At 72.2% G+C, this 56,522-nt stretch carries 56 protein-coding genes and 1 tRNA gene (1 of these 57 running past the window's edge); 17 read left to right on the top strand and 40 right to left on the bottom strand.

The features are described 5' to 3' along the window. Positions 1–259: 259 nt before the first annotated feature. From purE to mca, 7 genes are all read right to left on the bottom strand, one after another. Complete coding sequence (gene purE, locus V6V47_RS19465; protein ID WP_334629709.1) at positions 260–751, bottom strand: 5-(carboxyamino)imidazole ribonucleotide mutase; 492 nt, start codon at positions 749–751, stop codon at positions 260–262. Then, positions 748–1,935, bottom strand: coding sequence for a 5-(carboxyamino)imidazole ribonucleotide synthase (locus V6V47_RS19470; RefSeq protein WP_334629710.1), 1,188 nt, complete (start codon positions 1,933–1,935; stop codon positions 748–750). The genes purE and V6V47_RS19470 overlap by 4 nt, the downstream gene beginning before the upstream one ends. 68 nt (positions 1,936–2,003) lie before the next feature. Next, complete coding sequence (locus tag V6V47_RS19475; RefSeq protein WP_334629711.1) at positions 2,004–4,040, bottom strand: thioredoxin domain-containing protein; 2,037 nt, start codon at positions 4,038–4,040, stop codon at positions 2,004–2,006. A 97-nt stretch (positions 4,041–4,137) separates the two neighbouring features. Continuing rightward, positions 4,138–5,049, bottom strand: coding sequence for a hypothetical protein (locus V6V47_RS19480; RefSeq protein WP_334629712.1), 912 nt, complete (start codon positions 5,047–5,049; stop codon positions 4,138–4,140). Positions 5,050–5,133: 84 nt separating this feature from the next. Beyond that, the gene (locus V6V47_RS19485) at positions 5,134–7,665 is read right to left on the bottom strand and encodes a putative bifunctional diguanylate cyclase/phosphodiesterase (RefSeq protein WP_334629713.1); all 2,532 of its coding nucleotides are present in this window, start codon (positions 7,663–7,665) and stop codon (positions 5,134–5,136) included. 175 nt (positions 7,666–7,840) lie between these two features. Then, positions 7,841–8,134, bottom strand: coding sequence for a hypothetical protein (locus tag V6V47_RS19490; protein ID WP_334629714.1), 294 nt, complete (start codon positions 8,132–8,134; stop codon positions 7,841–7,843). A 48-nt stretch (positions 8,135–8,182) separates the two neighbouring features. After that, a complete protein-coding gene (gene mca / locus V6V47_RS19495; protein WP_334629715.1) occupies positions 8,183–9,064 on the bottom strand; it encodes a mycothiol conjugate amidase Mca in 882 nt (293 codons plus the stop codon). Between the two features lie 197 nt (positions 9,065–9,261). Between mca and V6V47_RS19500 the strand changes: the two genes are divergently transcribed. Both V6V47_RS19500 and greA read left to right on the top strand, forming a co-directional pair. Next, positions 9,262–9,702, top strand: coding sequence for a DUF4307 domain-containing protein (locus V6V47_RS19500; protein ID WP_334629837.1), 441 nt, complete (start codon positions 9,262–9,264; stop codon positions 9,700–9,702). Between the two features lie 168 nt (positions 9,703–9,870). Then, complete coding sequence (gene greA, locus V6V47_RS19505; RefSeq protein ID WP_334629716.1) at positions 9,871–10,368, top strand: transcription elongation factor GreA; 498 nt, start codon at positions 9,871–9,873, stop codon at positions 10,366–10,368. Between the two features lie 44 nt (positions 10,369–10,412). Here greA and ilvA read toward each other — a convergent pair whose 3' ends face one another. From ilvA to V6V47_RS19525, 4 genes are all read right to left on the bottom strand, one after another. Further along, the gene (gene ilvA, locus V6V47_RS19510) at positions 10,413–11,633 is read right to left on the bottom strand and encodes a threonine ammonia-lyase (RefSeq protein ID WP_334629717.1); all 1,221 of its coding nucleotides are present in this window, start codon (positions 11,631–11,633) and stop codon (positions 10,413–10,415) included. A gap of 67 nt (positions 11,634–11,700) precedes the next feature. Next, the gene (locus V6V47_RS19515) at positions 11,701–12,576 is read right to left on the bottom strand and encodes a DUF4328 domain-containing protein (RefSeq protein WP_334629718.1); all 876 of its coding nucleotides are present in this window, start codon (positions 12,574–12,576) and stop codon (positions 11,701–11,703) included. Positions 12,577–12,623: 47 nt separating this feature from the next. Further along, positions 12,624–14,033, bottom strand: a complete 1,410-nt coding sequence (locus V6V47_RS19520; RefSeq protein WP_334629719.1) for an amidase — start codon at positions 14,031–14,033, stop codon at positions 12,624–12,626. 14 nt (positions 14,034–14,047) lie between these two features. Then, entirely contained in the window at positions 14,048–15,190 is a 1,143-nt protein-coding gene (locus V6V47_RS19525) for a cystathionine gamma-synthase (RefSeq protein ID WP_334629720.1), read from the bottom strand. A 94-nt stretch (positions 15,191–15,284) separates the two neighbouring features. Here V6V47_RS19525 and V6V47_RS19530 point away from each other — a divergent pair, with 94 nt between their 5' ends. The 8 genes from V6V47_RS19530 (at position 15,285) to V6V47_RS19560 (ending at position 20,273) form a co-directional block, all read left to right on the top strand. Then, positions 15,285–15,620: a hypothetical protein gene (locus V6V47_RS19530; RefSeq protein WP_334629721.1), complete on the top strand. Its 336-nt coding sequence runs from the start codon at positions 15,285–15,287 to the stop codon at positions 15,618–15,620. Continuing rightward, a complete protein-coding gene (locus tag V6V47_RS19535; RefSeq protein WP_334629722.1) occupies positions 15,613–16,305 on the top strand; it encodes a nucleotidyl transferase AbiEii/AbiGii toxin family protein in 693 nt (230 codons plus the stop codon). The genes V6V47_RS19530 and V6V47_RS19535 overlap by 8 nt, the downstream gene beginning before the upstream one ends. A gap of 70 nt (positions 16,306–16,375) precedes the next feature. Continuing rightward, positions 16,376–16,786, top strand: coding sequence for an HIT family protein (locus V6V47_RS19540; RefSeq protein ID WP_334629723.1), 411 nt, complete (start codon positions 16,376–16,378; stop codon positions 16,784–16,786). A gap of 94 nt (positions 16,787–16,880) precedes the next feature. Continuing rightward, positions 16,881–17,543, top strand: a complete 663-nt coding sequence (gene msrA / locus V6V47_RS19545; protein WP_334629724.1) for a peptide-methionine (S)-S-oxide reductase MsrA — start codon at positions 16,881–16,883, stop codon at positions 17,541–17,543. 254 nt (positions 17,544–17,797) lie between these two features. Beyond that, complete coding sequence (locus V6V47_RS32730) at positions 17,798–18,127, top strand: hypothetical protein (protein ID WP_442934265.1); 330 nt, start codon at positions 17,798–17,800, stop codon at positions 18,125–18,127. 20 nt (positions 18,128–18,147) lie between these two features. Further along, the gene (locus V6V47_RS32735; RefSeq protein WP_442934266.1) at positions 18,148–18,453 is read left to right on the top strand and encodes a hypothetical protein; all 306 of its coding nucleotides are present in this window, start codon (positions 18,148–18,150) and stop codon (positions 18,451–18,453) included. 384 nt (positions 18,454–18,837) lie between these two features. Then, positions 18,838–19,767, top strand: a complete 930-nt coding sequence (locus tag V6V47_RS19555) for a ribonuclease Z (protein ID WP_334629725.1) — start codon at positions 18,838–18,840, stop codon at positions 19,765–19,767. Continuing rightward, on the top strand, positions 19,764–20,273 hold the full coding sequence (locus V6V47_RS19560; protein ID WP_334629726.1) for a GNAT family N-acetyltransferase: 510 nt from the start codon (positions 19,764–19,766) through the stop codon (positions 20,271–20,273). Before V6V47_RS19555 ends, V6V47_RS19560 begins: the two co-directional genes overlap by 4 nt. A gap of 275 nt (positions 20,274–20,548) precedes the next feature. Here V6V47_RS19560 and V6V47_RS19565 read toward each other — a convergent pair whose 3' ends face one another. Next, on the bottom strand, positions 20,549–21,919 hold the full coding sequence (locus tag V6V47_RS19565; RefSeq protein WP_334629727.1) for a cystathionine beta-synthase: 1,371 nt from the start codon (positions 21,917–21,919) through the stop codon (positions 20,549–20,551). 73 nt (positions 21,920–21,992) lie between these two features. Further along, a complete protein-coding gene (locus V6V47_RS19570) occupies positions 21,993–22,349 on the bottom strand; it encodes a YkvA family protein (protein WP_334629728.1) in 357 nt (118 codons plus the stop codon). Positions 22,350–22,499: 150 nt separating this feature from the next. On the opposite strand from V6V47_RS19570, the gene V6V47_RS19575 reads away from it, so the two are divergent. The 3 genes from V6V47_RS19575 (at position 22,500) to V6V47_RS19585 (ending at position 25,703) form a co-directional block, all read left to right on the top strand. Next, positions 22,500–23,552 (top strand): SGNH/GDSL hydrolase family protein, encoded by a 1,053-nt coding sequence (locus tag V6V47_RS19575; protein ID WP_334629729.1) that lies wholly within the window; start codon positions 22,500–22,502, stop codon positions 23,550–23,552. Further along, complete coding sequence (locus V6V47_RS19580) at positions 23,549–24,361, top strand: SGNH/GDSL hydrolase family protein (protein ID WP_334629730.1); 813 nt, start codon at positions 23,549–23,551, stop codon at positions 24,359–24,361. The genes V6V47_RS19575 and V6V47_RS19580 overlap by 4 nt, the downstream gene beginning before the upstream one ends. A 79-nt stretch (positions 24,362–24,440) precedes the next feature. Next, complete coding sequence (locus V6V47_RS19585; protein ID WP_334629731.1) at positions 24,441–25,703, top strand: acetyl-CoA C-acetyltransferase; 1,263 nt, start codon at positions 24,441–24,443, stop codon at positions 25,701–25,703. On the opposite strand, the gene V6V47_RS19590 is transcribed toward V6V47_RS19585, so the two are convergent. The 4 genes from V6V47_RS19590 to V6V47_RS19605 form a co-directional block, all read right to left on the bottom strand. Beyond that, positions 25,700–26,020, bottom strand: coding sequence for a hypothetical protein (locus V6V47_RS19590; protein ID WP_334629732.1), 321 nt, complete (start codon positions 26,018–26,020; stop codon positions 25,700–25,702). The two genes, V6V47_RS19585 and V6V47_RS19590, sit on opposite strands and share 4 nt — an antisense overlap. Before the next feature lie 46 nt (positions 26,021–26,066). Beyond that, positions 26,067–26,825 carry a Bax inhibitor-1/YccA family protein gene (locus V6V47_RS19595; protein WP_334629733.1) on the bottom strand — a complete coding sequence of 253 codons (759 nt, stop codon included), beginning with the start codon at positions 26,823–26,825 and terminating at the stop codon, positions 26,067–26,069. Between the two features lie 144 nt (positions 26,826–26,969). After that, positions 26,970–27,785 (bottom strand): Bax inhibitor-1/YccA family protein, encoded by an 816-nt coding sequence (locus tag V6V47_RS19600; protein WP_334629734.1) that lies wholly within the window; start codon positions 27,783–27,785, stop codon positions 26,970–26,972. A 111-nt stretch (positions 27,786–27,896) separates the two neighbouring features. Further along, positions 27,897–27,977: transfer RNA gene (locus V6V47_RS19605), tRNA-Leu, on the bottom strand. A gap of 101 nt (positions 27,978–28,078) precedes the next feature. On the opposite strand from V6V47_RS19605, the gene V6V47_RS19610 reads away from it, so the two are divergent. Then, positions 28,079–29,944: a hypothetical protein gene (locus V6V47_RS19610; protein ID WP_334629735.1), complete on the top strand. Its 1,866-nt coding sequence runs from the start codon at positions 28,079–28,081 to the stop codon at positions 29,942–29,944. 69 nt (positions 29,945–30,013) lie between these two features. Here the strand turns inward: V6V47_RS19610 and V6V47_RS19615 are convergent, their stop codons facing one another. The 13 genes from V6V47_RS19615 to V6V47_RS19675 all read right to left on the bottom strand — a co-directional run bounded on the left by V6V47_RS19615 (position 30,014) and on the right by V6V47_RS19675 (position 41,642). After that, the gene (locus V6V47_RS19615) at positions 30,014–31,345 is read right to left on the bottom strand and encodes an NAD(P)/FAD-dependent oxidoreductase (RefSeq protein ID WP_334629736.1); all 1,332 of its coding nucleotides are present in this window, start codon (positions 31,343–31,345) and stop codon (positions 30,014–30,016) included. A 103-nt stretch (positions 31,346–31,448) separates the two neighbouring features. Continuing rightward, a complete protein-coding gene (locus tag V6V47_RS19620; RefSeq protein ID WP_442934268.1) occupies positions 31,449–32,009 on the bottom strand; it encodes a hypothetical protein in 561 nt (186 codons plus the stop codon). Continuing rightward, positions 32,009–33,445 carry a DUF58 domain-containing protein gene (locus V6V47_RS19625; RefSeq protein WP_334629738.1) on the bottom strand — a complete coding sequence of 479 codons (1,437 nt, stop codon included), beginning with the start codon at positions 33,443–33,445 and terminating at the stop codon, positions 32,009–32,011. The genes V6V47_RS19620 and V6V47_RS19625 overlap by 1 nt, the downstream gene beginning before the upstream one ends. After that, positions 33,445–34,452: an AAA family ATPase gene (locus tag V6V47_RS19630; protein ID WP_334629739.1), complete on the bottom strand. Its 1,008-nt coding sequence runs from the start codon at positions 34,450–34,452 to the stop codon at positions 33,445–33,447. The genes V6V47_RS19625 and V6V47_RS19630 overlap by 1 nt, the downstream gene beginning before the upstream one ends. Further along, positions 34,452–35,039 (bottom strand): hypothetical protein, encoded by a 588-nt coding sequence (locus tag V6V47_RS19635; protein WP_334629740.1) that lies wholly within the window; start codon positions 35,037–35,039, stop codon positions 34,452–34,454. The genes V6V47_RS19630 and V6V47_RS19635 overlap by 1 nt, the downstream gene beginning before the upstream one ends. After that, on the bottom strand, positions 35,036–35,842 hold the full coding sequence (locus V6V47_RS19640; protein WP_334629741.1) for a DUF4129 domain-containing protein: 807 nt from the start codon (positions 35,840–35,842) through the stop codon (positions 35,036–35,038). The genes V6V47_RS19635 and V6V47_RS19640 overlap by 4 nt, the downstream gene beginning before the upstream one ends. 20 nt (positions 35,843–35,862) lie before the next feature. Then, entirely contained in the window at positions 35,863–36,603 is a 741-nt protein-coding gene (locus tag V6V47_RS19645; protein ID WP_442934267.1) for a uracil-DNA glycosylase, read from the bottom strand. Then, positions 36,596–37,282, bottom strand: a complete 687-nt coding sequence (locus tag V6V47_RS19650) for a dienelactone hydrolase family protein (protein ID WP_334629742.1) — start codon at positions 37,280–37,282, stop codon at positions 36,596–36,598. Before V6V47_RS19650 ends, V6V47_RS19645 begins: the two co-directional genes overlap by 8 nt. A gap of 210 nt (positions 37,283–37,492) precedes the next feature. After that, the gene (locus V6V47_RS19655; RefSeq protein WP_334629743.1) at positions 37,493–37,999 is read right to left on the bottom strand and encodes an LppU/SCO3897 family protein; all 507 of its coding nucleotides are present in this window, start codon (positions 37,997–37,999) and stop codon (positions 37,493–37,495) included. A 130-nt stretch (positions 38,000–38,129) separates the two neighbouring features. Further along, positions 38,130–39,140: an HAAS signaling domain-containing protein gene (locus V6V47_RS19660; RefSeq protein ID WP_334629744.1), complete on the bottom strand. Its 1,011-nt coding sequence runs from the start codon at positions 39,138–39,140 to the stop codon at positions 38,130–38,132. Next, the gene (locus V6V47_RS19665) at positions 39,137–39,469 is read right to left on the bottom strand and encodes a PadR family transcriptional regulator (protein WP_334629745.1); all 333 of its coding nucleotides are present in this window, start codon (positions 39,467–39,469) and stop codon (positions 39,137–39,139) included. The genes V6V47_RS19660 and V6V47_RS19665 overlap by 4 nt, the downstream gene beginning before the upstream one ends. A gap of 177 nt (positions 39,470–39,646) precedes the next feature. Further along, complete coding sequence (locus V6V47_RS19670; protein ID WP_334629839.1) at positions 39,647–40,576, bottom strand: Ppx/GppA phosphatase family protein; 930 nt, start codon at positions 40,574–40,576, stop codon at positions 39,647–39,649. A 22-nt stretch (positions 40,577–40,598) separates the two neighbouring features. Continuing rightward, a complete protein-coding gene (locus V6V47_RS19675) occupies positions 40,599–41,642 on the bottom strand; it encodes an ArsR/SmtB family transcription factor (protein WP_334629746.1) in 1,044 nt (347 codons plus the stop codon). 109 nt (positions 41,643–41,751) lie between these two features. Here V6V47_RS19675 and V6V47_RS19680 point away from each other — a divergent pair, with 109 nt between their 5' ends. Beyond that, positions 41,752–42,630 (top strand): alpha/beta hydrolase family esterase, encoded by an 879-nt coding sequence (locus V6V47_RS19680; protein ID WP_334629747.1) that lies wholly within the window; start codon positions 41,752–41,754, stop codon positions 42,628–42,630. Here V6V47_RS19680 and V6V47_RS19685 read toward each other — a convergent pair whose 3' ends face one another. The 4 genes from V6V47_RS19685 to eno all read right to left on the bottom strand — a co-directional run bounded on the left by V6V47_RS19685 (position 42,631) and on the right by eno (position 45,763). Further along, positions 42,631–43,173 (bottom strand): amino-acid N-acetyltransferase, encoded by a 543-nt coding sequence (locus tag V6V47_RS19685; RefSeq protein WP_334629748.1) that lies wholly within the window; start codon positions 43,171–43,173, stop codon positions 42,631–42,633. It lies immediately after the preceding gene. Further along, positions 43,170–43,727, bottom strand: a complete 558-nt coding sequence (locus V6V47_RS19690; RefSeq protein ID WP_334629749.1) for a DUF501 domain-containing protein — start codon at positions 43,725–43,727, stop codon at positions 43,170–43,172. Before V6V47_RS19690 ends, V6V47_RS19685 begins: the two co-directional genes overlap by 4 nt. Positions 43,728–43,761: 34 nt before the next feature. Continuing rightward, complete coding sequence (locus tag V6V47_RS19695; protein WP_334629750.1) at positions 43,762–44,400, bottom strand: FtsB family cell division protein; 639 nt, start codon at positions 44,398–44,400, stop codon at positions 43,762–43,764. A 79-nt stretch (positions 44,401–44,479) separates the two neighbouring features. After that, complete coding sequence (gene eno / locus V6V47_RS19700) at positions 44,480–45,763, bottom strand: phosphopyruvate hydratase (protein WP_334629751.1); 1,284 nt, start codon at positions 45,761–45,763, stop codon at positions 44,480–44,482. A 213-nt stretch (positions 45,764–45,976) separates the two neighbouring features. Here eno and V6V47_RS19705 point away from each other — a divergent pair, with 213 nt between their 5' ends. Further along, the gene (locus tag V6V47_RS19705) at positions 45,977–46,669 is read left to right on the top strand and encodes a hypothetical protein (protein WP_334629752.1); all 693 of its coding nucleotides are present in this window, start codon (positions 45,977–45,979) and stop codon (positions 46,667–46,669) included. Positions 46,670–46,874: 205 nt separating this feature from the next. Here the strand turns inward: V6V47_RS19705 and V6V47_RS19710 are convergent, their stop codons facing one another. The 6 genes from V6V47_RS19710 to V6V47_RS19735 form a co-directional block, all read right to left on the bottom strand. Continuing rightward, on the bottom strand, positions 46,875–48,494 hold the full coding sequence (locus V6V47_RS19710) for a DUF885 domain-containing protein (RefSeq protein ID WP_334629753.1): 1,620 nt from the start codon (positions 48,492–48,494) through the stop codon (positions 46,875–46,877). 111 nt (positions 48,495–48,605) lie between these two features. Further along, positions 48,606–49,583: a nucleoside triphosphate pyrophosphohydrolase gene (locus V6V47_RS19715; RefSeq protein WP_334629754.1), complete on the bottom strand. Its 978-nt coding sequence runs from the start codon at positions 49,581–49,583 to the stop codon at positions 48,606–48,608. A 2-nt stretch (positions 49,584–49,585) separates the two neighbouring features. Beyond that, entirely contained in the window at positions 49,586–50,380 is a 795-nt protein-coding gene (locus tag V6V47_RS19720) for a hypothetical protein (protein ID WP_334629755.1), read from the bottom strand. Positions 50,381–50,427: 47 nt separating this feature from the next. After that, the gene (gene mfd / locus V6V47_RS19725; RefSeq protein ID WP_334629756.1) at positions 50,428–54,063 is read right to left on the bottom strand and encodes a transcription-repair coupling factor; all 3,636 of its coding nucleotides are present in this window, start codon (positions 54,061–54,063) and stop codon (positions 50,428–50,430) included. Between the two features lie 170 nt (positions 54,064–54,233). Beyond that, positions 54,234–54,884: a response regulator transcription factor gene (locus V6V47_RS19730; RefSeq protein WP_334629840.1), complete on the bottom strand. Its 651-nt coding sequence runs from the start codon at positions 54,882–54,884 to the stop codon at positions 54,234–54,236. Between the two features lie 5 nt (positions 54,885–54,889). Beyond that, complete coding sequence (locus tag V6V47_RS19735; protein WP_334629757.1) at positions 54,890–56,152, bottom strand: sensor histidine kinase; 1,263 nt, start codon at positions 56,150–56,152, stop codon at positions 54,890–54,892. Between the two features lie 238 nt (positions 56,153–56,390). Between V6V47_RS19735 and V6V47_RS19740 the strand changes: the two genes are divergently transcribed. Then, positions 56,391–56,522 carry the beginning of a serine hydrolase domain-containing protein gene (locus tag V6V47_RS19740; RefSeq protein WP_334629758.1) on the top strand. It continues 1,026 nt past the right edge of the window, so 132 of the gene's 1,158 nt are visible here — the first part of the coding sequence; it begins with the start codon at positions 56,391–56,393; its stop codon lies off the right edge, out of view.

The raw sequence follows: 56,522 nt of genomic DNA on the forward strand, positions 1-56,522 counted from the left end.
GCCCCGCGTCCGTCGCCCGCCCCGCGTCCGTCGCCCGCCCCGCGTCCGTCGATCTAGGGCTTATCGCTGGGATCGGAGATCATCCGACGAAGATGTGCCCTAGATCGATGCGTGCAGGGCGACGGGCGCGGGGCGCGCAGGGCGCGCGGGGCGCGCGGGGCGCGCAGGGCGCGCAGGGCGCGCAGGGCGCGCAGGGACGCGCAGGGCGACGCGACGCGCAGGGCGACGCGACGGGGGGCGCCGGGGCGCGCAGGGCGCGTTAGGGCAGGGTGGACTGGAGTGCCTTGTCCTTCTTGGCGACCAGCTTCTCCAGGTCCTGCTGGTAGGTCGTCATCTGGGCACGGAGGTTCTTGTCGGTCGCGCCGAGGATCCGCACGGCCAGCAGACCGGCGTTGCGGGCGTTGCCGATCGAGACGGTGGCCACCGGGATCCCGGCCGGCATCTGCACGATCGAGAGCAGGGAGTCCATGCCGTCGAGGTGCCTCAGCGGCACCGGCACGCCGATCACCGGCAGCGGGGTCACCGAGGCGACCATGCCCGGCAGGGCGGCGGCCCCACCGGCACCGGCGATGATCACCTTGATGCCCCGGTCGGCGGCTTCCTGGCCGTACTCGATCATTGCGACCGGGGTACGGTGCGCCGAGATCACCCGGACCTCGTACGGGACCTCGAAGTCGTCCAGCACCTCGGCGGCGGCTCGCATGGTCGGCCAGTCCGAGTCGCTGCCCATGATCAGCCCGACCGTGGTCACTCCGGTCCCCCCTTGGTGCCCTCACGCAGCCAGTGCGCGGCCCGCGCGGCCCGCGCCCGTACGTCGTCCAGATCGTCCCCGAGCACCGTGACGTGCCCGATCTTGCGGCCGGGTCGCACCTGCTTGCCGTAGAGGTGCACCTTGGCCCCCGGCTCGGCGGCGAAGAGGTGGTGCAGTCGCTCGTCGATCGAGATCCCGCCCGGCTCTCCGCCGAGCACGTTCGCCATCACCACCACCGGGGCGGCCAGCGAGGTGTCGCCCATCGGGTAGTCCAGGACGGCCCGCAGGTGCTGCTCGAACTGGGATGTCCGGGCCCCCTCGATGGTCCAGTGCCCAGAGTTGTGCGGACGCATCGCCAGCTCGTTGACCAGGATCGCCGGTCGGCCGGCGGCGTCGCGTACCTCGAACAGCTCCACGGCCAGCAGGCCGACCACGCCGAGCGCGGTGGCCAGGTCGATGGCGAGCTGCTGGGCGGTGACCGCCAGCTCCTCGTCCAGGCCGGGCGCCGGAGCCAGCACCTCCACGTTGATGCCGTCCCGCTGCACCGTCTCGACCACCGGGTACGCGGCCACCTGCCCGAACGGCGAACGGGCCACCTGCACGGCCAACTCCCGCAGCAGCGGCACCCGTTCCTCGACGATCAGTCGGGTGCCGCCGGCGAGCAGCGTCCCCGCCAGCTCGGTGGCCTGGTCGGCGTCGTCGACCACCCAGACCCCTCGGCCGTCGTAGCCACCCCGGGCCGCCTTGAGCACCACCGGCCACCCGACCTGGTCGCCGAAGCCGACCAGGTCGGCGGGCTCGCTGACCGGGCGCCACGACGGGTTGGGCGCGCCCAGCTCGGTCAGGCGTTCCCGCATGACCTGCTTGTCCTGGGCGTGCAGCAGCGCCTCCGCCGGCGGGTAGAGCGTCAGCCCCTCCGCGGCCAGCGTGCGGATGTGCTCGGTGGGCACGTGCTCGTGGTCGAAGGTGACCACGTCGCAACCCTTGGCGAAGGTGCGCAGCGCGGCCAGGTCGGTGTGGTCGCCGTACTGGACGTCGGCAGCGACCAGCGCCGCGCCGTCGTCGGGAGCGAGCGCGAGCACATGCAGTGACTGGCCGAGGGCGATCGCGGCCTGGTGGGTCATCCGGGCCAACTGGCCGCCGCCCACCATGCCGACAACGGGCAGACCGGTACGGGAATCCATAGCGCGGCCAGCCTATCGGGGCGGCCACGACACCGGCCGGGAGGGCCGGGGTAGCAGCCCGGGGACGCTCAGCCGAGCTCGGCGACCAACTCGTCGACCGTGGTGACCGGGCGCTGACAGACGAACCCCTGACAGACGTACGCGGCGGACCGCCCGTCGACCAGCGGCCGGTCGGCGAGCAGCGGCACGCCGGGCTGGTCCGGGCGCCCCGCGACCACCACCGCGCCGGGCGGGGCGTGCCGGCGGGCCGCGGCCACCAGGGGGTCGCCGGCCGGGTCGTCGGTCACCACGGCGATCTCGTACGGCCCGGACAGCAGCGCTTCGCCGACCGTGGCCGCGTACCCGGTGAACCGGGCGTGCCGTCCCACGATCGGCGCGACCGTGCCGAGCGCCTCCTCGGCGGCCTCCCGGTAGCGCGTCTCCCCGGTCAGCGCCGAATAGGTCACCAGCCCGGCGATCAGCGCCGACCGGCCGGACGGCGTGGCGTTGTCGGTCGGGTCGGCCGGCCGGGTGACCAGCTGCTCGGCGTCGTCCGCGGTGTCGTAGAAGGCACCGCCGGGCGCGGCGAAATGCTCCAGCGCGGTGTCCAGCAGACCGCCGGCCAGGGTGAGCCAGCGGCCCTCGCCGGTGAGCTGGTGCAGCGCGCAGAACGCCTCGGCCACGCAGCCGTAGTCCTCCAGCACGCCAGCCGGCTCGCCGACCAAGCCGTCACGGGAGACCCGGCGCAGCCGGCCGTCCACCAGGTGCACGGTGGCCAGGTGCTCGGCGGCGTCCCGCATCGCGCCGTCGGCGACGATGCCGACGCCGTCCATGAGGTTGGCGTCCTCGTCCTGCGGGGTCACGTGCAACGCGGCTACCTGCAGGAACTCGGCGATCGCGGTGATCGCGAGGCCGTTCCAGGCCGCCACGACCTTGTCGTCCCGAGCCGGTTGGGGCCGGGTGTCCCGGGCCGTGAGCAGCTGACCCACCACCTGCTGCCAGCGGACCCGGATCTCGGGTGCCACGTCGTCGACGTCCCGAGCGAGCCGGAGCACGCTGGTGCCGTGCTCGAACGTGCCCGCCTCGGTCACCGCGAACAGGTCGGCGGCGAACCGGCCGTCGTCCTCGCCGAGCACCTCGACCAGTTGGGCGGGCGTCCAGGCGTAGGTGAGCCCCTCGACGCCGTCGGTGTCGGCGTCCAGCGCGGAGGCGAAGCCCTCCCCCGGCCGGTGCAGCTCGTCGGCGAGGAACCGGGCGGTGTCCCGGGCGATCCGGCGGGCCAGCGGGTCGCCGGTCAGCCGCCAGAGCTGGGTGTAGACCCGGAGCAGGAGCGCGTTGTCGTAGAGCATCTTCTCGAAGTGCGGCACGGTCCAGTGCGCGTCCACCGAGTACCGGGCGAAACCGCCGGCGAGCTGGTCGTAGATGCCACCACGGGCCATGGCCTCGGCGGTGTGCCGGACGATCTCCAGGCTGCGCTGGTCACCGGTGCGCTGGTGGTGGCGCAGCAGGAACAGCAGATTCATGTGCGGTGGGAACTTCGGGGCGTCGCCGAAGCCGCCGTTCCTCCCGTCGTACTCCCCGGCCAAGCTGGCGGCTGCGGCGTCGAGCAACGGGGCGTCCAGCGGCGCGCTGGGGCCGCCCACGGCCTGGGCGCCGCCGATCGCCTCGACCACCGCCGCGCCCTGGCGCAGCACCGCCTCGCGCTGGTCCTGCCAAGCGGTGGCGACCGACTGGAGCAGCTGGACGAAGTTGGTGCGCGGGAAGTAGGTGCCGCAGAAGAACGGGGTGCCGTCGGGAGTGGCGAAGACGGTCATCGGCCAGCCGCCCTGACCGGTCATCGCCTGGGTGGCGGTCATGTAGACCGCGTCGACGTCCGGGCGCTCCTCACGGTCCACCTTGATCGGCACGAAGTTGTCGTTCATCAGGGCGGCGACCTGCTCGTTCTCGAACGACTCGTGTGCCATCACGTGACACCAGTGGCAGGCGGCGTAGCCCACCGAGATGAGCACCGGCACGTCCCGTCGCTTGGCCTCGGTGAACGCCTCGTCGCACCAGGGCCACCAGGCCACCGGGTTGTCGGCGTGCTGGAGCAGGTAGGGACTGGTGGCGCCAGCGAGTCGGTTCACCGGACGACCATAACCAGCCCCGGCACGAAGCGCGCGGGCTCCACCCGGACGGTCACCCCGGCCGGCTCGGACCACGTGGCCCGGGCCGGCCCGAGCGTCAGCCCTTCTTGAGCCGGACCACGGCGGTGTCGGCGTCGCCGACGAAGACGTCGTACGTCGTGTCGTAGGAGAGGGCGTCGGCGGACACCTCGACGACGCCCCGACGGAACGGAACCGTGGTGAACGAGGGCGAGTTCGAGGTCCAGGCGAGCGGTGCGCCGGGCGTGCAGGCCACCTCGGCCCGGACGAGACCCTCGGCGACCTGCTCGTGCCGCGTCTGCCTGATCCGGCCCTCCACGTACACCGTGGCCGGTGCGGTGCAGGTCACCGTGCCGTGCACTGTCACCTCGTCGGTCCCGGTGTCGATCGTGCCCGAGGTGGCCACCTGTACGCCGACGGCGAGCACCGGCGGCGCTGGCGGGTTGAGGACGTGCACCTCGCCCCGGGCCGAGCCCGTGCTGTAGTTGCAGCGCTGCTCGAAGGTGGCGTCGAACCGCTCCAGGTAGCCGTAGGGGCCCCAGGAGATGTCGGTGACGGTGAACGAGCCGGTCTGCCCGGACGAGCAGATGTGGTCGTTGCCGGTCAGGGCGATCCCGGGCAACGGGCTCTCGTAGATGGTCCCGGTGGCGCCGGTGTAGCTGCCCACGGTCAGCGGTTGACCGACCGGCGCGCTCAGCGTGATCCGCCAGGTGCCGCCGGATGGGTCGAAGACCTCGACGTTGAGGTTGTTGGCCGTGCCCCAGACGTCGAAGCCGTTCCCGGACGCCGTGGCGAACGACTCGCTCTCACCCTCGGTGATCGGGTCGTCCGGATCGCCGGTGACCACCAGCGAAGCGGACTGCGGCGCCTTGGCCTGTGCGGGCGCGGCGGCGGTCAGCGTGCCGAACGTGACGGCGCTCAGCGCGAGGGCCGCCGCGAGAAGAGGGCGTTTCCCGGAGAGTCGCATGTTGTCCCTTCGACGGGTGGACATGTCGGCTGCACAGATCAAGACATCTGCGCGGCTCGATCGACTGTAGGGGCTCGAGGGCCGGCTGGCAGCCCCGTCCCCGGGCGGTCAGGACGCGCCGTCGGCGCGGAGGCGGAAGACGTTCGACTCCGCCGAGTCGCGCAACGACCCGAGCACCGCGCCGATCTTGTCCGCCGGCATCGGCTTGAAGAAGTGGTAGCCCTGCGCGGAGGTGCAGCCCAGCTCGGCCAGGGCCATCCGCTGCTCGGCGGTCTCCACCCCCTCGGCCACGACCCGCAGCCCCAGCTCGTGCGCGAGGCCGACGGTGGTGCGGACGATCGCCGCCGCCTCCGGCGAGTCGGCCATCCGGATGACGAACGAGCGGTCGACCTTCAACTCGTCCACGGCGATCCGGGTGAGGAAGGTCAGCGAGGAGAAGCCGGTGCCGAAGTCGTCCACCGCGAGCTGCACGCCCATCGACCGGAGCGTGGCCAGCACCTCGTCGATGACCTCCAGCTCACTCATCACCACCGTCTCGGTGATCTCGAGGACCAGCCGGTGCGGTGGCACCTGGTGCCGGCGCAACGCGTCGGCGATCTCCGCCGGCAGGCGGGGGTCGAGCAGGCTGCGCGCCGAGAGGTTGACCGAGATCGGGACGTCCAGCCCCTCCCGGGCCCAACTGGCGGCCACGTCGAGCGCCTTGTCCAGCACGTACCGGGTGAAGGTGCCGAGCTGCTCGCTGTTCTCCACCGGACGGATGAAGTCCGCCGGGCCCAGCCAGCCGCGCCGGGGGTGCCGCCACCGGATCAGTGCCTCCACACCGGTAGGCGCGCCGGTGGCCAGGTCGACCGCCGGCTGCAACGCCAGCACCAACTGGTCGTCGACCATCAGCGCCTCGCGCAGCTCGGCCAGCAGGGCGAGCTGGTCGGTGCTGGCCGCGTCCCGGGTGCCGTCGTACGTGGCGACGCTGCCGCCGCCGTCCTTGGCCTGGTACATGGCGATGTCGGCCCGGCGCAGCAGCTCGGTCAGATCGGCGGTGCCAGCGTCCGCAACCACCACCCCGACCGAGACCTCGATCGACATGCGGACCCCGGCCACCTCGGTCGGGGCGGCCAGCCGCTCGGCGATCTCCCGGGCCTGGCGCAGCGCGTGCGCCATCGGGGCGGCCCGGTCACCGAGCACCGGCACCGAGGTGAGCAGCAGCGCGAACTCGTCGCCACCGAGTCGGCCGAGCAGGTCGCCGGGGCGGGCCAACGCGCTGAGCCGGTTCGCGGTCAGCCGCAGTAGCTGGTCACCGGCGGCGTGCCCGAGGGTGTCGTTGACTTCCTTGAACTGGTTGATGTCCAGCAGCAGCAACGCCACCGGGTGGCTGTGCGCGAGCTGCCGCAGCGCCTGATCGCCCTTGTCGAGCATGGCCCCCCGGTTGGCCAGCCCCGTCAGTGGGTCGTGCACCGCCTCGTACGACGACCGGGCGGTGACCAGCCGTAGCTCGTGGTGGGTGGCCGCGTCGTGCAGCGCGGCGGCGAGCGCGTCGCCGAACGCGGCCACCGCGTCGCGTTCCCGAGCGCTGGGCGGGGCGGAGCGGGGGAACCGGACCCGCAGCTGACCGACCGGCGCGGTGCCCACCGACAGCGGACGGATCAGCTCGTGCTCGTCGGGCTCGGTCCCGACCGGCGGGTCCACCTCCCGGTCGACCAACTGGCCGGCGGCATCACCCCGGTACCGGTGCCACCCGCCGCCGGACCGGGCCACGTCGACGTCGACCAGTTCGGCGTTGAACAGCGTCAGCGCGCCGGTCACCGCCGCGCTGGCCACGCCCCGCTCGTCGAGCTGGTTGAGGGCCGCGGTCGCCTCGGCGAAGGCCCGCCAGGTGCGGCGTTCCTGGTCGGAGCGCAACCTGTACCGGTAGGTCTGCTGGAGCAGCCAGAGCAGCGGCGGGAGCAGCAGCAGCCAACGCGGGTCGAGCTCCAGCAGGGCGACCACCACCAGGCCGACCGCCACGTTGCCGACGAACATCAGCAGCTTGCCGCGCAGCGCGGCGAGCAGGGGCGGCCCGATCGGCAGCCCGTGCCGCAGGCCCAGCGTCACCCCGCCGAGCCAGGCGGTCACCAGCAGGTACGTCACCGACCCGGCGATCACCGCCAGCGCCAGCGTCGGGGTGGGTGGAGCGAGCAGCGGCTGCCCCAGCGCGGTGGCCACGGAAACGGCCAGCGCCGACGCGGCGGCCAGCGACGCGGCGATCCGGACGATCTCCAGTGCCGGCCGGCGGTCGTTGTGCAGTGAGAGCGCCGTCCAGGCCAGCCCGGCGCCGAGCAGGGTCGCCGACGGCAGCCAGCCGGCGGGTGCCAGGTAGAGGCAGACGATCAGCGCGGCCTCGCCCCAGGCGATGCTGACCATGCCGGCGGCCGAGCGGAACCGAAGCCGGGCGAGCTGGGCGACGGCGAGGACGGCGACGGCGATGCCGTAGCGGGCCGGCCCGCCGAGCGGGTCGTCGGCCGGTAGCCGACTCGGGAGAGTGAGGCCGACCGCGGCGGCGGCCAAGGCCGTCACCGTCACAGCGGCGGTGAGCACGAGCACCCGGGCAGGTGTGCCGCGCGCCCCGAGCCGGTCGAGAGGATCGCCGGCCGGGTCGGAGGTCATCGACCTCCCCCGTCAGCCGACCGACCGACGGTACGGGCGACCGGTGCTGTGACGGTCATCGGCGCCCCCTTCCGCGCATGCCTCGGAGACTTTTGGTCCCCCGGCGGAAGGCTAAGCCAAACCGGGTGGCCGCAACAGGGGGCGACCACCCGGTTCAGCGTGAATCATGCGTGGACTACCCGTTCCGGTGCTGCTGGTGCCCGTTGGGGGCCGACGTGGATGAATCCCGCTCCGCGGTCCCGTCTGTCGGATCGCCGACTGCCGCGTCGGCCCTGGTCGGGTCGGTCGGACGCGGCTGCTGCGGGAACTGCTCGGGCAGCCGACGCAGCCGAGAGTTCATGTTGCGGATCAGCAGGATGGTGGCGGCGGCCAGCAGCAGGATGAGGAAGAGGCCCATCGGCCCGGCCAGGCCACCCGTGCGGGTGTCCCCGAAGTTGTTCTCCGCGAGCACCTGGGCAGCGGTCAACATGGCGTTCCTCCGATGTGCGGTTGGTAACCAGCGTAGCGCCGCGCGGAATCAGCGCGCGTGCGCCGTCTCCCGTACGCCCGCGAAGAGATCGGACTCCGGCATCGGGCTGTCGACCACGGATCGGACCAGCTCGTAGTCCTCCGTCGGCCAGGCACGCTGCTGGAGCTCCATCGGCACCCGGAACCAGAACCCGTCCGGGTCGACCTGGGTGGCGTGGGCGCGCAGCGCGTCGTCGCGGACCGGGAAGTAGTCGGCGCACTCCACCCGGGTGGTGATCCGGGAGCCCATGTCCGGGCGGTCCTCCCAGTTCTTGAGCCACTCCACGTACGGCGACTCCAGGTCGGCGGCGAGCATGGCCTCGTGCAGGGCCATGATCTTGGCCTTGGAGAAACCGGTGTTGTAGTAGAGCTTCAGCGGCTGCCACGGGTCGCCCAGCTCCGGGTAGCGCTCCGGGTCGCCGGCGGCCTCGAAGGCGGCCACGCTCACCTTGTGGCACATGATGTGGTCGGGGTGCGGGTAACCACCCTGCTCGTCGTACGTGGTCACCACGTGCGGACGGAACTCGCGCATGAGCCGCACCAGCGGGCCGGCGGCCACCTCGACGTCCTGGAGGGCGAAGCAGCCCTCGGGGAGCGGCGGCAGCGGGTCACCCTCGGGGAGCCCGGAGTCGACGAAGCCGAGCCAGGCCTGCTCGATGCCGAGGATCGCCCGCGCGGCGTCCATCTCGGCGCGGCGGATCTCGGCGATGTTGGCCCACACGTCGGGGCGGTCGAGCTTGGGGTTGAGCACGCTGCCGCGCTCCCCGCCGGTGCACGTCGCGACGAGGACTTCCACCCCTTCGGCGACGTACTTCGCTGTGGTCGCGGCGCCCTTGCTCGACTCGTCGTCCGGGTGCGCGTGGACGGCCATGAGACGCAGCTGCTCTGCCAACGTTGGCGCTCCTCGTATGTGCCGGCCGGTGGACCCGACCGGACTCGGCCGGCTGACCTGCCGGGAATCCCCTCATCCCGTCGCCGGTCGGCACCACGGGGCCCCACCTGCCATTCCCGCCGCTGAGCCGGGCTGGGAGGATGGGTTCTGTCATTCTTGCTGATGCCGCCGACAACAACGCCAGGAGATACCCGCCGGTGACCGAGACGCACGCCACAATTTCATCGGGGGCGCCGGTTTTCCCGCCGGGGCGCTACGGCCGACGCCGGACGCCCGGGGGCCGGGCCCGCCGTACGCTGCTGGCCGCGCTGGCGCTGGTGGTGCTGGTGACGGCGTTGACGCTGATGTCGGTCCGGCTCTACCGTCAGTACGGCGATCCGGCCTACGACGCCCAGGTCATCACCAATACCGACATCACGGACAATCAGGTGTTGGTCGACTTCCAGGTGACCGTGCCGAAGGGCGGCTCGGCGCTGTGCGTGCTCCGTGCCCGGGACCGCGCCGGCGCCGAGCTGGCCCGCGAGGAGGTCACGGTGACCGCTGCCCCCGGTGATCGGCACGTCAACGCCCGGCACCGCCTGGCGACCACCGCACGGCCGTTCATCGGCGAGGTGCTGCGCTGCCGGCCCCCGGCCTGACCTGCCGAAACCGCCACGCGGAAAACCGCCGAAAGAGGCCCGGACGGCCGCCTACCGCCGGTCCGGATCCGGACACCGGCGGTGATCACCGACACCCTGTGTCGCACAGCACTGGTAACTTGGTAACTCACCTGTCAGCCAGCCAACGCACAACTGAGGAGACCGCCTGTGTCTACTGGCAACAAGGCGCCCGCCACCTGGCTGTCCCAGGACGCTCACGATCGCCTTCAGGCCGAGCTCGACGAGCACATCGCCAACCGTCCCGCCATCGCCGCTGAGATCAACGCGCGGCGCGAGGAGGGCGACCTGAAGGAGAACGGCGGCTACCACGCCGCCCGCGAGGAGCAGGGCAAGGCCGAGGGCCGCATTCGCTACCTGCAGGAGCTGCTGCGCACCGCCAACGTCGGCGAGGCGCCGACGACGGACGCGGTGTCCCCCGGCATGGTGGTGACGATCTACTTCGACGACGACACCGACGACACCGAGACGTTCCTGCTCGGCTCCCGGGAGATCGCGTCCACCACGGAACTGACCGTCTACAGCCCCGAGTCAGCCCTCGGCAAGGCGATCCTCGGCGGTCGGCCCGGGCAGACCTGCACCTATACGGCGCCGAGCGGCGCCGACATCAAGGTGACGGTGGTCAGCTTCGAGCCGTTCTCCGGCTGACGTCGCGAGCCGCACGACCGCTGTCGAGGCGTGGCACCCGCGTGTCACGCCTCGGCGGCGAAGACCACCTGGTAACCACTGGCCCGCAGCGCACTGATCAGCGTGTCCGAGTGCTCCACGCCCCGGGTCTCCACCGACAGCGCCACCTCCACCTCGCCGAGACTGAGGTGCGGGTTTGCCCGCTGGTGCTCCACGTCCACCACGTTGGCCCGGTGCTCGGCGATCTGGCTCAGCAGTGAGGCGAGCTGCCCGGGCCGGTCCGAGCAGCGCACCGTCACCCGCAGATAGCGACCCGCGGCGGCCAGGCCGTGCTCGATCACCCGCAACAGCAGCAGCGGGTCGATGTTGCCGCCGGAGAGCACCGCGACGACCGGCGTCTCCACCTGCACCACGCCGGCCATCAGCGCGGCCACGCCGACCGCACCGGCCGGCTCGACCACCTGCTTGCCGCGCTCCAAGAGCATCAGCAGAGCCCGGGAGATGTCCTCCTCGGTGACCGTGACGACCTCGTCGACCAACTTGCGGACGTGGTCGAAGGTGATCTCCCCCGGCCGACCGACCGCGATGCCGTCCGCGATGGTGGAGAAGGCGGGCAGCCGGACCGGCTCCCCGGCCGCCAGCGAGGGCGGGAAGGCCGCCGCACCGGCCGCCTGCACGCCGATGATCCGGACGTCCGGCCGCAGCGCCTTGGCGGCCACCGCCATGCCCGAGATCAGGCCGCCGCCGCCCACCCCGGTGATGATGGTCCGCACCTCCGGGCACTGTTCGAGGATCTCGAGCGCCACCGTGCCCTGGCCGGCGATGACGTCCCGATGGTCGAACGGGTGGATGAACACCGCGCCGGTGCGCTCGGCGTACGTCTGCGCGGCGACCAGCGACTCGTCGACCGTGTTGCCGGCCAACTCGACCCGCGCGCCGTACCCCTTGGTGGCGGCCACCTTCGGCAGCGGCGCGTTGACCGGCATGAAGACCGTGGCGTGCGTGCCGACCAGGCCGGCCGCCAGCGCCACGCCCTGCGCGTGGTTGCCGGCGCTCGCCGCCACCACGCCGCGCTCCCGCTCCTCGGCCGACAGACGCGAGATCCGCACGTACGCGCCGCGCACCTTGTACGAGCCGGCCCGCTGCACGTTCTCGCACTTGAGCCAGGCCGGCCCGCCCAGCGCGGCGCTCAACGGTCGGGAGGGCTCCAGCGGGGTGGTCCGGGTGACGCCGGCGAGCAGTTCCCGTGCAGCCCGCACGTCCTCAAGACCAACCAGTTCCGTCATGCCCCGATCGTGCCACCCACCCCCGGTGCCTCCTGCGGCGACACCGGGGTCATCGGCCCAGGCCGAGTCACGGACTGGGCGGGGTCACCGGGGCCGGCGGGGTCACCGGGGCCGGCGGAGGAGGCAACGCGGGTCCGGCCGGCACCGCGACCGCCGGCCAGCCCTGGGCGGTCGGCCAGGTCGGCAACGCCCGGGCGATGCGCGCCTCCTGCGCGGCGGAGATCTGCCGAATCAGCACGATCAACGCCACCGCGGCGACCACACAGCCCACCGCGGGCACGGCGTGCCGGAGCAGCGAATCCCGGTAGTAGTCGAGGTACGCCTGGTAGCCAGCGTCGTTGAAGGGGGTCTCCGGCAGCTTGTCGTACGCCCGGCTGTCGAGGCGGCTCATCAGCCGCTCACCGACGCTGAACACCAGCCAGGCGGTCCACCAGCCGTACACCAGGGTCGGGGTGAACCGTCGCCACAGGCTGTCCCGGGCCACGTTGGCCACCACCCGGACCGGCACCACGAAGTTCGCGAACGGCACGAGCCAGCCGGCGATCGCCCAGCCGGCACCGAGTGACGGCAGCGCCCCCGGGAACGCGTCGGTGTTCTTCCGTGCCCGCCAAGTCCAGATGATCACCAGGACGGCGGCCGTGACGTACGCCGCCAGCATGGGCAGAGACAGCACCACCTCGACGATCACCGCGCCGAGCAGCGGATCCGGGTTGTGGTCGGCCGCGGCCTTCCGGGCCATCGCCATGCCCACCAGCGGGACGAGCGCCACCACCAGGAACAGCACCGCGGTCGCGCCGACCGCGATGCTGGCGGCCAGGCCGATCCCGCGTACGCGGTAGGTCGGCAGCGACGGGGTGACGGCCGGCTGCCCCAGCGGCGTGTGGCAGCGCGGGCACTCGTTGTGTTCGGAGGACGTGGCGTCCCCACAGGTCTGGCAGTGCATTGGGGATCCCCCGGCTCAGCGCGACGATGCGCGCACACCGTAGACGATCATGCAGCGGCCGGCGACCCCGTTCCGACGCGGGGATAGCCGGGTGCGTGCCGGGACCACGGGGCGGCCATCTCGAACTGACCGGCCACGCCGAGGAGCAGCAGCTCGGAGCCGGGCGGACCGACCAGCTGCACGGCGACCGGCAGGCCGTCCGGGCGGCGGCCCACCGGCACCACGATCGACGGCAGGCCGGCGATGTTCCACGGCGCGGCGTACGGGGCGTACCGGATGTTGGCGGTCATGTTCGCCCGCCAGGACCGGTCGGACCAGCGGGCGGCCTCCGGCGGCGCGGCGGCCAGCGCAGGGGTGAGCAGCAGGTCGACGGAGTGGTCGGTGAAGAAGTGGGTCGACCGCTCGCGCCAGGCGGCCCGGTCGGCCTCCCGGACGTAGCCGCGCCGCTGCGCCCACTCGCCCAGCGCGACGTGCCGACGGGTACGTCGTTGCAGGCCACGCCGGTCCAGCCCGGCGGCCCGGACATCGGTGGCGGCGGCGGCGAACCAGGTGGCGATGCCCTGCAGACCGAGCGCGGTGGGATAGACCGGGTCGGCCGGAACCGCGTCGTGCCCCGCGGCGGCTAGCAGCCGGCCCGCGGCGGCGACCGCGTCCCGGTTGGGCGCGTCCGGCGAGACACCGCGCACCGGGGAGCGCAGCGAGACACCCACCCGCAGCCGCTGCGGCGGGACCAGCTTCTCCGGCCGTCGACCGGCGAGCACCGAGAAGCCGACCGCCGCGTCGGCGACCGTGCTGGTCAACATGCCGTGCTCGGTGAGGCCGAACCAGTCCTCCGCGCCGAGCTGGCAGGGGACCACGCCCCGGCCGGGCTTGAGCCCGACCAGGCCGCAGCAGGCCGCCGGGATCCGGATCGAGCCCAGGCCGTCGTTGCCGTGCGCCATCGGCACCAGCCCGGCGGCCACCGCGGCGGCAGCGCCGCCGGAGGAGCCGCCGGGGGTACGCGTGCTGTCCCACGGGTTGCGGGTCACCGCGCTGTCGTCGTCGGTGACCGCCCACAGGCCCAGTTCGGGCATCCGGGTCACCCCGAGGATCACCGCGCCGGCGCCGCGCAGCCGGCGGACCACCTCGTGGTCGGCCTCCGAGATGTCGGTACGCGCCGCGGCCGACCCGTTCCAGGTGGGCAGCCCGGCGACCGGCGTGTTCTCCTTCACCGCCACCGGCACCCCGGCCAACGGCAGGTTGGCCAGGTCCTCCTGCTCGTCGACCTTCTCCGCCTCGGTGATCGCCTCGCCGCCGCGCACGGCGCGGAAGGCGGCCACCTCGCGGTCGGCGCGGGAGATGTATTCGAGGTGGTCGGCGACGACCTGGGTGGCCGAGACGTCGCCCCGGCGTACCCCCCGGGCGATCTGCTTGGCGGTCGCCCCGACCCAGGTCGACATGATGTCCTGCACGGCCACCCTCCCCAGTGCGGTCAGCCCAGTGCCTGCTCCAGATCGGCGAGCAGGTCGTCGACCGTCTCGATGCCGACAGACAGTCGCACGAGATCGCCGGGTACTTCAAGCGGCGAGCCGGCAGCACTTGCGTGTGTCATCCGGCCCGGGTGCTCGATCAGGGACTCCACCCCGCCCAGCGACTCGGCGAGCACGAACAGCTTGGCGCGGTTGCAGATCTCCACGGCATGGTCCTCGCCGCCAGCGGCACGGAAGGAGATCATGCCGCCGAACCGGCGCATCTGCTTGGCGGCCACCTCGTGGCCGGCGTGCGAGGGCAGCCCGGGGTAGATCACCTCGGCCACCTTGGCGTGCCCGTCCAGGTACGCGGCGAGCCGCTCGGCGTTGTCACAGTGCCGGTCCATCCGTACCCCGAGGGTCTTGATGCCGCGCAGGGTGAGCCAGGCGTCGAACGGGCCGTTGATCGCGCCCATCGCGTTCTGGTGGTAGCGCAGCTCCTCGCCGAGCGCGGCGTCGGCGACGACGAGCGCGCCGCCCACCACGTCGGAGTGCCCGCCGATGTACTTCGTGGTGGAGTGCACCACCACGTCCGCGCCGAACGCGATCGGCTGCTGCAGGTACGGCGAGGCGAAGGTGTTGTCGACCACCAGCAGCGCGCCCGCGTCACGCGCCACGTCGGACAGCGCGGCGATGTCGGCGATGCCGAGCAGCGGGTTGGTCGGCGTCTCCACCCAGATGATCTTCGTCCGGCCGGGCTGCACGGCGGCCCGGACCGCGGCCGCGTCGGAGACCTTCGCCGGAGAGAACTCCAGGCCCCAGCGCTGCGCGACCCGGGCGAAGAGCCGGTACGTGCCGCCGTACGCGTCGTCCGGAATCACCACGTGGTCACCCGGCTGGCAGACGGCCCGCAGCAGGGTGTCCTCGGCCGCCAGACCGCTGGCGAAGGCGAGGCCGACCGGCCCGCCCTCCAGCGCGGCCAGGCACTCCTGGAGCGCGTCGCGGGTCGGGTTGCCCGAGCGGCTGTACTCGTAGCCGAGCCGGGGCGCGCCAACGGCGTCCTGGGCGTACGTGCTGGTCTGGTAGATCGGCGGGATCACCGCGCCGGTCCGGGACTCCGGGTCCTGACCAGCGTGGATGGCGAGCGTCTCGAAGCCGTGGTTCATGCTGGTGAGATTAGTCCGCGTGACCGGCCCGGTGGGCCTGACCCGGCGCGCGTCGCACCGGCGCGCTGTCCTACCGGTCGGGGATACTGGCGCGGTGACCTCACACGAGCCGCTGCCTTCGCGCCTTACCGGCGCAGCCAACCGCATCCCAGCCTCGCTGGACGCGCTGGCCGGCCCGGCTCACGGCCGGATCGAGCTTCCCGTCCGGCTGGCCTGGTCCGGCCTCACCGAGTTCGACGTGGCAGATCCTCGACAGCGGCTGACCTTGTATCGCATGCTGCTGGACTGCGGTCAGCTCGACGACCTGGTCCGCTACGTCAACGCCGTCCTGCTGCATAGGGACTGGCCGCGGATCAAGCGACTGACCAGCCGCCGCCTGGTTACCCTCTGGGAGCAGCGGTTGCCAGAGCTCGCTGCTAACCGTGGATGATCTGCATCGCAGGCTGCTCTGCATCGGGTTCGCAGCGGGTGACGACCTCGGGCTAGTGCTCGCCGGCGGTTACGCCCTGGCAGCGCATGATCTGGTCGAGCGATCGTCCCGTGACATCGACTTCGCGACAGCGACCTCCCTGCCCTTGAAAAGGGAGACGGATCGTCTCGTCGACGCGTACGCGGCAGCCGGCTTCTCGGCCCGCATCATCGAGGCGACCCCTCGGATGGCTCGACTGATGGTCACCGGATCAGAGATGGAGTGTGAGGTCGATCTGCTCAAGGAGGCGATCGGACCCCCTGCGACGCTCATGATCGGGCCAGTGCTGTCCTTCGACGACGCGGTCGGGCTGAAAGTGAGGGCTCTGCACGACAGGGCTGCCCACCGCGACTACATCGACATCCATGCAGCAAACCTGCGCCTCGCCTGGCATGAGCTTGAGTCGTTGGGTGCACGGCACACGGTGGGGTTCACCCTTGACGAGTTGGCTGACCGGCTCGGCGGGTTTGGCGAGTTGGACGACGAGACCTTCGCCGCCTACGGGCTCAATGAACAGGACATCAGGGACCTGGCGACCTGGGCGTCGCGCTGGGAGTCAGACATCCGGTTGCGGCTGGCGAATGGGGAAGACGGGCCGCTGGGAGCGCCCGGCGACGAGTGGGACACCTACCTCGACCAGCAGTGACGGCTCGACTGGCTCGCGCGACCCAAAGCGGGGTGGCCGAGCCGTCGGACCACCGGCATAGCCTGGGGCGATGAGTGGGTGCGTGTTCTGCGGGATCGTGGCCGGAGAGGTGCCGGCGTTCCGGGTGGCCGACGAACCGGACGGGGTGGCATTCCTGGACACCCGCCCGGTCTTCGCCGGGCACGTGCTGGTGGTGCCCCGGGTACACCTGGTGACCCTCGCCGAGTTGCCGGCCGAGCTGCTGCCCGGCTACTTCGCGCTGGTCCAGCGGCTGGCGGCCGCCGTGGAGACCGGTCTGGGGGCCGGTGGGACGTTCGTTGCGATGAACAACAAGGTGTCCCAGTCGGTGCCACACCTGCACACCCACGTGATCCCTCGCACCAAGGGAGACGGGCTGCGTGGCTTCTTCTGGCCGCGCACCCGCTACCCGAGCGACGAGGACGCCGAGGCCGTCGCGGCCCGGGTGGCCGCCGCGCTCTGACCGCGCTGGTTGGGGCCTGACTCACTTCGGGGCGGGTAAGAAAGGTGAGCCCGCCGGTGTTACACGCTGGGAGAGGTACGAGAGGAGTCCCACCGTGTTTCTGCGTCGTATGAACGCTGAGATGATTTCGCCTGACCAGGCCCTGCCGGGCCGCCCGATCGCCATGCCGGTCGCCGACCGGCACGAGGTGCTGGGCACCCCACTGAAGGGCCCATTCCCGGAGGGCCTCCAGGTCGCCGTCTTCGGCATGGGCTGTTTCTGGGGCGCCGAGCGGCTGTTCTGGACCCTGCCAGGAGTGTTCACCACCTCGGCGGGCTACGCGGGTGGCATCACCAAGAACCCGACGTACGAGGAGACGTGCTCCGGTCGTACCGGGCACGCCGAGGTCGTCCAGGTTGTCTACGACCCGAGCAAGATCGCTTTTGAGGACCTGCTGAAGGTCTTCTGGGAGAACCACGACCCGACGCAGGGCATGCGCCAGGGCAACGACGTGGGCACCCAGTACCGGTCGGCGGTCTACACGACCACCGACGAGCAGCGGGCCATCGCGGAGTCCTCCCGGGACGCGTTCCAGCCGATCGTGACGCGGGCCGGCAAGGGTGAGATCACCACCGAGATCGCTCCTCTCGGCAGCTACTACTTCGCCGAGGACTACCACCAGCAGTACCTGGCGCCGACGAAGAACCCGAACGGCTACTGCAACCACGGCCCGAACGGGCTGAGCTGCCCGGTCGGCGTGGCCCGTACCGCCGGCTGAGTGCAGGCGTTAGCCTGATTCAGACGTTTGGGAGGGCACGATGAGCGGCGACAGCGCGAGCCGTCCACGCGGTTATGCCAAACCGGTCATCGTGCCCTGAACGAGGCCGCCAGTCAGACGGACCTGAACAGTTATCTCAGCCGCGACTCGCTGATCCTGCTCTGGCCCTCGATGTGGCTGCCCCAAGCCGTGCGCTGCGTGGGAAGAACGGTTTCCTGAGCTTCGTCTCGCCCCCCGCAGCGCCGCCTGACACGATGCTGCCCAGTCACATCAGGATCACCAGAGTCGCCCTCGCGGCGGCCGGCCGCTTCGGATTCGCACTGGCCGGTGGGTACGCGGTGAGCGCTCACGGCATGGGCAACAGGCTGGGCGGCGACGTTGATCTCTTCACGGCCTGGCACCTACGCGCCTCGTTCCCCGAAGCAGTCGACAACGTGACCAAGGCCCTTGAGGACGAGGGCTACGCCGTCACCGCTGTCATCCGAAATGAGACCTTCGCCCGCTCGTCGTCGACCGCGACGCACCAGGCGCGGAGCCAGACAAGCTCGAAATGTCGGCGGACTGGCGGGCGCACTCACCAGTGATGTCCTCCGTTGGACCTGTCTTGCACCCTGACGATGCCGTCGCCAACAAGATGTGCGCGCTCTTCGGCCGCGCCGAGGCCCGGGACTTCCTCGACGTCGATGCCGCCCTGACGAGCGGCCGGTACACCAGACAGCGCCTCCTGGAACTGGCGGCAGCCGCAGACTCTGGTTTCGAACCACGTGCCTTCGCAGACGCGTTGGGAGCGCTGAACCAGATCACCGATGCGGACTTCGACTGCTACGGCGTACCTGTCGCCGACCTACCGGCCGTCCGCGCAAGGTTCGCTCAGTGGCAGCGCGAACTCATCGACCTGCCGCAGGGCTGACATCCCCGACTGGCTACTACTTCGCAGAGGACTGCCACCAGCAGTACCTGGCGCCGTCCGAACAGCGCGGGCATTCCCGTCGGACCGTGTGATCGAAATCCGTTGCCGAGCCCGGCGGGGACTCGATAGCGTGGCAGTACACGTGAAAGGAGGTGGTCCAGACTTGTATAGCAATCGGACTCGTGAGGTGGCTGTCCGCTAGCCGCTGTCCTCGACAGTGACTGTCCGCCGTACGGCGGGCATCAGCACCATCGTCGAGACCGTGTGGCAGCGGTGCGGCGAAACCACAACAGCCACCCGACCCCCGGGGTGCCGGCCCAGTCCAGCCGGCCCGCGCGCAAGCGCGGAGACCCCCGGGGGTCGCTTCATGTCTGGAGACCGGCGATGTCGATGCGCGAGTTGGTGGTGCTCGGGACGGCCAGCCAGGCCCCGACCCGGCAGCGCAACCACAACGGGTACGTGCTGCGCTGGGACGACGAGGTGATCCTCTTCGACCCAGGCGAGGGCAGCCAGCGTCAAATGCTGCACACCACGGTCACCGCCACCGACCTGACCCGGATCTGTGTCACCCATTTCCACGGCGACCACTGCCTCGGCCTGCCCGGGACCATCCAGCGGCTCTCCCTGGACCGGGTGCCGCACCCCGTCGCCGTGCACTTCCCGGCCGGCGGCGCCGAATACTTCGCCCGGCTCCGGCACGCGACCTCCTTCTACGAGACCGCCGAGCTGCGGGTCACCCCGATCGAGGCCGACGGGCAGCGGATCGCCCTGCGCTGCGGCACGCTCGAGGCACGCCGGCTACGGCACCCCATCGAGACGTACGGCTATCGGCTGGTCGAGCCGGACGGCTGGCGGATGCTGCCGGAGAAGCTGGCCGCGTACGGCATCGTCGGCCCTGCCGTCGGCGATTTGATCCGCGATGGGCACCTGGACCTCGACAGGCGTCGCGTCACCCGTGACGAGGTGAGCGTGCCCCGGCCGGGGCAGCGGTTCGCCTTCGTGATGGACACTGGCCTCTGTGACGGCGTGTACGCCCTCGCCGAGCACGCCGACCTGCTGGTCATCGAGTCGACCTTCCTGGAGTCGGAGGCCACGCTCGCCGCCGAGGTCGGCCACCTGACGGCGGCGCAGGCCGCCCGGGTGGCGACCGAATCCGGGGTACGCCGGCTGGTGCTCACGCACTTCTCCCAGCGGTACGCCGACCCGCGCCGGTTCCACGACGAGGCGCGGGCGCACTTCGACGGAGACCTGATCATCGCCGAGGATCTGATCACGGTGCAGCTCCCGCCGCGCCGGGTAGCCTCGGCCGAATGACCGTCACGCTCCGCCCCGCGACCGACGACGACCTGATGGGGGTGGGTGCCCTGCACCAACGTTCCCGCGTCGCCGCGTACTCGTCGTTTCTGCCCGCCGAGGCGCTGGCCGACCCGACGGCGGAGGCGATGGGACGGTACTGGACCGAACGGTGGCGGTGGGAACGCGACACACACCGGCTGACCGTGGCGGAGCGCGCCGGGACGCTGGTCGGCTTCACCCACCTGGGCCCCGACGACCAGGACGACCCGGAAACCGGGCTGCTCAACGCGATCCACCTCGAGCCGGCCGAGCAGGGCCAAGGTGTCGGCCGCGCGTTGATGCTGGACGCGCTGGACGCGATGCGGTCCCGGGGTTGGCGGCGCGCGGTGCTTTGGGTGCTCGCCCGCAACGCCCACGCCCTCGAGTTCTACCGCCGTGGCGGCTGGACACCCACGGGGGACGAGCGGGACGAGGCGATCGGATCGGCGCAGACCCGACAAATCCGCTACGCCCGCCCGCTCTGACCCGCTCTGCCCCCACCCTGCTCCCGCTCTGCTCCCGCTCTGACCCGCTTTGCGGGCTCCCCGATCTTGCTGATCAACACGAGATCAGCGATATCGGGGTGTCCGCCGCCGGGGATCCCCCGATATCGCCGACCTCGTGTCGATCAAGGCCGAGCGGGCCACGCCGAGCAGGCCACGCCGATCAAGGCCGAACAGGCCACGCCGAGCAGGCCGCACCCAGCAGGCCACGCCGATCAAGGCCACGCCGAGCAGGCCACGCCGGGCGCCGGGGCGCTCTAGTGGGCGCCGAGGTGGGCCAGGAGGTCCTGACGGGTCAGGACGCCCTTGGGCTTGCCGTCGACCAGGACCAACGCGGCATCGGACTTCTCGAGCAGGCCGACCGCCTCGCTGACCGGCTGGCCGCCACCGATCATCGGCAGCGGGTCGCCCATGTGCCGCTCGATGGTGTCGTGCAGGTGGGCCTGGCCGGTGAAGAGCGCGTCGAGCAGGTCCCGCTCCGCGATGGAGCCGGCCACCTCGCCGGTCACCACCGGAGGCTCGGCCTTGAGCACCGGCAGCTGCGAGACGCCGTACTCGCGCATGTAGTCGATCGCGTCGCGGACCGTCTCGGTCGGGTGGACGTGCACCAGCTCGGGCAACCCGCCCGGCTTGCTGGAGAGCGCGTCGGCCACCGTCGGCTCGGCGCCGGAGTTGTCGAGGAAGCCGTACCGGGCCATCCAGGAGTCGTTGAAGATCTTGGAGAGGTAGCCCCGGCCGCCGTCCGGCAGCAGCACCACGACCACGTCGTCCGGGCCGGCCCGGCGCGCCACCTCCAGCGCGGCGACCACCGCCATCCCGCAGGAGCCGCCGACCAGCAGCCCTTCCTCGCGGGCCAGTCGCCGGGTCATCTCGAAGGACGCCGTGTCGGAGACCTCGACGATCTCGTCGGCGACACCCCGGTCGTACGTCTCCGGCCAGAAGTCCTCGCCGACGCCCTCCACGAGGTACGGGCGGCCGGTGCCGCCGGAGTAGACCGAGCCCTCCGGGTCGGCCCCGACGATCCGGACCCGACCCTCGGACGCCTCCTTCAGGTACCGGCCGATGCCGGAGATGGTGCCTCCGGTGCCGACACCGGCCACGAAGTGCGTGAGCCCGCCCTCGGTCTGCTTCCACAGCTCCGGGCCGGTCGTCTCGTAGTGCGAGCGCGGGTTGGCCGGGTTGCTGTACTGGTCGGGCTTCCAGGCGCCCGGGATCTCGCGGGTCAGCCGGTCGGAGACGTTGTAGTACGAGCGCGGGTCTTCCGGGGCGACCGCGGTCGGGCAGACCACCACCTCGGCGCCGTACGCCCGGAGCACGTCCTGCTTGTCCTGGCTGACCTTGTCGGGGCAGACGAAGACACACTTGTAGCCCTTGAGCTGGGCCACCAGGGCCAGCCCGACGCCGGTGTTGCCGCTGGTCGGCTCGACGATGGTGCCGCCGGGCTTGAGCAGGCCGGCGGCCTCGGCGTCCTCGACCATCCGCAGCGCGATCCGGTCCTTCACCGAGCCGCCCGGGTTCACGTACTCGACCTTGGCGAGCACGGTGGCCTGGATGCCCTTGGTGACGTTACGCAGGCGTACCAGTGGGGTGTTACCGATCATGTCGACGACGTTGTCGTAGTACTGCACGGTGGGCCCTTCGTTGCGGCGCCGGCGACCGCGGCCGGGCAAGACGTTTCCTCGCCGCCCAGGGTACGTGCCGTCAGGGCACCAGGCCCCCGGGGATGACCGAGCTGCGGCGGGCCTCCCACTCGAGGAAGCGGTCGGTCTCGGCCAGCACGCTGCCGGCCAGCCAGGTGATCATGACGGCGTCGTCGGCCAACCCGAAGATGGCCAGCGGGATCTCCGGCAGCAGGTCGATCGGCGAAACGATGTACGCCGTCGCCGCCGTCATCAGCGCCAACCGGAGGCCGCCGTCGTAGTGCCCCCGGGCGGTGGCCCGGATCATCCGGGGCAGCGCCGCCAACCGGGTGCCCAGCGACGGCCCACCCCGCGCCCCGGCGGCCAGCGCCCGGGCCAGGGCCGTGAATGCCGCGCTGCGCTTCAGTGTCTTCCCCATCGTCGCGCTCCTCTCCGCCGGATCAGCATGGCGGGTCGACGCAAGCCGGCCGCCCTCCACCGGACAGGTACCCCGTCGCGTCGGTTTCCAGGCGTCCACGAGCCGGCACGACGACAGCGGTGTGTCGTGCCTTCGCGATAATGTCGCGGTATGGGGGTGGCTGGTTCCGTCGTACCAATTGGTTCGCGCTGGCGGCGTGCCCGGCGGGTCGCCCGCCTGGCGGCCATCGGCACGGGCGCCACCGCGGCCGCCGCCGTGGCGACCGGCGGGGTGCTGCTCGGCCAGGCCCGGCAGGCCCGACGCACGATCCCGATGGCCGAGGCGCCGCCGCCACGCTGCGACGGCGTGTATGGCGGGAGGTTCCCCGGCCCCGAGCTCACCATGGTCGTGCTCGGTGACTCGTCGGCGGCCGGCTACGGGGTGCACCGGCGCCGGGAGACGCCCGGTGCGCTACTGGCCACCGGCCTGTCCCGCCGACTGCGCCGTCCGGTGCGGGTGCGCCGCTTCGCGGTGGTCGGGGCCATCTCGGCGGCGCTGAGATACCAGGTGGAAGCCGCGCTGGAGTGTCAGCCCGACGTCGCGGTGATCCTGATCGGTGGCAATGACATCACCAACCGCACCCCACACGCGCTGGCCGTGCGCTACCTGGTCGAGACGGTCCACGCGCTGCGCGACGCTGGTTGCGAGGTGGTCGTCGGCACCTGCCCCGACCTGGGCACGATCCGCCCGATCCAGCCCCCGCTGCGCTGGCTGGCGCACCGGTGGAGCCGCCAGCTCGCCGCCGCCCAGACGGTCGCCGTGGTCGAGGCGGGCGGCTGGTCGGTCTCCCTCGGCGACCTGCTCGGCCCCCGGTTCGCCGCCGAGCCGACCCGGATGTTCGCCTGGGACCGGTTCCACCCCTCCGCCGAGGGGTACGCGGTGGCAGCCGCCGCACTGCTGCCGACGGTGCTCTCCGCGCTCGGCACGGGGCAGGACCGGCGGGCCACGGCGGTGCGGGGCGAGGGCGTACGGTCGCTGCCGAAGGCCGCGCAGGAGGCGGCCCGGCACGCCGGCACGGAGGTCAGCGGCACCCAGGTCCGGGGCCGGGACCGAGGGCCGGCCGGCCGGTGGGCGCAGCTGCGCCGCCGGGCGTTCTTCGGTGTCGGGGCGGTCCCGCAGCACGGGCCCACCCCCGACACCTCGACGGTGGAGGGACTGGCATGAACGAGCGCAGCGAGCGGAAGGCGACCACCGGCCTCCCGGTCCGGCTGGGTAAGGCGGCAGCGCTCGCCCTGCTCGCCGGCACCGTGGGCGGCACCGCCGTCCTGGCCGGCGAGGCGTTCGTGGCCCGGCACCGGCGCTACGCCCAGCCGGAGCTGGGGCTGGCCCTGCGGGCCACGATCGGCCGGCCCGGCGCGCCACCGCTGCGGCTGGTGCTGATCGGTGACTCGTCGGCGCTGGGGGTGGGCGTCGACCGACTCGACGACACCATCGGCGGGCAGTTGGCCAATCTGCTCGCCGACGGTCCGTCCGGTCGGCTGGTGCACCTGTCCAGCGTCGGCGTCTCGGGCTCCCGCTCGACGGACCTGGCCACCCAGGTGGCCCGCGCCCTGCTCGGCGAGCGCCCCGACGTGGCGCTGATCCTGATCGGGGCGAACGACGCCACCGGGCTGCGCCGGCCCGGCGACGCGGCGGCGTACCTCGGCGCGGCGGTGCACCGGCTGCGCGAGGCACGGGTCGAGGTGGTGGTGGGCACCTGCCCCGACCTCGGTGCGGTGCGTGCCATCGCGTCTCCGCTGCGCCAGCTCGTCGGCTGGGCCGGGCGTCGGATGGCGTACGCCCAGACGGTGGCCGTGCTGGACGCGGGCGGCACGGTGGTCGACCTGGCTACCGAGACCGGGCCGGTCTTCCGGGCCGATGCCGGGACGCTCTGCCACGACGGCTTCCACCCCTCCGCCGACGGCTACCGGGTGTGGGCGCACGCTCTGCTCCCGGCCGTCGCCGCGGCCGCGGCGGTCACCTCCCGGCGCTGACCCGGCCCGGCCGCAGGGTGACATTTCCCGGCGGGTCTTCTTCTTCCGCGCCAAGTTACCGGCGGGTTAACGTTGGCGCATGCCGATTGAGTCGTCCCGCGACGCCGTCATCGTCGCCACCGCCCGCTCCCCCATCGGCCGGGCGCACAAGGGGTCCCTGCGCGACGTCCGCTCCGACGACCTCGCCGCGACCATCGTCCAGGCCGCTCTGGACAAGATCCCCGCGCTCGATCCGACCACGATCGAGGACCTCTACCTCGGGTGTGGCCTGCCCGGTGGCGAGCAGGGCTTCAACATGGCCCGGGTGGTGTCCACCCTGCTCGGGCTGGACACGGTGCCCGGTGCCACGCTGACCCGCTACTGCGCCTCCTCGTTGCAGACCACCCGGATGGCCATGCACGCCATCCGCGCCGGCGAGGGCGACGTGTTCATCTCCGCCGGCGTGGAGATGGTCTCCCGGTACGCCCGGGGCAACTCCGACGGGCTGCCCCCGGAGGCACAGGCCCTGGTCGGCGGCGGCTGGGACAATCCGCGCTTCGCCGCGGCCGGCGAGCGCTCGAAGCGCCGCGCGCAGGGCGGGGCCGACGTGTGGACCGACCCGCGCGAGGCCGGTGAGCTGCCGGACGTCTACCTGACCATGGGGCAGACCGCCGAGAACCTGGCCCAGGTGTACGACGTCACCCGCGCCGACATGGACGAGTTCGGCGTACGCAGCCAGAACCGCGCCGAGAAGGCCATCGCCGACGGCTTCTGGGCCCGGGAGATCACCCCGGTCACCACACCGGACGGCACCGTGGTGAGCACCGACGACGGCCCGCGTGCCGGTGTCACGCTGGACGCCGTGGCCGGTCTGAAGCCGGTGTTCCGCCCGGACGGCCGGATCACCGCCGGCAACTGCTGCCCGCTCAACGACGGCGCCGCCGCCGTGGTGGTGATGAGCGCCCAGCGGGCCGAGGAGCTCGGGCTGACCCCGTTGGCGCGGATCGTGTCCACCGGCGTGTCCGCGCTGTCGCCGGAGATCATGGGCCTGGGCCCGGTCGAGGCGTCCCGGCAGGCGCTGCGGCGAGCCGGCATGACCATCGACGACGTCGACCTGGTCGAGATCAACGAGGCGTTCGCCGCCCAGGTCATCCCCTCCTACCGGGAGCTGGGCATCCCCGAGGAGAAGTTGAACGTGATGGGCGGCGCGATCGCGGTCGGCCACCCGTTCGGCATGACCGGCGCCCGGATCACCGGCACCCTGCTCAACTCGCTCGAGTGGCACGACAAGACCATCGGTCTGGAGACCATGTGCGTCGGCGGCGGCCAGGGCATGGCCATGGTGTTGGAGCGGCTGAGCTAGAGCGCGCTGCGGGTCGCCGTCACCTCGGCGGCGGCCCGGGCCAGCGCCTCGGCGTCCGGCCCGGCGGCCACCAGGTCCGCCGTCACCACCCGCACCTGATCGGGCAGGGCCAGGTCGTTGTCCAGCCGGGGCACCACGCGGCGGGGCTCGCCCTCGGCATCGGCCGTCAGGTTGGCCAGCTCCTGCACCAGCCGGTGCACCAGGTCGGCGCGGGGCACGTTGCCGGTGGTGGCGACCGCCGCCCAGCGTGGCTGCTGCCAGTGCCCGATCTGACCGACCAGCAGTGCCACGGCCTGCTCCAACTCCGCTGCGCTCATCGCCGCCGAGTCTACGGCCGACACCGGCCACGCGGCATCGGGCCGGTCAGCGGCGCAGGTAGCTGATCAGCCGCAGCAGCTGCCAGTAGAGGAAGACCAGCCCGGTGAGCAGACCGAACGCGCTCAACCACGCGTACCGGCGGGGTCGGCCGTCGCGCACCGAGCGTTCGACGAGATCGAAGTCGAGGATGAAGCTGAACGCGCCCGCGATGATCGCCACCACCGAGAAGGCGTACGGCAGCCAGCCGACTTCTCCGCTCACGCTGTAGACCGCCAGACCCGCCCGCCCGGTGATCAGGTATGACACCAGGTTGACCACGCTGAGCACGGCGATGCCGAGCAGCGTGCCGATCACCAGGCGGGCCAGCCGGGGCGTCGCCCGGATCACCCGGGCCCGGTAGAGCGCGGCCATGCCGAGGAAGACACCGAAGGTGCCGGCCACCGCCTGCACCACGATCCCCGGGTAGACCTGCTCGAAGGCCCGGCTGGCCACCCCCAGCAGCAGGCCCTGGAGCACGGCGTAGCCGACGATCGGTGCCGGGTTGGTGATCCCGCGCAGCGAGATGACCAGGACCAGCACGATCGAGGCGAGCGCGCTGCCGGCCAACGCGGCCGGTAACCAGGCCGCCTGCGGCACCACCGCCCAGGACACCGCCGCCGCCGCGCCGGTGACCAGCAACAATCCGACGGTACGCACCACCACGTCGTCGACGGTCATCGCCTCGGTGCCGCCGAGGCCGAGCACCCGGGCCTCCGCCCGGCCGGTCTCGTCCAGCCGGTTGAGCACCGGGTTGTTGCTGCGCACCGCCGCCTCCTCTGCCCGCGTACCCCTCGCAGTCACTCTGCCCCGGACGGCTCGGCGGCGGCGGGCAAACAGCGCGGCCGGTACGGACGACGGCGCCCGCCCCCGCAACGCGGGGACGGGCGCCGGTCGGCAGCGCGGACGAGGTCAGTCGTCGCCCTGGAAGTAGCTCAGCAGGCGCAGGATCTCGATGTAGAGCCAGACCAGGCTGACCAGGATGCCGAACGCGGCCGTCCAGGAGTAGCGCTGGGGCAGGCCCATCCGGACGCCGTCCTCGATCTCCTTGAAGCTGAGCACGAAGCTCAGCGAGGCGACCACGATGCAGACCAGGCTGAAGCCGATGGCCAGCGGGCTGCCGTCGCGCAGGCCGGTGTTGACCCCGAACAGGGCCAGCACCAGGTTGATCAACATGACCGCGAAGAGGCCGGTCATTACCGCGATCATGCCCTTGACGAAGACCGGGGTGGCCCGGATGACCTTCGCCTTGTAGAGCATCGCCATCAGGAAGAAGATGCCGAAGCTGGCTGCGGCGGCCTGGAGCACGATGCCGGAGTAGGCCGTCTCGAACGCCTTGCTCACCATGCCGACGAAGACGCCCTCGACGACCGCGTACGTGATGACCAGCGCCGGGTTGGCCATCCGGGAGAACGAGATGATCAGGCCGAGCACCAGACCGACCACCGCCGCGCCGATCCACGCGGCGCCGACCAACGCGTCGGGCACGAGCACCCAGGCGGCCGCGGCGGAGATGCCGAGGATGCCGAGCAGCGCGACGGTCTTGACCACCACGTCGTCGATGGTCATGGGCGCCACGGTGGGCGGCGCAGCCGGGTAACCGGCCTGGGACGGGTACTGCTGGGGAATGCCGGGCTGTCCGTACGGCCCGGCCGGGGCGTACCCGGCGGACCGCTCCCGCTCGGCCGCCTGGCCGAGCCGGGCGAGCACCGGGTTCGAGGTCTTCACTGTCTGGCCTCCCTCAGGGGGTCGTGTGCACGTGAGACGTGCCACCCAAGAGTAAACTGCCCGACCCACTCACGGTGATCACGAATGAAGAATGGGGCGGATGCGGGCCGGTGCCCGGGGCGGGGGTCGAACCCGCATGCCTTTCGGCAGCCGCTTTTAAGGCGGCCGTGTCTGCCTTTCCACCACCCGGGCGGGTGGCACCGGCGCGCCGACACGCACGGTGCAGTGTCACCGTAGCGGGTCGATGGCGACCCGGCGTACCCCGCCGGGCGGCCCACACTAGGGTCGATGCCGTGAGCAGCGCAGCCCCCACGGCCCCCGACGCCGCCTCTGAGCAGGCATTCCGCCTTGCCGACCGAGTTGCCCGCCGCTCCCGGGTCGTCCGGCTGCTGGCCGCCGTCCGCCGCAATCGAGCGGACCTGATGATCGCGCTGGCTTTCCTGGTGCTGGCCGTCTGGCTCACCCACGGGCTGTGGCCCGACCCGGCCGGCCGAATGCTGGCCCTCAATCCCGAGGACCAGACCCTCTACGAGTGGTTCCTCGCGGTCGACGCGCGGGCGCTGCTCGGCGACTTCAGCCTGCTCACCGACCGGCTCAACGCCCCCGACGGGGTCAACCTGATGGCCAACACCACGGTCATCGCGCTCGGCGTCGTCTGCGCGCCGATCACCCTGCTGCTCGGCGCGCCGGTCACCTTCGCGCTGCTGGCCGCCGCCAACCTGGCCGGCACCGCCACCGCCTGGTACCTGCTGTTCCACCGGACGCTGCGGACCCGCCGGATCGCCGCCGCGCTCGGCGCTGGGCTGTGCGGGTTCGGCCCCGGGATGATCTCGCAGACCAACAGTCACCTGCACATGACCGCCCAATGGCTGGTGCCGGTGATCGTCTGGCTGGTGGTCCGGCTGCTGCGGGCGTCCGATCCGGGGGCCACGTCGTCCGCCGGGCCCGGGGCCGACCGTGTCCAACCGGCCGGGCCCAACCGGCGGCGGATGCTCAGCTCGGCAGCCGGGCTGGCGGCGGCGGTCACCGTTCAGGTCTTCATCGGTGAGGAGGTGCTGTTCCTCGCCGCCGGCACGCTGCTGGTGATGGCGGTCGGCTACGCCCTGGCGGACCGGGACCTGGCCCGACGGGCGCTGCCGTGGTTTGCCGGCGGGTTGGCGGTCGCCGCCGGGCTGGCCCTGCTGGTGCTCGGTTATCCGCTCTGGTTCCAGTTCGCCGGGCCGCAGGGGGTCGCCGACGGCATGTTCAGCCCGGGCTACTTCTCGGCCGACCTGAGCAGCTGGTGGGCCCTCTCGCCGCTCTCGCTGGCCGGCAGCGACGAGGCTTCCCGGTTGACCACCGGCCCAGCCGAGTACAACACCTTCCTCGGCTGGCCGCTGCTGCTGGTCGCCGCGGCCTGCGCGATCTGGGTCGGCCGGCGCCGACTGGTGCTCGCCTGCGCGGCGGCGGCGCTCGTCATGGGCGCGCTCTCACTCGGCCCGGAGGTGGTGCTCGGCGGCACCAGGACCGCGCTGCCCGGCCCGTACGCCCTGCTGGCCGGGTTGCCGGTCGTGGACGGGGCGCTGCCGATGCGGTTCGGCCTGGCGCTCCTCCCCCTCGTCGCGACGATGCTGGTGCTGGCGGTCGACCGGGCCCTGCGGGACACCGGCCGGGCGCGCCGACTGGTGCCGGTGGCCGTCGTCGCGGCGCTGCTTCCGGTCTTTCCGACTCCCCTGCCGACCGCCGCGCGGCCCGCCGTGCCGGAGTTCATCACTGGCGGGCACTGGCGGCAGTGTGTGCAGCCCGGCGGGGTGCTGGTGCCGGTGCCGCTGCCCACCCCCAAAGAGCCCTGGCCGATGCGCTGGGCGGCCGCCGCCAACGCCGGCTTCGGCATGCCCGAAGGTTTCTTCATCGGCCCGTACGGGCGAGGCGGCACCGCGGCGATGGGCACCTTCAAGCAGCCCACCTCGGCCCTGCTGGCGGACGTCGCGCGGCGCGGCGACCAGCCGGCCATCGGCGACGAGCAACGCCGGCAGGCCGCGCGGGACGCGGACTTCTGGGGCGCCTCCTGCGTCGCACTGGCCGACGACGCCCCGCACGTGGAGAGCCTGCGCCACACCCTGGAGCAGCTCTACGGCCCGTCCACCCGGATCGCCGACGTCTGGATCTGGCGGGTCTGACCCGGCCCGGTGCTGAAAAAGGCCCCTCCGCACCGCAGACGGTGCGAAGGGGCCCTTCTTGCACGTTGGTCAGACGCGGGGCGCGCCGACGGGCTGGGACGCCTCGACGAACTCCTCGCGCGGGTCGTGCAACTGGCCCAGGGAGACGACCTCACGCTTGAGGAAGAACGCCAGCGACCAGTCCACCACCACGCGGACCTTGCGGTTGAACGACGGGATCCGGCTCATGTGGTACGTCCGGTGCATGACCCACGCCGGCCAGCCGGTCATCTTGATCCCGTACACCTGGGCGACGCCCTTGTGCAGGCCGAGGCTGGCCACGCTGCCGACGTGCTTGTGCTTGTAGTTGACCGGCTCGCGGCCCCGGATCACCGCCGCGATGTTGTCGGCCATCCGCGCGGCCTGACGCACCGCGTGCTGCGCGCTCGGCGAGCAGAAGTTGCCCGGCTCCTTGGTCAGGTCGGGCACGGCGGCGCAGTCACCGGCGCTCCACGCGCCCTCGACCACCCGGTCACCGTCGACCACCTGAAGGGTGGGCAGGCAGGTGACCCGACGACGGTCGTCGCGCGGGAAGTCGGTCGAGTCCAGCATCGGCGACGGCTTCACGCCGGCCGTCCAGACGATCGTGTCGGACCGGAAGCTGTCGCCGTCGGACAGCTTGACGACGCCGTCGACGCAGGACTCCAGGCGGGTGTCCAGCCGGATGTCCATGTTGCGCTTGAGGAGCTGCTGGACGGTGTATGCACCCATGTCCCGGTCCACCTCGGGCAGCACCCGCTGGGTGGCCTCGACGAGCACCCAGCGCACCTCGTCCTGCTTCAGCTCCGGGTAGTAGCGCAGCGCGTCGCGGGTCATGTCCTCCATCTCCGCGAGCGCCTCGATGCCGGCGTAGCCACCACCGACGAAGGTGAAGGTCAGCGCCGAGCGGCGGACGTCCGGGTCGGGAGTGACGGCCGCGACGTCGAGCCGGTCCAGCACGTGGTTGCGGAGGTAGATCGCCTCGCCGATGGTCTTGAACCCGATGCCCTGCTCGTGCAGCCCGGGAATCGGCAGCGTCCGGGACACCGAGCCGGGGGCCACGATCACGTGGTCGTACTCGATCTCGCGGGCCGGGCCGATGATCGGCTGCACGGTGGCCACCTTGCGGTCGTGCTCGATCCGCGTGACCGTGCCCGCCACCACCGTGCACCGGCGCAACTCACGGCGCAGCGGCACCACGGAGTGCCGCGGGGAGATATTGCCCGCCGCCGCCTCGGGCAGGAACGGCTGGTAGGTCATGTGCGGCTGGGGATCAACCACGATGACCTCAGCCTCACGGGAGCTGAGCTTCTTCGACAGACGCAGGGCAGCGTAGAGACCAACGTGCCCGGCACCCACCACAAGGATCCGCTTCGGATTCACGTTATCTATCTTTCCCCGGCCGGCTCAGGTAATCCCGCTCGCGCCCCCCATCTGTGACGGAGCACAACCCCTGTGACCTGCGTAACTCTGCCGTCCCACCGGTTTACCTACGGCGCAGCAGCCAACCCAGCAACGCTGCTGTCCCCACTGCCACCATCAGCCCCAGCACTGTCACCCACTGGTGCCCGGCCGCCCCACCCAGGCGGCCGACCTGCAACAACAACACTCCGAGCACGGCCGCACCCAGCAGCACCGCGGCCGCACGCAGCAGCCACCGGGTGATCAGATCCGGGTCCACCACCGCGTCGTAGGGCAGCAGCGCGGCCAGCGCGCAGAGGGTGTGCCCCAGGTAGAGCAGCACGGCGACGGCGAGCAGTCGCCACAGCGCCACCGGGCGGCCGTAGCCGTCGGTGGCGAGCAGCCAACCGCCCACCGTGACCAGTGCCGTGAAGGTCGGCCAGATCCGGCGCGGGCCCAACGCGGGCAGCAGCGCGGCCACCGACAGGAAGACGAGCGTCCGGCCGACCAGCGCCTCGGCGGGGAACGCCAGCGCGTACCCGGCCAGCACGATGACGAAGATCCCGCCCCGGACCATCAGCGGGGCCGGGCTGATCCGGGCGAGGGCGTTCTGGGCCGCCGTAACTCGCCCGGTGACCGCGTCGATCATCTGATCCCCACCCTCGGTGCCGTCGCCAGGCGGGCCACATCCCGGAGCACCTGATCGAGGCTGCCCGCGCCGGCCCAGCGCACCACCGGCACGCCATGCTCCCGGAGCTGCCCGATCATGGTCTCCCGGTCCAGCCGCCACAGCCGGTACGCCACCTCGGCCCAGCCCCGGTCCTTCGGCGGCGTCAGGTCGGTCGGCAGCGTGTCGACCGCCACCACGAACCGCCCGCCGCGCGCCAACCGGGCCAGCATCTGCGCCGACCGTTCGTCGAGCAGCGGTGTGAGCACCACCACCAGCGCGTCCGAGGAGAGCAACTGGGGGCCGAACACCTGGTCGTACGGCTCGTGCGGGGAGGATTCGGCGCGTACGTCGAGCAGCCACTCCAGCACGGTCAGGTACTGCCGGCGGCCGGTGGCCGGGCGTAGTCGACGGGCCCCCGGCCCGTACTCCAGCATCGAGACCCGATCGCCCCGGTGCAGGTAGTGCTCGGCGATCGCGGCGGCGGCCCGCACGGTGGTGTCCAGCACCGAGGCGGCACCGCCCACCCCGCCGGAGCGGCCGGCCTCGGCGAGCACGTCGAGCAGCAGCACCACCTCGGCGTCCCGGTCGGAGAGGGTGGCCGCCACGTGCAGCTGCCGGGCGCGCAGCGAGACGCGCCAGTCGATGCGGCGCAGCCGGTCACCGGGGCCGAAGATCCGGACGCCGGCCAGCTCACCGCCCTCCCCGGGCCGGCGGGAGTGATGTGCCCCGACCAGGCCCGCGGCCCGCGGCATCGCCTCCACCGCCTCGAACGGCTCGGTACGCGGATAGACCCGGACCTTGACCGGCTCGGTGATCACCGCCCGGGAGACCAGCAGACCGCTCGCCGCGACGACCCGGGCACCGGCCGGTCCCACCGCGTGCCGGCCCCAGCGCAGGGCCCGGCCGGCCAACTCCAGGTCCACCGCGGCGGCGCTCGGCAACGACGTCACGAACGGCCGGTCGGCGACGGAACGACCCGTGCCCCCGTCGGTGGGCGTTTCGTTACCGGCTTGTGGCTCATCGCCCCCGGCCTCCTCCAGGGCGAAGCCGGCCCGCTCGATCCGCAACCACGGCGAGACCCGGGACCGCACCACCACCAGGTCGTAGTCGACCGTGTCCGGGTTGCCGACGCTCACCGCCGCCGTCACCTCGCCACCCTCGACCAACGTCCCGTCCGCACCAGGGGTGATCCAGACCTGCGGCAGCGCGGTGGGCCGGCGGCGCAGCGCGTACGCGGTGCCGAGCGCGAACGGAGCGGCCAGCACGATCAGGTCGACCCGCCCCAGCAGCACCCCCGCCACCAGAAACAGGCCGGCGAGCAGCACCGCCCGGCCGAGCGCCGGGGTGGGCGCCCAGCCGGCGGCCGCCTCCGGCTCGGCGGATCGCTGCGCGGGCACGGTCGGTCCGGTCATCAGTGCCGGGGCCCGCCGGCGGCGTAGCTGGGCAGCGCGCCACTGGCCGGCACGGGAGTGCCCTCCAGCACCTCGCCGACCACGAACGCCGGGTCGACCCGGCGCAGCCACATCTCCGGACGCAGGGTGATCCGGTGGGCCAGCGCGGGCGCCGCCACCTCCTTGACGTCCTCCGGCACCACGTAGTCCCGGCCGCCGAACACCGCTCGGACCCGGGCCAGCAGCAGCAGCGCCAGCGAGCCACGGGGCGAGGCGCCGACCAGCACCGACGGGTGCTCACGGGTGGCCGCGGTGAGGGCCACGATGTACCGGCCGACCGAATCCTCCACCACCACGTTCTCCAGGGCGGCCTGCATCGCCCGCAGGGTGGCCGCGTCGACCACCGGCTTGATGTCCGCCTCCTCGCGGCGACGGGCCATCCGGCGGCGCAGCACCTCCCACTCCTCGTCGTGCTCCGGGTAGCCGAAGGAGACCCGGAGCAGGAACCGGTCGAGCTGCGCCTCCGGCAGCGGGTAGGTGCCCTCGTACTCGATCGGGTTGGCGGTGGCCAGCACGTGGAACGGCTCGTCCAGCTTGTAGGTCACGCCCTCCACCGAGACCTGCTTCTCCTGCATCGCCTCCAGCAGCGCGGACTGGGTCTTCGGCGGCGTCCGGTTGATTTCGTCGGCGAGCAGCAGGTTGGTGAAGACCGGGCCGGCCCGGAAGGTGAAGTCACCATTGCGCTGGTCGTAGAGGAACGAGCCGGTGACGTCGGCCGGGAGCAGGTCCGGGGTGAATTGGAGCCGGCGGAAGTCCAGCCCGAGCGCCTGGGCGAAGGACCGAGCGGTGAGGGTCTTACCCAGCCCCGGCAGGTCCTCCAGCAGCACGTGCCCACCGGCCAGGATCCCCGCGAGAACCAGCTCCAACGCGTCCCGCTTGCCGACCACGACGGTGCCGACCGCGTCCAGCACCGCCCGGGCCAGGTGACCGACCTCGGCGGGGGGCATGCTCCGGTCCACGTCGTTCATCAGATCTTCTCCAGTTCGGCGACGATCGCCGCCACGTCACGAGGCGACGGGGTACGGCGGGAGGGGGTGGCGAGGAAGCGCCAAAGCTGATCGCCCAGCAGCGCTCGTGCCCGGGTCGGATCGGAGTCGCGGGTGAGGCCGTGCCGCTGGCGCAGCCGCTCGTCGGCCAGCTCGCCGAGGCGGGGCAGGATGCGCTCGGCGAACCGCTCACGGTGGTCCGACGACCAGTCCAACGGCCGCTCCCAGCCGTTGATCGCCGCGCGCAGCGCGTCCCGGCTGCCCCAGTGGTAGCTGCCGTCCTCCTCGCCCGTTCCGACCCGACCGCCGACCGGCGCCGACGGTGGCGGTGCGAGCAGGCCGGTGATCCGGCGTACCGCGAGCACGGCGAGCACCCCGGCGATCAGGATGGGCAGCGAGATCTGGAGACCGATCGCGCGAAGACCGACGACCAGCACCGCGACCACCGCCGCGGCGGTGAAGAGCAGTCGCAGCACCCCGCGGCTCCGACCGCCGGACGGCCGAGGGCCGGCCGGTGCCGATTCCTCCTCGGAGCCGAGCAGGTCGTCAATGCTGGTGCTGCTGCTCATGGCGCCACCGCCTCCGTTTCGCCGCGCGCTACCGCGGTCAACTCGCCGCGCAGCCGGCGCAGCGCGGCGCGCGCCTGATCGCGGGTGCGCTCGTCGACCGGGCGGGTGGCGTACCGGGCCTGCCGGTAGACGTGCGCGAACTCGGCCAGCACGTCGGCGCTGACGATCGCCGGCACACCGGCCGTCGGGTCGCCGCGCAGCAGCCGGGTGACCAGGTCGGTGGGGGTGTCCCCGGTCTGTCGGGAGACCCCGGCCGCACCGGCGGCCTCCTCCAGGCGGACCCAGCAGGCGATGACCGCCACCCGGGGATCGCTGGCCCGGTCGTCCAACTCCTCCAGGCCGGCGTCGAGAGCGGCGACCACCTCCTGTGCGGTGCCCTCGGCCGTACGACGGGACCACTGCGGAGGCAGTGCCCGGGCGGCCCGGCGACGTCGATACCCCCGCAGCAGGATCCAGCCGATGTAGCCGACAGCGGCGAGGATGGCCAACCCGAGCAGCGCCATCGCCACCGTCACGATCCAGTGCGGGATGTGCGCCTGCGTGACCTCGCCGGTGTCGCGCGGCTCGACCGCGATCGACGGCGGCGGTTCGGCGGTGGGGTATTCCGGCACCCACGGGACCTGTTCCACCGGCGGGATGCGGCTGGCACCGATCGACGAGTGCGCGGCGGCCAACGCGGCCCCGGCGAGCAGGGCGGCGACCACGCCGACCGGCCACCAGCGCCGGAGCAGCCCGAGCGCCGGGCGCAACACAACCGGCTCGGCGGCCGGGTACGGCGTAGGCGGGCGCGTTCCGTTCGTCATCGCCACCGCCCCACGCAGTCTCAGTCCACTCCGGCCAACTGCTTAGCCCGACCGAAGACGTCGTCCAGCATTCCTGGTGTCAGCCGCCCGGTAAAGGTGTTCTGTTGGCTGACGTGGTAGCAGCCGAGCAACTCCGGTGCGGCCGTGCCGGACCAGTGTGCCCCATGGCCGAACGCCGGTCGCGGGCTGGGCGGGCGCTGCCCGTACACCTGGCGCAGCACCGGCCACCACGCTGCCCAGGCGAACGCACCCAGCGCGACCACGACGCGCAGGGTGGGCCGGATCAAGGAGACCTCGCGGTGCAGCCAGGGTGCGCAGGTGTCCCGCTCGACCGGGGTGGGCTTGTTGTCCGGCGGCGCGCACCGGACGGCCGCGAAGATCCGGAGGTCCCGCAGGGCCAGCCCGTCATCGGCGGCGACGCTGGTCGGCTGGTTGGCCAGCCCGGCCCGGTGCAGCGCCGCGAAGAGCACGTCACCGGAGCGGTCACCGGTGAAGATCCGACCGGTGCGGTTGCCGCCGTGCGCGGCGGGTGCCAGCCCGAGGATTCCGATGCGCGCGTCTGCGGAGCCGAAGCCCGGAACGGGTCGACCCCAGTACTCCTGGTCGCGGAAGGCTGCCCGGCGGGTGCGGGCCACCTCCTCCCGCCACTGCACGAGCCGAGGGCAGGCGAAGCAGTCACTGACGGCCGCGTCCAGGTCCGTCAGGTCGGTCGCCCGCGCGGCGCGGGCGACCACCTGATCGGGAGTACGCGGCTCAGCCAAGCTTGGCCCGGAAGATCTCGAGGGTACGGGCCCAGGCGCTGGCGGCGGCGCGCTGGTCGAACGCCTCCGGCCGGTCGTCGTTGAAGAAGGCGTGCGAGGTGCCGGGGTAGTCGTAGAGGTGGCAGGCACCCCCGGCCTCCTCGATGGCCCGACGCGCGGTCTGCACGCCCTCGTCGGCCGAGGTGCCGTCCTCTTCGGAGCAGTGGATGACGGCCGACTTACCGGCGTAGTCGACCCAGTCGGGTCGCATCGTCTCCCAGGGCAGCACAGGATAGAAGCCTACGGCGGCGACGATCCGCTCGGAGAGCGTTGCGGACCAGAGGGCCAGGCTGCCACCGGCGCAGAAGCCCACGGCGCCGACCTTGCCGGTGACCTCCGGGCGCTCGGCGAGGTAGTCGGCCGCGCCCGCGATGTCCTTCGCCGCCTCGTCCATGCGCATCGCCAACAGCAGGCGCTGCGCCTCGTCCGGCTCGCTGGTGGTCTCACCGTGGTAGAAGTCGGGCGCGAGAGCGACGAAACCGGCCTCGGCGAAGCGGTCCGCCACGGACCGGATGTGCGGGACCAGGCCCCACCACTCCTGAATGACGATGACCGCGGGACTGGCCGTGCCGCTGGCGGGTATCGCGAGATACCCCTCGCTCGTGCCCCCGTTGCTGCGGTAGCTAACCATCTCGCCCATTGGCCGTCCTCCTAGCGGTCAGTCATCGTTGGCCGGTCGCCCAGTGGTCCTACGTGCCGGTAGCCTGCCATGCCGCGCGGCCCCCGGGAAGACACCGGAACAGTGGCATTCACCTCCCGTTCGCCCAACGGTGACCATGAGTACGCCGACGGCGGCGGGGAAGTGCTCCCCGCCGCCGTCGGCGTAACTGCCGGTCCACTGGTGCTCCGGTCAGGCCTTCTTGGTCAGGCAGAGCAGGTAGCCCGTCTTGCCCGGCTTGATGCTGTAGAAGAGGTACCCCTCCTGGCCTTCCTTGAGGTACTGCTGGCAGGCAGCGCCCTCCTTGGCCTGAGCCTCGGTCTGCCCCTCCACCCGACCGACCACGCTGTACGCGGCGTCCGTGGAGGTGCACTCGACGACCTTGGCGTTGTTGGCCTCCTCCTCCTCGGTGCCGTTGACCTCGGGAAGCTCGGCGATGCAGTCGCCGGCCTTGGCGTCAGCGGTCTCGTCCTTGTTCAGCGCGTTGCCGATCAGCGAGCCGATGCCGAACTTCAGGGCGCCGATGATGACGATCACGACGATCGCGCCGACGATGCCGAGAACCTTGCCTGCACCGGACTTCTTCGCCTCCGGCTCGACCGGCGACGGCGTCTCGACGGCCGGCGACGGCGGCGTCTCGACGGCCGGCTGGGGCTGCGCGGCGTCGGACGCGGGGGGCGGTGCGACCTGCTCTGACACGGGGGTTCCTTCCGAGGGGTTGATGAGCAGACGACACCGTAACGATCATTGATTTCCGGTGTCGTCCCGCTCCCCTCGTCCGTTCAGCTATTTCCCAGCTAAATATGCATGATCCAGTTCACACCGTCGTTCAGCGCGTCGCGGTGGGGTTGGGTGCGGCCGTCGGCGTGCCGGTCGGCGTCGCTGGCGGCGTGCTCGTCGGCGTGCTCGTCGGCCCTGGATTCGGGTCCGCCTGGGGCAGGCCGGTCGGGTCCGGCACCGACTCCACGGTCGGAACGGGCGCGCCCGGGGCCCGGGGCCCGAAGGGCGCCTGGTCCGGGCAGTACGGGTACGCCCGCAGCACCGGCTTGCCACCGTAGGCGTCGGCGAGGTCCGCACAGTCCGGGTAGCCGAGCCGGATCGGGTCGCCGTTCTGGTCGAAGAGCCGGGCGTTCTCCACCAGCCGACCCTCGCTGTCGTAGACGAAGACGTCCCGTACCCGCTCGTACGGGTCGTCGACCGAGATCGGGTCGTAGCCGTAGTCGCCGTAGCGCATCCGGTCCTCCGCCTGGATCAGAGAGGCCAGCGCGAAGACCACCAGCACCAGGCTGCCGGCGTGCAGCGCCCAGCGGGGCCAGCGGCTCAGTCGGGGGGAGCGTCGACCGATCCAGATCGAGACGAGCAGGAAACCGATCAGCATGATCAGGCCGGCGAGCAGTTCCCCGCCGAACCGGGGCAGCAGGCCGAAGCTCCCGCCGGTGCTGAGCACGGTTACCAGCATCGCTGCCAGGTAGCCGCGCAGCACCCACCAACCGGGTCGCAACAACCGGAGGAAGTCGCTGGCCGTCTCGTACCCCAGCGGTGGACCGAGCCGGGTGTCGAGCACGCGCAGCCGGCGACGGGCCCGGACCACGGCGCTGGCCACCCGCTGGTCGAGGTTGCGCCCGCCGGCCGGGGCGCCGGCCGCGGCGCGCAGCTCGGCGGCGTACGTCTCAGGCTCGCCGAGCCGCTCGATCAGGGTGCCCTCGGCCTCGGCGGCCACCTCGGCGAGGTGGTCGGGCAGATCCTCGGTCAACTCGTCGCGCTGGGCGGCCGGCAGGTCGGCGAGCGCGGCCCGAACGCGCGCCACGTAGTCCGTGATCTCCTGCTCCGTGACGGTCATGCCGCCCTCCCCTGATCGTCGAGCAGACTGTCCATGGTGGTGGCGAACGAGCGCCAGAGCTTGCCGGAGCGCGTCAACTGGTCACGCCCGGCGGCGTTGAGTGCGTAGTACTTGCGGTGCGGGCCGGATTCGCTCGGCACGACGTACGTGGTGAGCAGGCCGGCCGCGAAGAGGCGACGGAGCGTGCCATAGACCGAGGCGTCGCCGACCTCCTCCAGGCCGGCCTCCCGGAGCCGACGCAGGATGTCGTAGCCGTAGCCGTCCTCCTCCCGGAGCACGGCGAGGACGGCCAGATCGAGCACGCCCTTCAGCAACTGTGTGGTGTCCACGCATCGCACAGTACTGTGTATTGCGGAGTAGCGTCAACGAATCGGCCCGACGGCCTCGCCCCTGGGCGTGATCCAAATGAGGTCGGTGATGTCGGGGCATCCTGGCGCTTGGGACAGCCCGACATCAGCGACCTGGAGTCGATCAAGCCCGGATCGCGGGCCGGGCGGGTCCGACCGCTACTGGAGGCTCCAGGCGATGCCGTCGAGGATGTCGTGCTCCGAGGCGACCACCGAGGGCATCCCGGCACGTTCCATGATCACGCGGAGCACCAGCGCACCGGCCCCGATCACGTCGGCCCGGCCCGGGTGCATCACCGGAATCGCCAACCGCTGCTCGCTGGTCCGGCCCAGCAGATCGCCGGTCACCTGGGCGACCGCGTCGTACGACACCCGGGCGTGGTGGATGCGCTCCGGGTCGTACTCCCGCAGGCCCTGCGCGATGGCGACCACGGTGGTGACCGACCCGGCGAGGCCGACCAGCGTGGCCGCCTCGCGGCCGGGCACCTCGGCGAGCGCCCGGTCCACGGCCGCCTCGATGTCCGCCCGGGCGGCGGTGATCTCGGTCGGGGTCGGCGGGTTGCCGTGCAGGTGCCGCTCGGTCATCCGGACACAACCGATGTCCATCGAGATCGCCGCCCGGACCCCGTCGACCCGGTCACCGACCACGAACTCGGTCGAACCGCCGCCGATGTCGACGACCAGGAACGGCTCCTTCGCGTCGGCGGGCAGCCCGCGCACCGCGCCGGTGAACGAGAGCCGCGCCTCCTCGTCGCCGGTGACCACCTCGGGCGCGACCCCGAGGGTGCGCTGCACCATGTCGGTGAAGTCGTCGGCGTTGGCGGCGTCCCGGGAGGCGGAGGTGGCGCACATCCGTACCCGGTCCGCGCCGAGCTTCTCGATCTCCGTGGCGTACGACGCCAGCGCGACGCGCGTGCGCTCGATCGCCTCCGGGGCCAGCCGACCGGTCCGGTCCACTCCCTGGCCGAGCCGGACGATCTCCATCCGCCGGGTCAGGTCCGTCAACGGCGCCTCGGGCCCGGCCGCGGGGTCGGGCAGGTCGGCGACCAGCAGTCGGATCGAGTTGGTCCCGCAGTCGATGGCCGCCACACGCGTCGTCACGGCAGCAACCTTACGGGAGACCGGGCGGGCTCCCGTCGGCTTGTCCGTTCGACGGCCAGGCTGCCACCGAAGCCTCGTCACCCGCCCCCAGCAGGTGCGCTCCGAGCGATGTCAGGTGGTGCCGCACGGCCCCGCCGTCGCGCTCGGTGGCGATCAGGCCAGCCGCCCGCAGCGCGGTGGCATGCTCCGACGCCGAGGAGAGACTGATTCCGGCAGCCCGGGCCAACACGGTCGTGGTCGACCCGCCGGCCTCCGCGAGCCGGCGGAGCACCATCGCCCGGGTGGTGCCGAGCAGCCGTCCGAGGGCGTCACCCGGCACGGTGGCGGACGGGCGCGGCATCGGCACCGGGTACACGATCAGGATCGGACGGCCCGGCTCGACCAGCACCCGGGGGCGAGGGCCGGCCAACGGCGACGGCAGCAGGACGAGGCCGTGGCCGGTGCCGGCCAGTTCCCCCTGCCACCAGGTCCGGATCTCCAGCACCGGCTCCCGCCACCGGATCGCCGGGTGCAGGTTCGCGAAGAGGCCCGCCAGGCCGTGCAGCGCCAACCGCTGGCCGGCGCAGGTCACCTGCTGGTTGTGCGCGGACACCAGGTCGGGCCAGTGCGGCGCGAGGACGGCCTCGAACCAGGTGCGCACGGCCCCGCCGAACAGGTCCAGCACCTCCGGGTCGGCCGCGGCGAATCGTCGCCGCAGCGGGGTGGCGTCGGCCTTGGTGTATGCCGCGGTGACCTCGGCGCGGACCCGCGACGTCGGGGTGGCCCGAATCGCTTCAAGGCCGGCCGTCACCGACTCCAGGCCGTCGAAGGGAGTGACGAAATCCGGCAGATGCCCCCGGTCGGGCAGCAGGTGTCGCAGGATCGCGGTGGCGGCCCTGGCGCCACCGGCATCCTCGACCGCCGCTGCCGCGCTCTGGGCCAGGGCCGGTGCCAGCACCGCGACCGTGGGGTCGCGCAGCCACTGACCAGCCAGCAGCGCGGTCCCGACCGGGTGCAGCCGGTCGGCGAACCGCACCCGGCACAGGTCCGCCGGTCCGAGCCGAAGGCGAAGCATGACAACAGCCTGCCCGCCTTCGGCCTGGACCGAAAGGGTTGATCCACACGTAGAAGATCTCCAGTGTGGACGGCGCGGGTCGACGAGGGGGGCTGACGTGCGGCGGACGATGACGGTGCTGACGGGGCTCTGGCTCATCGTGGCGCTCGCGGCGTGCGGGGACCGGGGGCGGTCCTCGTCGACCCCGTCCGCGTCACCACCCGCGCCGAGCGAACGCCCGGCGGCCGGTGATCACCGCCTCACCCTGCAACACAACGGGCTGGACCGGACGTACCTGCTGCATGCCCCGCCCGGGTACGACCCGAACCGGTCCACCGCCCTCGTCATCGCGCTGCACTTCTATCCCGGCGCTGGCGCCTCGATGCGGGAGCTGGCCGGGCTGGACGCCAAGGCCGACAAGGACAACGTCCTGGTCGCCTACCCCGACGGGCAGGGCGGCGGCTTCAACGCGCTGATCTGCTGCGGCAGCCAGGACGATGTCGGCTTCCTCAACGCCCTCACCGACCACCTGGTGCAGACCTGGCGGGCCGACCCCAACCGGGTCTTTCTCACCGGCATCTCGAACGGTGGCGACATGAGCTTCCGGGCGGCGGTGGAGAGCACCGGCACGTTCGCTGCGATCGGTGTGGTCAGCGGCGGCTACAGCGGCACCCTGGCGCAGGCCGAGGACTTCGTGCCGAAGAGCCCGGTCTCCGTGATCACCTTCATCGGCGGCCAGGACCGGTACGCCGCGACCTTTCAGGCGGGCATCAAGACCTGGCAGGAGCGGCTGAAGTGTCGGCCGGCCCCGAAGGCGTCCGGGGTGCCGAAGGTGACCCAGACCATGGCCCGCTGCGCGGACGGCAGCGACGTCAGCGTGTACACCATCACCGAGATGGGTCACAGTTGGCCGGGAGCCACGTCGGGTCAGCTCGCCGCACCCGGCGCTGGGCTGTCGGCCACCGACCTGATGTGGGCCTTCTTCGCCAGCCACCCCCGCGGCGCCTGACTACAGGCGCAGCAGCATCCGGGTGTTGCCCAGCGTGTTCGGCTTGACCCGCTCGAGGTCCAGGAATTCGGCGACACCCTCGTCGTACGAGCGCAGCAGCTGCTCGTAGACGGGCTGCGGCACGGGCGCGCCGTCGATCGCGCGGAAGCCGAACGAGGCGAAGAACCGGGTCTCGAAGGTGAGCACGAAGATCCGCGCCACGCCCAGCTCACGAGCCGCGTCGATCAGCTCGCCCACCAGCCGGTGACCGATTCGCTGGCCCCGGCAGGACGGGTCCACCGCGACCGTCCGGATCTCGGCCAGGTCCTCCCACATCACGTGCAGCGCGCCGCAGCCCACCACGGCGTCGTCCTCGGCCCGGACCGCCACCCGGAACTCCTGGACCTGCTCGTAGAGGGTCACGGTGGCCTTGCTCAGCAGCCGCCGGTCGTCCGTGTACGTGTCGACCAGCCGCCGGATGCCCCGCACGTCCCCGGTGCGGGCACGCCGCACCAGGATCTGCGACTCGGCGACCGGCGCCGAGGACCCGGAGTCCGTGTTCATTCGCTCGCCGGCACGTCCACACACGGGCCGGCCGTCCACCAGGGCTCGACCAACTCCAGCGTCTCGTCGCCGAACGGGTTGACCCCGGGGCCGGCACCCAGCGCGTGCCCGAGGTGCACGTGCAGGCACTTGACCCGGCCCGGCATCCCGCCGGCCGAGATGCCGGCGATCTCCGGCACCTCCCCGATGGCCTCCCGGCGCGTGAGGTAATCCTCGTGCGCGGCCCGGTAGTGCGCGGCCAGCTCGGGATCCGTCGCCAGCCGGTCGGCCATCTCCTTCATCAACCCGGCCGACTCCAGTCGACTGCACGCCGCGGTCGCCCGCGGGCAGGTCAGGTAGTACAGCGTCGGGAACGGGGTGCCGTCGGAGAGCCGGGGGGTCGTCTCCACCACGTCCGGCAGCCCGCACGGGCAGCGGTGGGCCACGGCCCGGGTGCCCCGGGGCGGGCGGCCGAGCTGCGCGGCCACCGCCGCCCGGTCGGCCTCGGTCGCCGGTGCCCGCTGCGGCAGGGGTACGGAATCCGCCGCCGACTCCGACGGTGGTACGACAGTCACGGTTTCCATCTCTCCTGACGCGCTGATCGGTTACTCACTGGCTCGGCCGCTGACTGTCCGCCGCCTGGATGCTCGACCAGAGCGTGTCGTACCAGGTCACCGGCGCTGCCGGGGCAGCCGGCCCGGACGACCCGGCGTCCCGGGCGGCGCCATCCGGGTCGTGCAGCACCACCATCATCTTCTCGCCCGGCCGGCCCATGAAGAACCGCTCCCGGGCCTGGGTCTTGATGTACTCGTTGTCCTGCCACTTGGCCGCCTCGGCCTGGAGGTCCGCGATGACCTTCTCCTGCTCGGCCTGGGCGGCTTCCATCCGCTCGATGTCCGCCTGCTGGTCCAGGTAGACCCGGACCGGGTAGGTGTAGGCCAGAGCGAGCGCGATCAGCACCGCGAACAGCACGGTGGCCCGGCCGGTGAAGCGACGGGGGTGGGGTGCGGCGAGCCGCTTGACGGCGCCACCAGCGGCGGTACGCCGGGCCGCTGCCGGGCGGTTCGCGGAGCGGACCCCCTCGGCGCCCCGGGCCGCGCCCGGCGCCCGACCGGCGACGCCCCGCGGCTCGGCGCGTACACCGGACTCGCGGACCGACCCGCGGGTGGCCCGGCCGCCGCCAGGTCGGCCGGACTGACCCGGCCGACGGGCGGGACGTTGACCACCCGGTGTGCGGCGCTGCGTCATCCTCACACCCCTCCCCCGAGGCTTCGTGCGTTACAGAGGTGGTGGGAAGCCCTGGGCGAGCAGGGCTTCCCGATCACTCTCAGGCCGAACGGTAGCGCGGGAACGCGCCGGCACCGGCGTAGCGCGCCGCGTCGGCCAGCTCCTCCTCGATCCGGAGCAGCTGGTTGTACTTGGCGACCCGGTCCGAGCGGGCCGGCGCGCCGGTCTTGATCTGGCCGCAACCGGTGGCCACCGCCAGGTCGGCGATGGTGGTGTCCTCGGTCTCGCCGGAGCGGTGGCTCATCATGCACTTGAAGCCGGCCCGGTGGGCCAGGTCCACCGCGTCCAGGGTCTCGGTCAGCGAACCGATCTGGTTGACCTTGACCAGGACCGCGTTGGCCGACTTCTCGGCGATGCCGCGGGCGATGCGCTGCGGGTTGGTGACGAACAGGTCGTCGCCGACGATCTGCACCCGGTCGCCGATCGAAGCGGTCAGCGTCTGCCAGCCGCTCCAGTCGTCCTCCGCCAGCGGGTCCTCGATCGAGACGATCGGGTAGTCACCGGCCAGCTTGGTGTAGTAGTTGCTCATCTCCTCGGCGGACTTCGCGGCACCCTCGAAGGTGTAGGTGCCGTTGTCGAAGAACTCCGTGGCCGCCACGTCGAGCGCGAACACGATGTCGGTGCCGAGCCGGTAGCCGGCCTTCTCCACCGCCTCGGCGATCAGGTCCAGAGCCGCGGCGTTGGTCGGCAGGTTCGGCGCGAAGCCGCCCTCGTCGCCCAGCCCGGTCGACAGGCCCTTCTTCTTCAGCACCGACTTCAGTGCGTGGTAGACCTCGGCGCCGGAACGCAGCGCCTCACGGAAGCTCGGCGCACCGATCGGCGCGACCATGAACTCCTGGATGTCGACGTTCGAGTCGGCGTGCGCGCCACCGTTGAGGATGTTCATCATCGGCACCGGAAGCAGGTGCGCGTTCGGGCCGCCCAGGTAGCGGAAGAGGCTCAGCTCGGCGCTGCCGGCAGCGGCCTTCGCCACCGCCAGGGAGACCCCGAGGATGGCGTTCGCGCCCAGCTCCGACTTGCTGTCGGTGCCGTCGATGTCGAGCATCTTCTGGTCGATGAGCCGCTGCTCGCTGGCCTCGTACCCGATGATCTGGTCGACGATCTTGTCTTCGACGTTGGAGACCGCCTTCTCCACGCCCTTGCCCTGGTAGCGGTCGGCGTCACCGTCGCGCAGCTCGATCGCCTCGAAGGCGCCGGTGGAGGCGCCGGAGGGCACTGCGGCGCGGGCCACCGTGCCGTCGTCCAGGCCGACCTCGACCTCGACCGTGGGGTTGCCCCGCGAGTCGAGAATCTCCCGGGCGACGATTCCCTCGATGGTTGCCACTGAGTCGCTCCTCGTTGTTGATATCCGGTCCGTGGGTGGGCCGCGACGGTGCGGCTGAGGCAGGTGTTGAACGCAGCGTATCGGGCGGCGGGAACGGACACGGCGTCGCCCGCGTACCCGAGGTGCCCCACGTTGACGGACATTCCCGGTTTACCGGGAGCCAACCGGCAACGGGTTTGCGCTGCGCGGACCCGATCGACCAGGCTGGTCGCCATGCCCGCCGCCTCGACCACCCTCCGCATGCTCGCCGTGTCGGTCATCGCGTCGCTCACGGTCACTGGCTGTCAGTCATTCGAGGACGCCGGACGGGCCATGGGCCGGTCCGATCTGGTGAACGATCTCGCCGCCCGGCTCGACCGGGCCCTCGAACTGACCTACTCGGCCGACTATCAGCTTCCCGATGCACAGAGCGCCGCGATCGTGCAGGCGCAGGATCCGGTCCGCTCCGCGTACACCTACCCGGGGGGACGGCTCACCGTCACGCCCGACGCGACCACCCGGTGCACGGCGACCGACGGTCGTACGGTGTGCACGCTGGTCCCCCCGCCGACCCCGGGCAGCAAGCCCACGGTGGCGCTCTTCAACGAGGCCAACCAGCAGGGCCTGGTCACGCCGCCGGTGGTGGTGGGGATGCTGACCGCCGCCGCGCTCGACCCGGCGGCGGAGATCAAGCAGAGCGACACCACCGTCGCCGGGCACCACGCCGCCTGCGTCGAGGTGCAGCGCTCCGAGGGTGACTTCACCGCCTGCGTGACCACCGAGGGTGTGTTGGGCAGCTTCACCGGCTCGGTCGACGGCGAGCCGGTGGAGGTGGCGCTCAGCCGCTACTCCGATTCGGTGCCGAGCAGCGCGTTCGACGTGCCTGCGGGGGCCAGCGTGGTCGACAACCGCCCAGGCGGCCAGTGACCGACACGGCCGCCGGGCCGGCGCCCACCGACCTCGCCCTGCCGGTGATCGGCGCGAAACTGCTGAGCACCGCCGACGGAGCCGTGCCACGGGTCGCCGACCTGCCCGCCGACACCCGCTGGGTGCCGCTGGGCACCCTCGACGGGGTGCCCGCGTGGGCACGAGCGCGGGCCCGGCCGCCGGCGCGCGGGCGCCGGCTCTGCCCTCAGACGCCGAGCAGGGTGCGCAGGTGGCGCGGGGGCGGGCAGTCGTGGGCGAGCATCGCGTCGTGCCAGGCGCGCCGCGACGTCCCCTCCGGGCGCGTGGCCGCGATCTCGGCCACCTCGCTGTACCCCACGAAGTAGGTGGAGAGCTGGGTCGAGGTCAGCAGCGCGCGACGCCACTTGCCGGCCGCCTCGCCCTCCTCCTGGAAGCCGCGCCCGGTCATCAGCGCCATCGCCTCGGCCTCGGGCAGGTCCTCGGCGTGCACCAACTGGTCGAGCAGGGCGTTGATGGTCATCCGCAGCTGCATCTTGAGCTGCTGCAACCGCACCGGCAAACCACCGAAGCCGAGCCCGGCCATCAGCTCCTCGGCGTACACCGCCCAGCCCTCGACGAACGGGCCGGATCTGGCCAGCGCCCGTACGCGGGTGCCACCGACGTAGCGGCGGGCGTGGGCGAGCTGGAGGAAGTGCCCGGGCATCGCCTCGTGCACGGTCAGGTTGCGGACCATGTGGTCGTTGTACTCGCGGTAGAACGACTCGACCCGCTGCGCCGGCCAGTCCGCCGGGGTGGGCGCGATGCAGTAGAAGGTGGGCACCGGGGCGGTCTCCAGAGGGCCGGGCGAGTCGCAGTACGCCACCGCGACGCCCCGCGCGAACTCCGGCATCTCCTGGATCACGCACCGGTCGTCGACCAGGCTGACCAGATCGTGCGCCCGGACGAAGTCGGTCGCCTCGTCGAGGGTCACGCCGGCCAGCTCGACGATGGTGGCGTCGTTCGGGTGCTCGGCGGCGAGCACGTCCAGCGCCCGGCGTACGGCCGCGTCGTCGGCCGGACCGCCGACCAGCTCGACGGCCGCCTCGCGAAGCTCCGCCGTGACCCGGTCCAGGTTGGCCCAGGCCCGGCGCTGGATCTCGGCGGCGCCCAGCTCGGTGTCCAGGGTGTGCCAGAGCCGAGCCTCCCAACGGCGGCGGCCCAACCGTGGATCGCGCCCCGGGCCGGCGTCGGCGGCCAGGCCGGTGCGCAGCCAGGCGACGAACTCCTCCAGCGCGGCGATCGCCGCCGTGGCCGCCGGCTCCACGGCGGGGAGGCTGCCGGGTGCCTGGGCGAGCAGCGCCGGCAGCTCGTCGCGGATCAGCGCCGCCGTGCCGGTGAACTGCCCGACCGCCGTCTCGGCGTGGATCCGCGGCATGTCTCGCAGCGTCGCGCGAGCGGTGGCGAGGGCATCCGGTACGGCGTTGAGCCGACCGGCCAGGTGGGTCAGCCGGACCTCGGCCGGGGCGTACGGGCGGGCGAGCAGCGCATGCAGCAGCGGGCCCGGGTTGTGGTGCAGCGGGTCCCACTCGTGCGCCCGGATCTCGGTCAGCTCGAAGAGCTCCCGGTCCACGAATGAGGTGAGCAGGGCGTGGTCCACCTGCTCGTCGACGTCGAGCGAGTCGGCGTCCAGCTCGGACAGCGCGTTCGCCGCGTCGAGGAGCATCGCCCGGTCGGTGGCGAGCGCGTCGGCGGACAGGTCCGGCAGGAGCTCGTCGAACCGATGGTCCCCGGCACTGCTGGCGACCCCTGGCCGACTCTCCAGCAAAGCCTCGACAACCCGCTCCGCCAAAACCCCAAACGCTTCCACCCCCTGACCCTACCGACCTCCGGGCCCAGGCCACCGAGCTCGGGCCCACTGCCCGCGTTGATCAAGAGGCTCGTGTCAGCTCCGCGCCGGATCCTGACCGAAACCCCTTGATCAGCTCGACGGGAGTGGGCGCTCGGCGGCGCGGATGGCCTCGGCGTAGGCGAGGGTGGTGCGGCGTAGGGCTTGCTCGGGGTCCAGGTGGGACTTCCGCGCTGTTGCCACCGTCTCCAGGAGGGCGGCGCCTAGTTGCGCCTCCTCGTCCGCCTCTGCTGGTGGGGGTGGGACGGTCAGGCCTGCTCGGGTGGCCCGATCGAGGATCTGCGCGGCCAGGGCCAGGGCGGGTTGACTCAACGCGATGCCGTCCAGCACCGAATCGCGCGCCTTCTCGGCCCGCTTGATCCGCTCCCAGTTGGCGGTGATCTCCTCCAGGGTGCCCGCCTCCGCGCCAGCGAACACGTGCGGATTGCGCCGGATCATCTTGTCGACCAGCCCCCCGGCCACGTCGTCGACGTTCCACCGCTCGCCTTCGGGCAGCTCCTCGGCGAGCCGGGCGTGCAGCACCACCTGGAGCAGCACGTCACCCAACTCCTCGCGCAGCGCGTCGGTGTCACCGGCGCTGATCGCGTCGTACGCCTCGTAGCTCTCCTCCAGCAGATAACCGGCGAGGCTCTGATGCGTCTGCGCCCGCTTCCACGGGTCACCACCCGGCGACGCCAACTGGTCCAACACGGCCACCGCGTCCAGCAGCCGGGCGCCCGGCGGATCCCACGAGCCGTACATGAGCTCCAACTCGGCCAGCCCCGGCTCCCGGGCCAGCCGCAGACCCAGCTCCCGGGCCAACGACTCGTCGCCGGCCGGACCGGCCAACCAGACCACCGTGCCGTGTGCCGCCACCGTGTCCAGCAGTGCCTGCGCCGCCGGACCGTCCACGACGGTGACCTCGGCGCCCGCCACGCGCAGGGCCGTGGTCAGCTCACTCTCCGCGCCAACAAGCACCGGGTGCTGGCGTACGACATCCCAGGCGGCGGCGGTCAGCAGGCCGGCCGGCAGCCGGGGCGAGGTGACCAACAGGACGATCCGTGCCGACATGCTCAGCTGGCCGTGCCCTCTGCCTCCGAAGCCGCGCTCGACGATGCGGTCGGCTCCGGGGTGGAGATGTCGGTGACCGGCCCGGCCTCGTTGATGTACGGCAGCGAGTAGAAGACCAGCGACTGGCCGGTGCTCACCACCGACGGCACCCCGACGGCCCGGTAGCGCGGGTTGAGCGAGACGTCGACCTTGCTCGCCTCCTCCTCCAGCGCGGTGCTGAGCGCGGTGGCGGCGCGGACGAAACCGCCGTCGCCGAACGCCTTCCGGACGTCGGCCACCGACAGACCACCCTGGATCGCCTTGGCCTTGACCAGAGCCTGGTAGACGGCCGTCAGCGAGTCGTCGCTCAGCTCGGCTGGCGGGAGCTGCTGGTTGAGCACCTGGAGCAGATCGATCCACTCGCCCCAGAGCTTGGCGTACTCGGTGTTGGCCGGCACGCCCAGGTTCTGCGCCAACTGCTCCGGAGTGACCTCGTCGGGCACCTGGAGGTTCTTCGCCGCCGCAACCCGCTTGCCCAGCTCGAGGCTGACCAGCAGGTTCACCACGCCCTGCCGGGTGACGGCGGCGGAGCGCAGCTGGTCCGGTGACGGCGTGGCGCCGGCCTGGGCTGCCTGCTGCCGCACCGACTCGCCGTACTTCGCCTGCGCGTCGTCGTAGATCCCGTCGACCCGCTCCAGCGAGTAGGTGGTGTCACCGACGTAGGCGGCGACGTCCGGTGCGGACTTTCCGCAGGCGGCGAGGGAGAGGACACCCAGGGCCGCGACGCTGGCGGCGGCGATCACACGGCGAGCACGCATGCCCGTCACTCTCTCATGCCCTCTTCCGTGCTGTGACGGCCCCCACCTCACCCGGCCAAGGCGGCCAGCGGGGCGGGGGCGCCCAGCACGTCGGAGAGCAACTGGGCGCACCACTCCAGCAGCGCCTGGTCGCGCAGCGGCTCGCCGCCCACCCGACGGGTGCTCGGGCGGGGCACGCTGACCTGGTCGGTGGCCTGCTTGTAGACGGCGTCCGGGTGGTAGCGCTTGAGCCGCATCTGCTTGGAATCCGGCAACGGCAAGGGGCCGAACCGCACGTGCTTGCCCTGCATGGACACGTCGGTGAGGCCGTACCGGCGGGCCAGCAGACGGAACCGGGCCACCGCCACCAGGTTCTGCACCGGGGCCGGCGGCTCGCCGTACCGGTCGGTCATCTCGGCGACCACCTCGCTCAGCCGTGCCTCGTCGCGCGCCTCGGCGAGCTTGCGGTACATCTCCAGGCGCAGCCGCTCCACGCTCACGTAGTCGTGCGGCAGGTGCGCGTCGATCGGCAGATCGATCTTGACGTCGGGCTCGTCCTCCGAGCGCTCACCCTTGAACGCGGAGACCGCCTCGCCGACCATCCGCACGTACAGGTCGAAGCCCACGCCCTCGATGTGCCCGGACTGCTCACCGCCGAGCAGGTTGCCGGCACCCCGGATCTCCAGGTCCTTCATGGCCACGTACATGCCGGCGCCCAGCTCGGTGTGCTGGGCGATGGTGGCCAGCCGCTCGTGCGCGTGCTCGGTGAGCGGCTTCTCCGGCGGGTACAGGAAGTAGGCGTACGCCCGCTCGCGGCCCCGGCCGACCCGGCCGCGGATCTGGTGGAGCTGGGCCAGGCCGAGCAGGTCGGCCCGCTCCACGATCAGGGTGTTGGCGTTGGGGATGTCGATGCCGGACTCCACGATCGTGGTGCAGACCAGGACGTCGAACTCCTTCTCCCAGAAGCCGACCATGACCTTCTCCAGGGCGTCCTCGCCCATCTGGCCGTGCGCCACCGCGACCCGCGCCTCGGGCACCAACTCTCGCAGCCGCCGCGCCGCCCGGTCGATCGACTCGACTCGGTTGTGCAGGTAGAAGACCTGCCCGTCACGCAGCAGCTCACGATGGATGGACGCGGCGACCTGCCGGTCGTCGTGCGCGCCCACGAAGGTGAGCACCGGGTGCCGCTCCTCCGGCGGGGTGGCGATGGTGGACATCTCGCGGATGCCGGTGATCGCCATCTCCAGGGTGCGCGGGATCGGGGTGGCCGACATGCTCAGGACGTCGACCGAGGCCCGCAGCGTCTTCAGGTGCTCCTTGTGCTCGACGCCGAAGCGCTGCTCCTCGTCGACGACCACGAGACCCAACTGCTTGAACCGGGTCGCGGTCTGGAGCAGTCGGTGGGTGCCGATGACGATGTCGACGGTGCCGTCGGCGACCATCTCCAGCGTCCGCTCGGTCTCCTTCGGGGTCTGGAACCGGGACAGCTGCCGGATCTCGACCGGGAACTGACTCATCCGCTCGGCGAAGGTGTTGAAGTGCTGCTGCACCAGCAGCGTGGTCGGCACCAGCACCGCCACCTGCTTGCCGTCCTGGACGGCCTTGAACGCCGCCCGGACCGCGATCTCGGTCTTGCCGTAGCCGACGTCGCCGCAGATCAGTCGGTCCATCGGAACGGTCTGCTCCATGTCCCGCTTGACCTCGTCGATCGCGGCGAGCTGGTCCGGAGTCTCCTGCCAGGGGAAGGCGTCCTCCAGCTCCCGCTGCCACGGCGTGTCCGGGCCGAACGAGTGCCCCTTGGACGCCTTGCGGGCGGCGTAGAGCTGGATCAGCTGCGCGGCGATCTCCCGGACCGCCTTGCGGGCCCGGGCCTTGGACTTCTGCCAGTCCGAGCCGCCCATCTTGTGCAGGGTCGGCTGCTCGCCGCCCACGTAGCGGGAGAGCTGGTCGAGCTGGTCGGTCGGGACGAAGAGCCGGTCGCCGGGCTGGCCCCGCTTGCTCGCCGCGTACTCGATGACCAGGTATTCGCGGCTGGCGCCGTTGACGGTGCGCTGCACCAGCTCGACGTACCGGCCGATGCCGTGCTGCTCGTGCACCACGAAGTCGCCGGCCTTGAGCTCGAGCGGGTCGATGGTGTTGCGTCGCCGGCTCGGCAACTTACGCATGTCGCGGGTCGAGGTGCCCCGACCGCCGGTCACGTCGTTGCCGGTGAGCAGTACGAAGCGGGACGACTCGTCGACGAACCCGCTGCTCAGCGCGCCACAGGTCACCACCAGCTCACCGGGGACGGGCGCGGTCGGCACCTCCTCGGTCAGCCGGGCGCCCAGCCCGGCGTCGCGCAGCACCTCCACGGCCCGTTGCGCGGGGCCGTGCCCCTCGAAGACGAGCGCGATCGACCAGCCCTCGCCGGCCCAACGCTTGAGGTCGTCGACCACCCGCGAGGTCTCGCCGTGATAGAGCGGAGCCGGCTGGGCGGTCAGGGTCACCGCGATGGCGTCGTCCGGGGTGACCGCGGCCTGCTCCGGCGCATCTTCCCAGGGCTGCCGCGTCTCGGCGGGCGCGGCCTCGACCAGGCCGAACGGGGACAGCGTCCACCACGGCTGGCCCAGCTTGCCGGCGGCGGAGCGAACCTCGCCCAGGGTGCGGAACGCGGCAGCGCCGACGTCCACCGGCGCCTGGCCGCCGACCGCGGCGGCGGCCCAGCTGGCCTGGAGGAACTCCTCCGAGGTACGCACCAGGTCGTGTGCCCGGGTGCGGATCCGCTCCGGGTCGCAGAGCAGGACGTGGGTGCCGGCCGGCATGGCGTCCAGCAGCAGCTCCAGCGAGTCGGGCCCGACCAGCACTGGAGCGAGGGATTCCATCCCCTCCACGGGGATGCCCTCGGCCAGCTTGTCCAGGATCTCGGCCAGCTCGGGGTGCTGCTCGGCCAGCGCGGCGGCCCGGTCACGGACCGACGGGGTCAGCAGCAGCTCCCGGCAGGGCGGCGCCCAGAGCAGCGGGACCTGCTCGATGGTCCGCTGGTCGGCGACGGCGAAGGTGCGGATCTCCTCCACCTCGTCGCCCCAGAACTCGACCCGGGACGGGTGCTCGTCGGTGGGCGGGAAGACGTCCAGGATGCCGCCGCGTACGGCGAACTCACCGCGCTTGGTGACCAGGTCGACCCGCGCGTACGCCATGTCGATCAACCGGCGGGCGACCTCCTCGAGGTCGGCCTCCTCGCCCGCGGCGAGTTGCACCGGCTCCAGGTCGCCGAGCCCCTTGAGCTGCGGTTGGAGCAGCGAACGGACCGGGGCCACCACCACCCGCAGCGGCCCGGTGCGGCCGTGCACGTCGGTCGACTCCGGGTGCGCCAGCCGGCGCAGCACCGCCAGCCGTCGACCGACGGTGTCCGAACGCGGAGAGAGCCGCTCGTGGGGCAGCGTCTCCCAGGATGGGAAGACCGCCACCTGCTCGCTCGGCAGCAGCCCGCCGAGCGCGGCGGCCAAGTCGTCGGCCTCGCGGCTGGTGGCGGTCACCGCCAGCACCGGCCGCTCTGCTCCGCCACCGGCGTTGTCCGCGGCGACCGCCGCGACGGCGAAGGGGCGCAGCGCGGCGGGGGCGGTGATGTCGAGCCCGTCGACCTGGGCGGCACCGGAGCGCGCCAGGTCACGCGCCCGGGCCAGCCCTGGGTCGGCCAGGGCGGCGGAGAACAGACCGGTGAGCAAGGCAGTCCTTCCAGAGGAGGCGACGCACACGACGGCGGCCCCTCGTCCAGCCGGACGGGGGGTGCACGAACCAGCCTATCCCCGCCGGCCGACACCCACCCGCTTCCGCCCAGGTCCACGCCGCACGGCGTCGAAAACCCCTAATATTCGCGCAAAACGGACGCGACCCCTCAGTGCTCGGACTGCAGGTGGCGCAGGACTGCCAGGACCCGGCGGTGGTCGGTCTCGGACGGGGGCAGGTCGAGCTTGCCGAAGATGCTGGTGATGTGTTTCTCCACCGCCCCCACGCTGAGAAACAGCGCCGCGGCGATCGCCACGTTCGAGCGTCCCTCGGCCATCAGGCCCAGTACCGCCCGTTCCCGCACGCTGAGCCCGGTCAGCTCCTCGGCACCTCGACCCCCGGCGAGCAGCTGCGTCACCACCTCCGGGTCGAGCACGGTGGCACCACCAGCGACCCGGGTGAGCGCGTCGACGAACTCGCTGACCTCGGCAACCCGGTCCTTGAGCAGGTAGCCCACGCCGTCAGCGCCGCCGGCGAGCAGTTGCGCGGCGTACCGGGTCTCGACGTACTGGGAGAAGAGCAGCACCGGCGTGCCCGGATGGGCGGCGCGTACGGCGAGCGCGGCACGGAGCCCCTCGTCGGTGTACGTCGGTGGCATCCTGATGTCGATCACCGCGATGTCTGGTCGGTGCTCGTCGACGGCGGCCCGCAGCGCCTCCGGGTCGGCTACCGCGGCGAGCACCCGATGCCCCCGGTCGGTGAGCAGGTAGGTGAGCCCGTCCCGGAGGATCCCGGAGTCCTCGGCGATGACCACTCGCAGCCCGGTCATGGCCGCACCGGGAGTTCCACGGTGACCAGCGTCGGCCCGCCGGGTGGGCTGTCGATCCGCATCGTGCCGTCCACGGTACGGGCCCGGTCGCGCAGCCCGGTCAGCCCGCCGCCGGGTAGCCCGTGGCCGGCCGACCCGAGCACGGCTCCCCCACGGCCGTCGTCACCGACCTGCACCCGCAGCAGGCCGTCGTGCTGGCGTACGTCGACGGTCGCTTGCCCGGCCCTGCCGTGTTTGGCGACGTTGGTGAGCAGCTCGGCGACGCAGTAGAAGACGATCGTCTCGACGGCCGGTGACGGCCGATCACTCAGCTGGACCCGCAACACCACGGGCAGGGCCCCCCGCGCCACCAGGGTGGCCAGCGCAGCCTCCAGCCCGTTGTCGAGCATCGGCGGGTGGATGCCCCGGGCCAGGTCCCGAAGGTCGGTGATCGCGATCTTGGCGTCCCGGTGTGCGGTCTCCACGAGGGCTCTGGCCTCGGGCGCGGCGCCGTCACCGAGCTTCTCCTTGGCCATCCCGAGCTTCATGGCCAGGGCGACCAGTTGCGCCTGGGTGCCGTCGTGCAGGTCGCGCTCGATCCGGCGCAGCAGCGCGGCGGCGTCGTCGACGGCCAGGGCACGGGTTTGTTCGAGGGTCTCGACCCGGTGGTCGATGCTGGTCGGGCCGAGCAGACCACGGATCAGCAGTCCATCCAGGAGCAGGACCTTGCGCAGCAGCCAGGGGCCGACGAGGAGCAGACCCGCACCGATCGCGGCCAGCAGGATCGATCGGGGCCAGGTGTCGAAGAAGAAGTCCCCGAGTTGCAGGGCGGCGCGGTGCGGCCGGCCCTGGCTGTCGGTGTTGATCGGCTGGATGAACGTCCACCAGAGGGGATGGCTGAGCAGGAACACCGGGTAGCAGAGGAAGATCGCGATCACCGCCGCCGCGAGCAGGGTCACCGGCAGCTTGACGACCAGATAGGCAAGTGCCCGCCAGCCCGTGCCGTCAGCCAGGCCGGTCCGGAGGTAACCCAGCGGCCCGGGCCGTCGGCGGACCGGACGCGGGCCGGCGACCCGCAGCCCCAGCGTCGTCCGGGCGAGCGCGCGGTGCAGCCGACCCCAGGCGCGGCCACCGAGCACGCCACTGGCCGTCAGCGGCAGGCCGAGCAGCGTGAGGGCGACCAGAACCGTGAGGCTGGCGTACGCGAAACCGGCGACCGCCAACGGCAGGCAGGCCAGCACGTACCCGACCTGCTTGGGGAGCTGCCGTGGACGTGCCATCTGATCCTCCTGACCGGGCCGGACGACAGCGGGCGCGAGCGCCCCGTGCCGGAGGGCGGGCCGGTGCCGCCCGCGCCGACTCAGCATGCCCGGGTGCGGGCCGCCCGCCCAGCCGGGCAACCCGCCGTGATCTGTCGGGTTAACCCCACCCGTTCGGCGGGACAACCGCATTCAGCTGCGGCCCCCTCTTCGGCAGGGTCGACGGGGACAGACGTCTCATCGTCGATTGGAGCAGGTCATGCAACGTCCGCTGTGGACTTCGGTGGTGTCGGTCGGCACGTTGGTCGTCACGCTCACCGTCCCGCCCCTGCCGGCCGGCGCCGCCCGACCCGGGGCGGAACGCCAGAGGCTGACGGCCGCGCTCGACCAG

The organism is Micromonospora sp. CPCC 205539 (assembly GCF_036906815.1).
Lineage (GTDB): Bacteria > Actinomycetota > Actinomycetes > Mycobacteriales > Micromonosporaceae > Micromonospora.

Excerpts from the sequence above, each read along its gene's own strand:
- V6V47_RS19660 (WP_334629744.1), bottom strand. The coding sequence starts at position 39,140 with ATGACCGTCACGGAGCAGGAGATCACGGACTACGTGGCGCGCGTTCGG.
- V6V47_RS19680 (WP_334629747.1), top strand. The coding sequence starts at position 41,752 with ATGACGGTGCTGACGGGGCTCTGGCTCATCGTGGCGCTCGCGGCGTGC.
- V6V47_RS19735 (WP_334629757.1), bottom strand. The coding sequence starts at position 56,152 with ATGGCACGTCCACGGCAGCTCCCCAAGCAGGTCGGGTACGTGCTGGCC.
- V6V47_RS19480 (WP_334629712.1), bottom strand. The coding sequence starts at position 5,049 with ATGTCCACCCGTCGAAGGGACAACATGCGACTCTCCGGGAAACGCCCT.
- V6V47_RS19695 (WP_334629750.1), bottom strand. The coding sequence starts at position 44,400 with ATGACGCAGCGCCGCACACCGGGTGGTCAACGTCCCGCCCGTCGGCCG.
- V6V47_RS19640 (WP_334629741.1), bottom strand. The coding sequence starts at position 35,842 with ATGACGAACGGAACGCGCCCGCCTACGCCGTACCCGGCCGCCGAGCCG.
- V6V47_RS19635 (WP_334629740.1), bottom strand. The coding sequence starts at position 35,039 with ATGAGCAGCAGCACCAGCATTGACGACCTGCTCGGCTCCGAGGAGGAA.
- V6V47_RS19490 (WP_334629714.1), bottom strand. The coding sequence starts at position 8,134 with ATGTTGACCGCTGCCCAGGTGCTCGCGGAGAACAACTTCGGGGACACC.
- V6V47_RS19705 (WP_334629752.1), top strand. The coding sequence starts at position 45,977 with ATGCCCGCCGCCTCGACCACCCTCCGCATGCTCGCCGTGTCGGTCATC.
- V6V47_RS19540 (WP_334629723.1), top strand. The coding sequence starts at position 16,376 with ATGAGTGGGTGCGTGTTCTGCGGGATCGTGGCCGGAGAGGTGCCGGCG.
- V6V47_RS19570 (WP_334629728.1), bottom strand. The coding sequence starts at position 22,349 with ATGGGGAAGACACTGAAGCGCAGCGCGGCATTCACGGCCCTGGCCCGG.
- ilvA (WP_334629717.1), bottom strand. The coding sequence starts at position 11,633 with ATGACGGAACTGGTTGGTCTTGAGGACGTGCGGGCTGCACGGGAACTG.
- V6V47_RS19720 (WP_334629755.1), bottom strand. The coding sequence starts at position 50,380 with ATGCGTGCTCGCCGTGTGATCGCCGCCGCCAGCGTCGCGGCCCTGGGT.
- V6V47_RS19560 (WP_334629726.1), top strand. The coding sequence starts at position 19,764 with ATGACCGTCACGCTCCGCCCCGCGACCGACGACGACCTGATGGGGGTG.
- V6V47_RS19575 (WP_334629729.1), top strand. The coding sequence starts at position 22,500 with ATGGGGGTGGCTGGTTCCGTCGTACCAATTGGTTCGCGCTGGCGGCGT.
- V6V47_RS19555 (WP_334629725.1), top strand. The coding sequence starts at position 18,838 with ATGTCGATGCGCGAGTTGGTGGTGCTCGGGACGGCCAGCCAGGCCCCG.
- V6V47_RS19625 (WP_334629738.1), bottom strand. The coding sequence starts at position 33,445 with ATGACCGGACCGACCGTGCCCGCGCAGCGATCCGCCGAGCCGGAGGCG.
- V6V47_RS32730 (WP_442934265.1), top strand. The coding sequence starts at position 17,798 with ATGCTGCCCAGTCACATCAGGATCACCAGAGTCGCCCTCGCGGCGGCC.
- V6V47_RS19590 (WP_334629732.1), bottom strand. The coding sequence starts at position 26,020 with ATGAGCGCAGCGGAGTTGGAGCAGGCCGTGGCACTGCTGGTCGGTCAG.
- V6V47_RS19630 (WP_334629739.1), bottom strand. The coding sequence starts at position 34,452 with ATGAACGACGTGGACCGGAGCATGCCCCCCGCCGAGGTCGGTCACCTG.
- V6V47_RS19715 (WP_334629754.1), bottom strand. The coding sequence starts at position 49,583 with ATGTCGGCACGGATCGTCCTGTTGGTCACCTCGCCCCGGCTGCCGGCC.
- V6V47_RS19675 (WP_334629746.1), bottom strand. The coding sequence starts at position 41,642 with ATGCTTCGCCTTCGGCTCGGACCGGCGGACCTGTGCCGGGTGCGGTTC.
- V6V47_RS19685 (WP_334629748.1), bottom strand. The coding sequence starts at position 43,173 with ATGAACACGGACTCCGGGTCCTCGGCGCCGGTCGCCGAGTCGCAGATC.
- V6V47_RS19470 (WP_334629710.1), bottom strand. The coding sequence starts at position 1,935 with ATGGATTCCCGTACCGGTCTGCCCGTTGTCGGCATGGTGGGCGGCGGC.
- V6V47_RS19525 (WP_334629720.1), bottom strand. The coding sequence starts at position 15,190 with ATGAACCACGGCTTCGAGACGCTCGCCATCCACGCTGGTCAGGACCCG.
- V6V47_RS19580 (WP_334629730.1), top strand. The coding sequence starts at position 23,549 with ATGAACGAGCGCAGCGAGCGGAAGGCGACCACCGGCCTCCCGGTCCGG.
- V6V47_RS19585 (WP_334629731.1), top strand. The coding sequence starts at position 24,441 with ATGCCGATTGAGTCGTCCCGCGACGCCGTCATCGTCGCCACCGCCCGC.
- V6V47_RS19650 (WP_334629742.1), bottom strand. The coding sequence starts at position 37,282 with ATGGGCGAGATGGTTAGCTACCGCAGCAACGGGGGCACGAGCGAGGGG.
- V6V47_RS19515 (WP_334629718.1), bottom strand. The coding sequence starts at position 12,576 with ATGCACTGCCAGACCTGTGGGGACGCCACGTCCTCCGAACACAACGAG.
- V6V47_RS19485 (WP_334629713.1), bottom strand. The coding sequence starts at position 7,665 with ATGACCTCCGACCCGGCCGGCGATCCTCTCGACCGGCTCGGGGCGCGC.